The sequence below is a fragment of the Novosphingobium sp. ERW19 genome (assembly GCF_012641315.1).
In the GTDB taxonomy this organism is placed as follows: domain Bacteria; phylum Pseudomonadota; class Alphaproteobacteria; order Sphingomonadales; family Sphingomonadaceae; genus Novosphingobium.
On record NZ_JABAIC010000018.1, the window covers coordinates 1 to 44,030 of the forward strand.

Annotated in this window: 37 protein-coding genes; 19 read left to right on the forward strand and 18 right to left on the reverse strand. The window is 59.2% G+C overall.

Translation table 11 applies throughout. From position 1 onward, the window contains the following. The 5 genes from trbC to HGI46_RS20795 form a co-directional block, all read left to right on the forward strand. Positions 1-649, forward strand: a 649-nt coding sequence (trbC, locus tag HGI46_RS20775; RefSeq protein ID WP_168905703.1) for a type-F conjugative transfer system pilin assembly protein TrbC, incomplete at its 5' end; no start/stop codon positions are given. Next, a complete protein-coding gene (locus HGI46_RS20780) occupies positions 646-2,373 on the forward strand; it encodes a conjugal transfer protein TraN (RefSeq protein WP_168905704.1) in 1,728 nt (575 codons plus the stop codon). The genes trbC and HGI46_RS20780, both read left to right, overlap by 4 nt. After that, positions 2,354-3,205, forward strand: coding sequence for a conjugal transfer protein TraF (locus tag HGI46_RS20785; RefSeq protein ID WP_168905705.1), 852 nt, complete (start codon positions 2,354-2,356; stop codon positions 3,203-3,205). The genes HGI46_RS20780 and HGI46_RS20785 overlap by 20 nt, the downstream gene beginning before the upstream one ends. Before the next feature lies 1 nt (position 3,206). Beyond that, the gene (locus HGI46_RS20790; RefSeq protein WP_125955295.1) at positions 3,207-4,643 is read left to right on the forward strand and encodes a conjugal transfer protein TraH; all 1,437 of its coding nucleotides are present in this window, start codon (positions 3,207-3,209) and stop codon (positions 4,641-4,643) included. Positions 4,644-4,676: 33 nt separating this feature from the next. Next, positions 4,677-7,379 carry a conjugal transfer protein TraG N-terminal domain-containing protein gene (locus HGI46_RS20795; protein ID WP_168905706.1) on the forward strand — a complete coding sequence of 901 codons (2,703 nt, stop codon included), beginning with the start codon at positions 4,677-4,679 and terminating at the stop codon, positions 7,377-7,379. A gap of 457 nt (positions 7,380-7,836) precedes the next feature. Here the strand turns inward: HGI46_RS20795 and HGI46_RS20800 are convergent, their stop codons facing one another. Next, positions 7,837-8,307: an Lrp/AsnC family transcriptional regulator gene (locus HGI46_RS20800; RefSeq protein ID WP_118074371.1), complete on the reverse strand. Its 471-nt coding sequence runs from the start codon at positions 8,305-8,307 to the stop codon at positions 7,837-7,839. A 154-nt stretch (positions 8,308-8,461) separates the two neighbouring features. Between HGI46_RS20800 and hppD the strand changes: the two genes are divergently transcribed. The 6 genes from hppD (at position 8,462) to HGI46_RS20830 (ending at position 14,179) form a co-directional block, all read left to right on the forward strand. Next, positions 8,462-9,580: a 4-hydroxyphenylpyruvate dioxygenase gene (gene hppD / locus HGI46_RS20805; protein WP_346766789.1), complete on the forward strand. Its 1,119-nt coding sequence runs from the start codon at positions 8,462-8,464 to the stop codon at positions 9,578-9,580. Continuing rightward, on the forward strand, positions 9,580-10,128 hold the full coding sequence (locus tag HGI46_RS20810; RefSeq protein WP_168905708.1) for a VOC family protein: 549 nt from the start codon (positions 9,580-9,582) through the stop codon (positions 10,126-10,128). The genes hppD and HGI46_RS20810 overlap by 1 nt, the downstream gene beginning before the upstream one ends. Beyond that, on the forward strand, positions 10,125-11,423 hold the full coding sequence (fahA, locus tag HGI46_RS20815) for a fumarylacetoacetase (protein WP_168905709.1): 1,299 nt from the start codon (positions 10,125-10,127) through the stop codon (positions 11,421-11,423). The genes HGI46_RS20810 and fahA overlap by 4 nt, the downstream gene beginning before the upstream one ends. Beyond that, positions 11,420-12,055, forward strand: a complete 636-nt coding sequence (gene maiA, locus HGI46_RS20820) for a maleylacetoacetate isomerase (protein ID WP_346766790.1) — start codon at positions 11,420-11,422, stop codon at positions 12,053-12,055. The genes fahA and maiA overlap by 4 nt, the downstream gene beginning before the upstream one ends. Positions 12,056-12,160: 105 nt before the next feature. Next, positions 12,161-13,345, forward strand: a complete 1,185-nt coding sequence (locus HGI46_RS20825; protein ID WP_168905710.1) for an amino acid aminotransferase — start codon at positions 12,161-12,163, stop codon at positions 13,343-13,345. A 159-nt stretch (positions 13,346-13,504) separates the two neighbouring features. Then, entirely contained in the window at positions 13,505-14,179 is a 675-nt protein-coding gene (locus HGI46_RS20830; protein WP_118074372.1) for a nitroreductase family protein, read from the forward strand. Positions 14,180-14,244: 65 nt separating this feature from the next. Here HGI46_RS20830 and HGI46_RS20835 read toward each other — a convergent pair whose 3' ends face one another. The 4 genes from HGI46_RS20835 to HGI46_RS20850 form a co-directional block, all read right to left on the reverse strand. Then, complete coding sequence (locus HGI46_RS20835; RefSeq protein ID WP_168905711.1) at positions 14,245-16,152, reverse strand: CocE/NonD family hydrolase; 1,908 nt, start codon at positions 16,150-16,152, stop codon at positions 14,245-14,247. Positions 16,153-16,196: 44 nt separating this feature from the next. Further along, a complete protein-coding gene (locus HGI46_RS20840; RefSeq protein WP_168905712.1) occupies positions 16,197-17,444 on the reverse strand; it encodes an MFS transporter in 1,248 nt (415 codons plus the stop codon). A 139-nt stretch (positions 17,445-17,583) separates the two neighbouring features. After that, positions 17,584-17,904: a multidrug efflux SMR transporter gene (locus HGI46_RS20845; protein WP_118074834.1), complete on the reverse strand. Its 321-nt coding sequence runs from the start codon at positions 17,902-17,904 to the stop codon at positions 17,584-17,586. A gap of 27 nt (positions 17,905-17,931) precedes the next feature. Further along, a complete protein-coding gene (locus tag HGI46_RS20850) occupies positions 17,932-19,200 on the reverse strand; it encodes an FAD-binding oxidoreductase (protein ID WP_206065875.1) in 1,269 nt (422 codons plus the stop codon). Positions 19,201-19,456: 256 nt separating this feature from the next. Here HGI46_RS20850 and HGI46_RS20855 point away from each other — a divergent pair, with 256 nt between their 5' ends. Together HGI46_RS20855 and HGI46_RS20860 are read left to right on the forward strand one after the other, a co-directional pair. Next, positions 19,457-20,869, forward strand: coding sequence for an MFS transporter (locus tag HGI46_RS20855; protein ID WP_168905714.1), 1,413 nt, complete (start codon positions 19,457-19,459; stop codon positions 20,867-20,869). Next, positions 20,866-22,260, forward strand: a complete 1,395-nt coding sequence (locus HGI46_RS20860; protein ID WP_168905715.1) for an MATE family efflux transporter — start codon at positions 20,866-20,868, stop codon at positions 22,258-22,260. Before HGI46_RS20855 ends, HGI46_RS20860 begins: the two co-directional genes overlap by 4 nt. 84 nt (positions 22,261-22,344) lie before the next feature. On the opposite strand, the gene HGI46_RS20865 is transcribed toward HGI46_RS20860, so the two are convergent. The 5 genes from HGI46_RS20865 to HGI46_RS20885 form a co-directional block, all read right to left on the reverse strand. Then, positions 22,345-23,094 carry a GntR family transcriptional regulator gene (locus HGI46_RS20865; RefSeq protein ID WP_118074381.1) on the reverse strand — a complete coding sequence of 250 codons (750 nt, stop codon included), beginning with the start codon at positions 23,092-23,094 and terminating at the stop codon, positions 22,345-22,347. Positions 23,095-23,273: 179 nt separating this feature from the next. Beyond that, positions 23,274-25,457, reverse strand: coding sequence for a TonB-dependent receptor (locus tag HGI46_RS20870; protein WP_118074382.1), 2,184 nt, complete (start codon positions 25,455-25,457; stop codon positions 23,274-23,276). 478 nt (positions 25,458-25,935) lie between these two features. Continuing rightward, entirely contained in the window at positions 25,936-27,441 is a 1,506-nt protein-coding gene (locus tag HGI46_RS20875) for an aldehyde dehydrogenase family protein (RefSeq protein WP_118074383.1), read from the reverse strand. Positions 27,442-27,454: 13 nt separating this feature from the next. Then, positions 27,455-29,098 carry a GMC family oxidoreductase N-terminal domain-containing protein gene (locus tag HGI46_RS20880; RefSeq protein WP_168905716.1) on the reverse strand — a complete coding sequence of 548 codons (1,644 nt, stop codon included), beginning with the start codon at positions 29,096-29,098 and terminating at the stop codon, positions 27,455-27,457. After that, a complete protein-coding gene (locus HGI46_RS20885) occupies positions 29,088-29,624 on the reverse strand; it encodes a hypothetical protein (protein ID WP_168905717.1) in 537 nt (178 codons plus the stop codon). Before HGI46_RS20885 ends, HGI46_RS20880 begins: the two co-directional genes overlap by 11 nt. A 114-nt stretch (positions 29,625-29,738) precedes the next feature. Here HGI46_RS20885 and HGI46_RS20890 point away from each other — a divergent pair, with 114 nt between their 5' ends. Beyond that, on the forward strand, positions 29,739-31,532 hold the full coding sequence (locus tag HGI46_RS20890) for a CocE/NonD family hydrolase (protein WP_168905718.1): 1,794 nt from the start codon (positions 29,739-29,741) through the stop codon (positions 31,530-31,532). 38 nt (positions 31,533-31,570) lie between these two features. Next, on the forward strand, positions 31,571-32,548 hold the full coding sequence (locus HGI46_RS20895) for an MBL fold metallo-hydrolase (protein WP_162896119.1): 978 nt from the start codon (positions 31,571-31,573) through the stop codon (positions 32,546-32,548). Between the two features lie 57 nt (positions 32,549-32,605). Here HGI46_RS20895 and HGI46_RS20900 read toward each other — a convergent pair whose 3' ends face one another. Beyond that, positions 32,606-33,586, reverse strand: a complete 981-nt coding sequence (locus HGI46_RS20900; protein WP_168905727.1) for a dipeptide epimerase — start codon at positions 33,584-33,586, stop codon at positions 32,606-32,608. 77 nt (positions 33,587-33,663) lie between these two features. Between HGI46_RS20900 and HGI46_RS20905 the strand changes: the two genes are divergently transcribed. Beyond that, entirely contained in the window at positions 33,664-34,461 is a 798-nt protein-coding gene (locus HGI46_RS20905) for an SDR family NAD(P)-dependent oxidoreductase (protein WP_168905719.1), read from the forward strand. Positions 34,462-34,468: 7 nt separating this feature from the next. Here the strand turns inward: HGI46_RS20905 and HGI46_RS20910 are convergent, their stop codons facing one another. From HGI46_RS20910 to HGI46_RS20935, 6 genes are all read right to left on the reverse strand, one after another. After that, complete coding sequence (locus tag HGI46_RS20910; RefSeq protein WP_346766791.1) at positions 34,469-35,419, reverse strand: GDSL-type esterase/lipase family protein; 951 nt, start codon at positions 35,417-35,419, stop codon at positions 34,469-34,471. Beyond that, entirely contained in the window at positions 35,331-36,698 is a 1,368-nt protein-coding gene (locus HGI46_RS20915) for a CapA family protein (protein ID WP_168905721.1), read from the reverse strand. The genes HGI46_RS20910 and HGI46_RS20915 overlap by 89 nt, the downstream gene beginning before the upstream one ends. After that, entirely contained in the window at positions 36,695-37,756 is a 1,062-nt protein-coding gene (locus HGI46_RS20920; protein WP_168905722.1) for a M14 family metallopeptidase, read from the reverse strand. The genes HGI46_RS20915 and HGI46_RS20920 overlap by 4 nt, the downstream gene beginning before the upstream one ends. A gap of 117 nt (positions 37,757-37,873) precedes the next feature. After that, positions 37,874-40,057, reverse strand: coding sequence for a reductive dehalogenase domain-containing protein (locus tag HGI46_RS22500; RefSeq protein WP_168905723.1), 2,184 nt, complete (start codon positions 40,055-40,057; stop codon positions 37,874-37,876). Positions 40,058-40,091: 34 nt separating this feature from the next. After that, complete coding sequence (locus HGI46_RS20930) at positions 40,092-40,811, reverse strand: SDR family oxidoreductase (RefSeq protein ID WP_168905724.1); 720 nt, start codon at positions 40,809-40,811, stop codon at positions 40,092-40,094. Between the two features lie 78 nt (positions 40,812-40,889). Beyond that, on the reverse strand, positions 40,890-41,222 hold the full coding sequence (locus tag HGI46_RS20935) for an EthD domain-containing protein (RefSeq protein ID WP_121050214.1): 333 nt from the start codon (positions 41,220-41,222) through the stop codon (positions 40,890-40,892). Positions 41,223-41,560: 338 nt separating this feature from the next. Between HGI46_RS20935 and HGI46_RS22300 the strand changes: the two genes are divergently transcribed. Then, a complete protein-coding gene (locus HGI46_RS22300; RefSeq protein ID WP_240946930.1) occupies positions 41,561-41,737 on the forward strand; it encodes a hypothetical protein in 177 nt (58 codons plus the stop codon). A 314-nt stretch (positions 41,738-42,051) separates the two neighbouring features. After that, positions 42,052-42,996, forward strand: a complete 945-nt coding sequence (gene pip / locus HGI46_RS20945) for a prolyl aminopeptidase (protein ID WP_168905725.1) — start codon at positions 42,052-42,054, stop codon at positions 42,994-42,996. A gap of 243 nt (positions 42,997-43,239) precedes the next feature. Here the strand turns inward: pip and HGI46_RS20950 are convergent, their stop codons facing one another. Next, positions 43,240-43,491: a hypothetical protein gene (locus HGI46_RS20950; RefSeq protein ID WP_206065878.1), complete on the reverse strand. Its 252-nt coding sequence runs from the start codon at positions 43,489-43,491 to the stop codon at positions 43,240-43,242. 116 nt (positions 43,492-43,607) lie between these two features. On the opposite strand from HGI46_RS20950, the gene HGI46_RS20955 reads away from it, so the two are divergent. Next, positions 43,608-43,964 carry an IS5 family transposase gene (locus HGI46_RS20955; protein WP_206065879.1) on the forward strand — a complete coding sequence of 119 codons (357 nt, stop codon included), beginning with the start codon at positions 43,608-43,610 and terminating at the stop codon, positions 43,962-43,964. The last annotated feature ends 66 nt before the right edge of the window (positions 43,965-44,030 follow it).

The following is a 44,030-nucleotide window of genomic DNA, read 5'->3' on the forward strand; positions in this document are numbered from 1 at the left end:
GGCCAGTGCCGGTGCCCCCGATGCCGACGCGCTGTCCGCGAATGCCCGCGCCAGAGCCGAAGCCCTGGCGCGGGAAGCGAGGACCAGCTCCGACGAGGCCGAGGCGCACGCTCGCCGCTACACGCGTGAGGCCGCCGCAAACACGAAGCCTGGTGAGGCCAGCACATTCGATTTTGACCGGATGGTGGCCGATGCCGGCGCCATGACCAGCGAAGGCATGGGCGAGGCGCCAAGGTTCATTGCCTTTGCTTCACTATCGATGCCGCCTGCAGCGCTGCGTGCGATGATCGACGACGTGACCAAGGCTGGCGGTGTTGTTGCCTTGCGCGGGCTGCCCGGCAACAGCGCCAAGGCTCTCACGGCGGCATTGGCCAAAGTTGCCAAGCCCGGCGAGCAGCTGGACGGCGTCGGCATCGACCCGCGGCTGTTCCGCGCCTTCGGGATCGAGGCGGTTCCCACCTACGTCGTCACCAGCAGCGACTTCGATCTATGCGACGGGTTCGGCTGCCGGACGCAAGTTCCGCCGCACGACCGGATGAGCGGCAATGTCAGCGCAGCTTACGCGCTCGAGACCTTCGCGCGCGGCGGCGGCCCCGGCGCTTTGCTCGCCGCCCACCACCTCGCCCGTCTTGAAAGGCAGGTTCCATGAAACGACCAGTCCTCTCTCTCGCTGGCGTGGGCGCACTTCTGCTCGCCCTCGCTAGCCCGCTCCACGCCCAGACCACAACCGATGCTGCCAAGGCCGACGGCAAGGCTTTCGGGCGGGACAAGGCAGCCTCGGCGCAAAGCGCGGCAACGACGAACCCGGATGCAAGCCGCATTCCCAATTTCGGCGGCACGCCGAGCCAGTCAGGTTACTTCGACGATCCTGACCGGATGAGCCGCGAAGCGGCGAGCCAGGCGACGACCAACACCGGCTACAAGGCCATGCGGGATTCGATGGACCGGCGCGCCCGATTTGCGCCGCAGGATCTCGATGCAACGATCGCGCGCAGCAATGTGATCAGCGATGACCCGCTCGCCTATACGAGCGGAATGGCCATCGGCGGCGCACAGGGGCGGTGCGTGCCCTTGCCGCCCGCCAGCGGAGCCGCGGCGCGCTACATGGCGACCTGCAATGTTGGCTTTACCGCGACACAGGAAACACGGACCTGCCCCGTGACATTAACCGCGCGTGTCGAGCAGCGGCAGGTCTACGGCTACTATTGCGTAGGCGGCAGCGGTGTGGACCCGGCTTCGGTCTACAATTGCAACCGCTACCCCGCGCCGCAATGCACTGTCACGCAGTCCTATCCGATCAACCTGTGCGATCCTTATTTCGGGATCTACTGGGGCTGTAACTCGGGCGATCTGAGGGTCGATCTCGTGAGTTGCACGGCGCCGGTCGATGGCGCGACGCCCTACACGGTGACAGGCGAGAACGTCGTCACGACCACGCGCGATGAAAGCCAGTGTGCTGGTCTTGCGGCTGATACCTCGTGCCAGCAGGACACCGAGACGTGCACGGACAGCGATCCGGTGACCCGCATCATCGATGGCATCGCCGTGACGCAGCCGTGCTGGGCGTGGAGCCGCAGTTACAGCTGTGCGCAGTTCACCGAGGCACAGGACTGCCAGACACTTGAAGCCACTCCGGGCTGCAAGCTGATGCGCGAAGACTGCCTCGCGGGGGAGCCCTGCCGCACCTGGGAGCGGGTCTACGATTGCCCGGTTCCACACCAGCCTGCGAACACCAACCAGTTCATCTGCGACGGTGATGTCTACTGCATCGATGGCTCGTGCGAGACCATCCAGCGCGAGGCCAACGACGAGTTCAAGGACGCGGCCGTCGCCTTGAACGCGATGAACCAGGCGCGCCGCGAATTCGATCCGGACAACCTCACCCTGTTCAAGGGAACCCGAGAAAGCTGCTCGTCCAAGGTCTTCGGCGTGCTCAACTGCTGCAAGGGCAAGGGCTTCCCGCTTATTCCGGGCATCCAGCTACTCGTGGCGCTGGGCTGCAGCCGCGAAGAGATGCTGCTGCATCAGAAGGATGCACAGGGTCTGTGCGCCTACGTCGGCACTTATTGCTCGTCCTCGTTCCTTGGCGTGTGCCTGACCAAGCGCAAGGTCTATTGCTGCTTTGAATCCAAGCTCTCGCGGATCCTGCAGGAGCAAGGCCGCCAGCAGCTGAACAAGCCCTGGGGCAAGCCGAAGACCGAGCAATGCCAGGGCTTCACCATCGACGAGTTTGCCCGGCTCGACCTCTCGAAAATGGATTTCAGCGAGGTCTATGCCGAGTTCACCGACGCCGCCCGCCTGCCTGACGAGCTGCAGGCCACTCAGGACATCCAACAGAAGATCGAGGACTACTATGCCCGCGCCCGCCAGTAAGGCCGCGTGGCGGCTGCTTGCCGCCTGCGCGATTACCAATTCCGTTTGCCAGTTGTCTCCGGCGACCGCCCAGTCGGTCGCAAGCCGGACCGATGCGCCGCCCAGCGCACAATCGGCCGAGCGCCAAGATAGCTTCTATTGCGAGGAACGGCGGCTCGGATACTGGTTTTACTGCGAACGTCCCAAGACGCCGGAGCAGAATACACCCCTGCCTGCGCCTACGGCCAGCGCGACCAGCCAACTTGATGCGATCACGGCGACTTTGCGCGAACTGAAGGCCAAGGCGATCCTCGAGCCGACGCCAGCAAATGTGACGGCCTACATCCGCTTCCAGCGGGCCCAGCTAGACCGGGCGTCGCTCTTCAGCGACGTCTGGCAACGGGCCATCTGGCAGGATCCCGAGCTCGACTACACGCTACAGCGCCCGGTCTCGACGCTCGGCAAACGCCAGTGGCAGGATTCGCGCAGCGCGGAACGGAACGCGGCAATGGCACAGCTCTCCGAGCGCTACGGCCTCTTCTACTTCTTCGCCCAGAGCTGCGGCGCTTGCGAAGTCATGTCGCCAATCGTGCAGAGTGTTGCCTCGACCTGGCATATCGCCGTGCGCGCTATTTCCACCGATGGCGGCCCATCGCGGCATTTCCCGAACTACACGGTCGAGACCAACCAGCGCAGCCGCATGGGGCTCGAGCCCAAGATCACGCCAGCGGTCGTGCTCTGGGACGCGCAGACCGGCCGCCCCATCCCGATCGGCTACGGCGTCATGAGCGCCGACGAGCTGCAGGACCGGATTTACCTACTCACATCGAAGGAAGCTGGACGTGACTACTAGGATGAAAAGAGCCGTCGCTGCGCTTCTTGCAGCCGCCCTCCCCTTCGCCCTCCCGCTGTCTGGCGCATCGGCCGACGTCGGCAGTTCGATGGACTCGTTTCTGAACGACGTCGGGGGGGCTGCCAACGTCAACGGACCGACCGCGTTCCAGGGGCAGTCAGCTGGCTATTACAGCCTCGGCAATGTCTGGACACGCTTCCCGCAGAAGACCACCAACATCGCCAATCTGCAGCTGCCGCGCGCCCGCGCCGGTTGCGGCGGCATCGACATCTTCGCCGGGTCCTTCAGCTTCATCAACGCGAGCGAGATCGTCGCGATGCTGAAGGCAGTCGCGAACAATGCAGTCGGCTTCGCCTTCAGCCTGGCGATCGACACGGTCTGCCCGGAATGCTCGAAGATCATGCAGGAGTTCAGCCAGAAGGCTCAGCTCATGAACAACCTCAACATCAACTCCTGCGAAATGGCGCAGGGACTGGTGGGCGGGATCTGGCCGAAGGGCGACCTTGCCGACAAGGCAATCTGCGAAGCGATCGGCAACTCCGAAGGGATTTTCACCGACTATGCTGCAGCCAAGCATGGGTGCGGCACCAGGGGGCAGCGATCGAGCACGACCGCGCAAGGCTCGGGCAAATACGATGACGTCAATCCCGGCGTGCCGCGCAACTACACCTGGACGATCCTCAAGAAGTCGGCGTTCTTCTCGCCAGGCGGCCGGTTCGACGAAGAGCTCGCCGAATACGCGATGACGCTGCTCGGCACGATCATCTACGTGCCGGCCAAGGACGATGAGCCGGGCAAGTTCGTGCCGATCGTCGGTGAGGCATCGTCCACCCTCGTGTCTTCGCTGCTGGATGGCACCGCGAATGGCAACGTCCTCATTTTCGACTGCGACGAGCCGGAGAAGTGCCTTAACCCCGGCTTCAAGTCGCTGAGCCTGCCGGCATCGAAAGCGCTGCGACCGCGGGTGGCGGCGCTTATCGGCGGCATGGTTCAGGCCATCCGCGACGACACCGCGATCAGCGAAGAGCAAAAGGAACTGCTGCAAGTCGCGTCCATCCCGCTCTACAAGATCCTGACCGTCCAGGCGGCCTATGGCCGCGGCATGCCGACCGACGACCGGGAGACCCTGGCCGAGATCGCCAGTGTCGACCTGCTGTTTGCCGTGCTCGACCGGATCGTGAGCGAGGCGGGCCGCTCGATGTCGAGCTTTATCGGGGCCGACGAAGCCAAGATCGCGATGTGGCAGAATCAGGTCAATGTCGTGCGTCAGGCGCTCGCTGACCGGCAGGCCAACACGCATCTCAAGGTCAATGCGGTGCTGCAGATCATCGAGAAGACGGCGTTCATCGAGAACATGCTGGCCGCCTCGATGTCGCCCGGAATGGCCGCATCGCTGGACTGGTCGCGCGGCGTCCAGAACCGCGCCCTCACCCACTGACCGGACCAACCACATCCAGGCGGGACAACAGACATGGTCGAGATTTTCACGGTCGGCGGCGGGGACTATCTGGTCAACGTCTTCCAGGCGGTCGCCGCCTGGACCGGCAACGGCGGTTACAAGAGCCTGCTCCAGGTGGTGATGGTAATGGGGCTTGGCCTGTCCGCCCTCACCCTTGCGTTCAATCAGGACTGGCGCGCCTGGATCAACTGGTTCCTCGGCGCAACGCTCATTTACTCCTGCCTCATGGTGCCGCGGCTCGATGTCCATGTGACCGACCGGCTCAACCCGAGCCTTGCCCCGGCCAATGTCAGCAACGTGCCGCTGGGCCTGGCCTTGATGGCGAGCTTTACCAGCCAGGTCGGCGACTATCTCACGGGCTCGGCAGAAGTGGTGTTCGGCCTGCCTGGGGATCTCAACTATTCGAAAAACGGGATGATCTACGGCGCGCGGCTCTACGATGCGACCCGCTCCTTGCGGATTTCTGATCCGGAGTTTGCTGCCAATCTCGACGAGCATTTCCGGCAATGCGTGTTCTACGACGTCCTGCTCGGCCGCTACTCGATGAAGGAGCTGGCGGAAACAGGCGACATCTGGGCGACGATCGCGCCGGGGAGCCAGGCGCGCGCGCAACGGTTCCTGACCCGGGATACCGCTTCGGGCCAGGTGAGCTCGAACATCGTGACCTGCCGCGAGGCCTACGACACGCTCAATGCGCAGTGGTCCGGACTGGTCGATGCGATGGGATCAGTGTTCGGCCGTCAACTTTACCCCAACCAGACGGCCGCGCTCGCCAAGGCGAAGCTCTTTGCCGACCTGCCGGTGGCCTATCAGTACCTCACCGGCGTCTCGGCCAACGCGACCGAAATCTTCAAACAGACGCTGACCATCAATGCGATGAGCCAAGCCATGCATTCGATGTCCGGCAGCAGCGGTGCCGGCAACGTTGACGTCTACGCACAGACCCGCGCCGACATTCAGACCGAGCGGACCTATGGCTCGATTGCGAGCAACGCGATGAAGTGGGTCCCACTCCTGAACGTCGTGCTGACCGTGCTGTTCTATGCGCTATTTCCGGTGCTCTTCCCGCTCTTCCTGCTCCCCAAGACGGGACCTGTCGCACTCAAGGGCTATGTGACAGGCTTCTTCTATCTCGCGGCCTGGGGGCCGCTGTTCGTGATCCTCCACATGATGCTGATGTACAAGGGTGCGGCCGACATGAGCGCGGTCACGGGCAGCAACGGCCTCAGCCTGGCGAGCTTTACCGGAATGGCCGACGTCAACAGTGATATCGGTCTGCTGGCAGGCTATCTCATCGCATCGGTGCCGTTCCTGGCAGGGGGTGTGGCCAAGGGCGCCATGGCGATTTCCCACCATGCCACGAGCTACCTCAACCCGAGCCAGAACGCGGCCGAGGAAGCGGCCCGCGAGGCGAGTACCGGCAACGTCTCGCTCGGCAACACGAGCTTCGAAAACTCGAGCGTCCTCACCCGCCAGTTCGCACAAGGGACGATCGCGCCGAGCTTCACGTACGGCGCGCCGCAGACACGGACCTTCAGCGACACCGGAGCAATGACCACGAGCTTTCCGGACGGCAGCTACGATCAGATCCCGACATCCAGCTATCCTTTCACGCCGACGCTGGGCCAGGAGTTCACGGCACGCCTGTCGACGATGGCATCGCAGGCCCGCGCCAACAGCGAGACCTATGCCAATGTCGCAACGGAATCGACGACCAGCGCGGTCACGAAGTTCCGCGAGCTCAGGGACCAGTTCAGCCGGGGCGCATCCTTCGATAGCGCGACCGGTACCTCGAATTCCGACAGCATCCAGACCGCGTTCAGCGAGGTCGACCAGGCATCGACCAGTCTGCAGCGGCAATTCGGACTGTCGCGCAGGGCAGCGGACGACATCACTGTAGCGTGGTTTTTGAACGGGGAAGCTGGCGCGAGCGCTGGCGTGACAAACGGAGTCGCATCCGCAAACATCGGCGCCAAGGGTGGGCGAAACCAAGCGTGGACGGACAGCGACATTGGCATCGCGTCGGAGGACCGCTCACGGATCTTCGGTAGTTTGTCTCAGATGTCCGACAGCAGGAATTGGTCGAGTACTCGCGACGGCTTCGTTCGCTCGGTCAGCACCTCGAGCAGCTCGTCAATTTCGAGCACCGCGAGTGGCATGAGCGCATCGCTGACCGAAGCGCAGAGCTACAGCCGGGAGGCACGCCGAGCTGAGGAGCTCGCCAATCGTCTCGAGAGCCAGGCGTCCTTCTTCGAAGGGAACAGCGCTGCAGGCAGCCTCAATTTGTCCCAAACCTACCGAGAATGGGGTCTCACCGAGATCGAAAGCAACCGCGATTTCTATAGCAATGCGCGGTTTGACGATGTCACTTTCCAGCTCAGCGCGGAAGGCCAGGCGTTGCAGGCCAAATTCATCGAAAGCTACGCCGAGCAGCTTCGCGAGGGGATCGAAGATCGCCTCGTCCTGGCCGCCGGGCAGCCTGTATCCCGTTCGGCTATCTCTGGCTCCGGATCAGTACGCGGGCGCGCGCAGATTGGCGGAGCGGGCTCCGGCACAGTGCCGCAGGTCGACGCTGGTAATATCCATGATGAGGCTCAAAGAGCTCAGGCTGCCGGTCGCCAAAAGATCGGCGGGTCCAGGAGACGTCTGGACGCTGTCACCAAGGGAGCGCAGGGCGCTAGTGCGGAGGCCGCCGATGACGTCAAAGAGTGGTAGCCGTCAGCCCTTCAGAAGGTCCCAGTAGAGGACTCGATCTCGGCACTTTTATGTCTTTTTTATCAGTGCTTTAGCTAGTTCGGGTTTTGCCAAAGGCCCGCAAAAAGCCCGAAATCGCCACATAACGTATTGGTTCGATGCCTTTTTGGGGACTCGAGCGTCTCAGCTATCGCAGATTTCCGCCATTTGCACTCGGAGAACAAAAACAGAAAATGGGCCTCTGATTCGAGTTTCAAATGTCACCAGTGGCAAGCTGACGCAACGCACAATGAATGCCGGATTTTGCGGGGGCAGGTCAAACCAAACGAAGCTCTGCGCCGAGCAGTCGAAACTATGTTCCTGCGCAGAGTCCTAACCGAATAGGCTCACATCCGGCTAACACGCAAATCAGCACCTATGGCATCGACACTGCAGTGATCGCTCTGCAGTCTTGCAAATCGCTTGAATCAATCGCTCGTCAGTTTCTTTCCTTCTCTGATATCGGCAGGGCTGTCGTGTGTTTAATCCGGTCGAGGACTACACTTGTCCTGACGCTCGCAACATCGCCATGGCCGAGCAGTTCGGTGTTCATCAGCTTGGAGTATGCCCGCAAATCCGGGACCACAATCCGGAGCAGGTAATCCAAATCTCCCGTTGTCGAAGCGCAAGAGAGGACCTCGTCAAGCTTGGTTATGCGTTCATGGAACGTCCTGACGATATCGGGCGCGTAGGAACTGAGCGATACGGCGACATAGGCTTCCACTTGCAAGCCCAGCTTCTGCTCATCAAGCAGAGCGACCTGACCGGCAACTATGCCCTCATTTTGCATGCGCAGAATTCGTCGAGACACCTGCGAGGGCGAGAGGTGTACACGCTCCCCCAGTTCTGCGTGTGACAGAGATGAATCGCTCTGGAGATGCTTCAGAATTTTCCGATCAATCCTGTCCATGCGTCAAACTTTCATGATGATGCATATTTTCGCGATTAACGTGCGCAATCAGATCTGTCACGACTGAACTACGCGCACAACACGCATGCTGTTCTTGGTAGTCGATGGTCACGCCTTCCCGGCAACCGCAGCATCACCAAAAAAGGCTCAATCCGTGACTGAACCGACACACCGCCAAGACCTCTTCGAAAATCCGCTTGGACTCGACGGGTTCGAGTTTATCGAGTTCTCGGCCCCGCAGAAGGGCATGCTCGAACCCGTGTTCGAGTCGATGGGCTTCACCCGCATCGCCCGGCACCGTTCGAAGGATGTCGAGTTGTGGCGTCAGGGAGGGATTAATCTCATCGCCAACTATGAGCCAAAGAGTCCAGCTGCCTACTTCGCGGCCGAACACGGCCCGTCCTGCTGCGGGATGGGTTGGCGCGTGCGCGATGCTGCCAAGGCCTATGCCGCGGCAATTGAACGCGGCGCGGAGCCGGTTGCCGTCCACGCAGGGCCGATGGAGTTGAAGCTGCCGGCGATCCGCGGGATCGGCGGCTCGATCATCTATCTTGTGGACCGCTACGAAAGCCATGAAAGCGGCAGCAATCTCACGATCTACGATATCGACTTCGTTTATGAACCCGGCGCAGACCGTCATCCGGTCGGCGCTGGCTTCCACACCATCGATCACCTTACCCACAACGTTTACGGCGGGCGTATGGCCCACTGGGGGGATTTCTACGAGCGCGTCTTCGGCTTCCGCGAAATCCGCTATTTCGACATCAAGGGCGAATATACCGGCCTGACCAGCCGGGCGATGACCGCGCCCGATGGCAAGATCCGCATTCCGCTGAACGAAGAGGGGCAGGCGGGTGGCGGTCAGATCGAGGAGTATCTGCGCCAGTACAATGGCGAAGGCATCCAGCATATCGCCTTCGCCAGCAATGATCTGATCGCGTCGTGGGATGCACTCAAGGGGTGCGGCACGCCGTTCATGACCGCCCCGCCCGCCACCTATTACGAAATGTTGGACGAACGTCTGCCCGGCCACGGCGAGCCGGTGGAAGAACTGCAGAAGCGCGGCATCCTGCTCGATGGTTCGACCGAAAAGGGCGATCTACGGCTGCTGCTGCAGATCTTTTCTGAAACGATGATCGGACCGGTGTTCTTCGAGTTCATCCAGCGCAAAAAGGATGAGGGCTTTGGTGAGGGTAACTTCACTGCCCTGTTCGAGAGCATGGAGCGCGATCAGCTGCGCCGCGGTGCGCTTCAGGTGGAAGGAGCCGAATGATGACGACCTCGGCACCCAGCCTGAAGCGCATCCACCATGTCGCCTATCGTTGCAAGGATGCGCAGGAAACCGTCGAGTGGTACAGCCGCGTCCTAGGCATGGAATACACCACCGCTTTTGCGGAGGACAAAGTGCCCTCGACCGGTGAAGACGATCCGTACATGCATATCTTCCTCGACGCGGGAGGTGGCAACGTACTGGCGTTCTTCGAGTTGCCCAACCAGCCGGAATTGGACCGCGACCGCAATACGCCTGCCTGGGTTCAGCACCTCGCCTTCGAGGTTGCGGACGAGGTCGCGCTGCTGGCAGCCAAGGCTCATGTCGAAGCCCAGGGGATCGAGGTGCTGGGGCCGACCTACCACGGGATCTTCAAGTCGATCTACTTCTTTGACCCCAACGGCCACCGGCTCGAATTGGCCTGTAATATAGGCACACCAGAGCAATATGCAGAGCTGCGTGAGCTCGCTCCGGTCATGCTGGAAGAATGGAGTCGGACGAAGCGGGCACCGCGCCATGCGGCTTGGCTGCACACGGAGCCCGCTGAATGAGCCATATCGATCATACGCATGATCGCGAGGCGAGCAGCTGGATAGATGGAGCGGACAAGCACCCCGACTTCCCGGTGCAGAACCTCCCCCTTGGCATCTTCTGTCTCGGTGATGGGCAGCGACGTGTCGGGACTGCTATTGGGGACTCGCTTCTCGATCTGTCCGGGCTTTCACGAGACGGGCTTCTTCCTGGCAGCGTTTGCCCAGCACTGGAAACGGGCACGCTAAATGCGCTGTTCGCGCTATCCTACGCGGAGAGAAAAGGACTTCGCCATGCGGTATTTGCGAGCCTGACGAATCTAACGAGCCGAATGGCTTTGCTGCCGCACATTTATCCGTCGCAGCACTGTACAATGCATCTGCCCTTCACGGTCGGCGACTATACCGACTTCTACGTTGGCATTCATCATGCCACCAATGTCGGCAGGCAGTTCCGGCCCGACAATCCTTTGCTACCAAACTACAAGTACGTACCGATCGGCTATCATGGCAGGGCATCTTCAATTCGCCTCTCGGGGACCCCGGTCATTCGTCCGAAAGGGCAACGTAAGCCGCCCGACTCTGACCTGCCCGGTTACGGCCCGAGCTTCCGTTTGGACTACGAGCTGGAACTTGGAATCTGGATCGCGGGAGAAAATGCGCTGGGCGAGCCAGTCCCGATCAGCCAGGCCGGTTCCCGCGTTGGTGGCCTTTGCTTGCTCAACGACTGGTCAGCGCGCGACCTGCAAGCTTGGGAGTATCAACCGCTCGGCCCGTTCCTGGCCAAGAACTTCCTCACCAGCGTTTCGCCCTGGGTAGTCACCGCAGAGGCCCTGGCACCGTTTCGCATAGCGCAACCTGCCCGGCCAGAAGGTGATCCAGCGCCTCTGCCCTATCTGTTCGATCCTGCTGATCAGGCCGAGGGCGCATTTGCGCTGACGCTCGAGACCTGGATCGCGACACGGAAAATGCGTGAGGCGGGGATACCACCGCACCGGCTGGGGACCGGTCCTGCCACATCGATGTACTGGACTGTTGCGCAGATGGTGACACACCACACCGCCAATGGCTGCAACCTGATGCCCGGCGATCTGCTGGGTACGGGCACGATTTCGACTCCGGATCCGTCGGGCCTGGGTAGCCTTATGGAGCTGTCCCAAGGGGGCAAGGCGCCTGTGACCTTACCGGATGGCGAAGAACGCAGCTTCCTCGAAGATGGCGATGAGCTGATCCTGTCTGCCCGCGCGGTGCGTGACGGCTTCCGCTCGATCGGCTTCGGCTTGTGTAGCGGAGTGGTGGAAGAGTCCCGAACATGATGCGATTGCACGACTACTGGCGCTCGGGTGCGGCCTATCGTGTACGCATCGCCCTGAACCTCAAAGGCGTAGCGTACGAGGCGCTTAGCCATGACCTGCGCACTGGCGCGCAGCGCGACCCTTCCTTTCTGGCGATAAACCCGCAGGGCCTGATTCCTGCGCTAGAGGTGAACGATGCCTGCCTCACCCAGTCACTGGCTATTATCGAATGGCTCGAGGAGAGATACCCGGAGGTTCCGCTCTTACCTTCGGATGCGGAAAGTCGGGCCATCGTGCGAGGCATGGCGCAGGTCGTCTGCTGCGACATCCATCCTCTGAACAACCTTCGGGCCCTCAATGCTTTGCGCAACGATTTCGGTGCCGATGAGGCGGCGGTCAACGACTGGATCGCGCACTGGATCAGAGACGGCTTCGTGGCGCTCGAGGCTTTAATCGAGGAGCATGGCGGCCAGTTCGCGTTCGGTGACACAGTAGGCTTGGTGGATTGCTGCCTCGTCCCGCAAGTTTACTCCGCCGAACGCTTCGAAGTCTCATTGGAGGCCTTTCCCGCCATTAGAAAGGTAACGAAGAATGCAAGGTCTGTGGCGGCTTTTGCAGCTGCGGCCCCGGAGCGGCAGGCCGGGTCGGGCTGAAGTCCGCCATCAATCCCTAAGAGAGCATGACCACCGAAACCAGGTCATGGCCGACCAAGATCGTGCTGTCTGGCGCAAAGAACCAGGCGAACGTGGAGAAGCATTATGCATCAAAGTCAGTTTGGATCACTAGCCCAACAAGCGCCCGATTCCTTGCTCGGCCTTATCCGCCTGTTCCAGGAGGACCAACGGCCACACAAGATCGACCTTGGTGTGGGGATCTTCCGAGATGATCAAGGTCTTACGCCGGTATTGGGTGCCATCAAGGCGGCCGAACGTATCCTGGTCGAGCAGCAGGAGAGCAAGTCCTACCTTGGCCCGGTTGGTGATTCCGGCTTTGTCGATCTTACGGCACGTCTCGCGCTGGGCGATGATCTAGCGACTTCGCCAAGCCTAGTCGGCTTGCAAACCCCGGGGGGCAATGGCGCACTTCGCCTTGCATTCGAATTGCTCGCAGAGGCCTCGAAGGACTCAGCGGTTTGGGTGGGCAGCCCGACTTGGATGAACCATTTTCCTTTAATAGCCTCGACTGGCCTTGAGAGCCGCCACCATCGTTTCTACGATCCGGCGACCTTGCGGATCGATTTCGATGGCATGATGTCTGATCTCGCATCCGCCAAGCCAGGGGATGTCCTCCTGTTGCACGGATGCTGCCACAATCCGACCGGTGCGACTTTAAGTAGTACAGAATGGACGGAATTACTCGCGCTGTGTCAGCGCCAGGGCCTGCTTCCCCTCATCGATTTTGCCTATCATGGACTTGGGGATGGTCTTGAGGCCGATGCAGCACCCGTAAGGATGTTTGTCGAGAACTTGCCTGAAGCCATTGTCGCCTACAGCTGTGACAAAAACTTCGGGATGTACAGGGACCGTGTTGGATCCCTATTTGTGAAGGCGGCGACGCTCGCTCAGGCTGATGCGGTGCGCTCGCAGCTATTCGGCACCGCGCGCGCAATGTGGTCCATGCCGCCGGACCATGGTGCGGCGGCATGCCGGATCATCCTTTCCAGTCCGGAACTACGGTCCGTTTGGCAGGAGGAACTAGATACGATGCGGGAAAGGATAAACGGGCTCCGGCAGGCTGTTGCGAATTCACTGCCGCGACTGTCCGCAGTTGCCAATCAGCGCGGACTTTTCTCGCTTCTGCCCATCTCAACAGATGCGGTACGACTGCTTCGGGAGGAGAGCGCGATCTACATGGCGCCGGACGGTCGCATCAACATTGCGGGCTTGAGTCAGGCAAATCTTGCTCACTTTGTGGAAGCGACCTCTCGGTTTCTGGAGAATTGATGCGAGCAGTTTTGATGCTGTTTAGTGTTGCTCTGTGAACAAGGCATCCTCCTGAAATCCCGAACTTCACAATTGCCGTCGAGCACATTTCATTCTATCGTGTCGACACAGAGTCGGCAGAATTTGCCACTGCCGCGGTCGAGCTAGGAGTGATGGGCCATGAAAGAGCATGATGCGATACCTCTTCCCGACCGGATGGATTATCCTCATCCGGAGATGATCGAGCGCGCGGAAGCGTTTTACGAGGAAATGCGGAAACGCCACACCGTGCGCGAGTTTTCCGACCGGCCGGTGCCACGTGAAGTGATCGAGTACGCCGTAAAAGCTGCTGGCACCGCTCCCAGCGGGGCAAATCACCAGCCCTGGTACTTCTCCATCATCGGATCAGCAGAACTCAAAAAAGAACTGCGTGAGCGTGCAGAAGCGGAAGAGCGCGCTTTCTACAGCGGCAAGGCAGGCGAGGAGTGGCTCGACGCACTCACTCCTTTGGGCACAGACGACCAGAAGCCGTACCTTGAAACGGCACCCTGGATCATTGCCATCTTCGGGCAACGTAAGGGGGGCATTCGCAAGGGCATCGAGCGCCAGAACTACTACGTTCCGGAGTCGGTCGGGATTGCCATGGGCTTTTTGATCTCAGCCTTGCACCATTCCGGTGTAGCGACGCTGACCCATACTCCCAAGCCAATGACCTTCTTGAATGATATGTGCGGTCGTCCAGCTTCCGAAAAACCCTATCTTCTGCTGGTGTGTGGATATCCGGCCGACGGCGCGACGGTTCCCGTCCATGCCAAAGTCAAAAAGCCTTTCGAAGAGATTGCGGATTATCGCTAGTGCCAGCGGGGTTGGGCGAACAAGGATAGCAGCTCGCCCAACCCCTAGCCTGTCCCACTAGGTGCTCATTTGGATGGTTGCGCCCTTGGTTCAAGAACCTCCAAGCTCAGCGCCGACGGATACGAAGAACCCCGCAGGATCGTTATTCGAGCCGAACGGGGTGATGCGTTGTCGGTGGCGATATCGTTGCCGGTGCCTGGATTGACGCTGATAAACGGGTAGGCGCTACTGAAGACGGATAAACGCAAGCGATGGCCGACTCGCAGTGTATGCCCCTTCTCGCCCAGATTAACTTCGAGCTTCACGGTTTGGCCTGGCTTCAAGAGCGCAAGACGACCAGAACCGCCACGATAGCGGGCGCGCAGAACGCCGGCCCATCCGGAATCAAGACGAATGGCAGTACCATTGGGTGCTACATCTTCAAGCAAGGCGACTATGTCAAAGTCCGGCACGTCAGCCTGAACATAGATCGAGAGCCTGGCATTTCCCAGAAGAGTGAGGGGAGTCGTGAGAGGCGGTGTGGCATAAGTAAGGACGTCTGGGCGCGCCAGTTGGTGAGAGATGTCAACCGGCCCGAGTAAACCCCCGGCCTGGACCCTGCGGCCATTCGCCGGAAGGTCACTGCGAACGGGATTTGCGGGATCGTGCGTGTACTCGTCGAGCGCGTTTTGACCTGGACCGGCTTCAAGGAGCCCCTTACTGGAGATTGCATTGGCTCGCCCCGATCCGCCAAGAAACAATTTTCTGGACTTCACAAGAGGACTGGGAAGGCGCTCCGCCTCGATCCAACGGTTCTGGCCCGGAACGAACATCTGAACGGACGGCCATGCGGGACGGCGGGCGGTTCCCTTTAGGCACCAGTCGAAGAATTCCCGGGCCATCCGCTGGCCTGGCTTGTGACCCCTGGATTCGACAGCAAGTGCGCCGATCCTGTCGATTGGCTGCCCGGTGTCACGGGAATAGCCGCCTTCTGACGCTCCGGAATGGTCCCAAGGGCCGACGATGATCCACTGGTCATCTGCAGATGCCGCAAGTCCGCGCATCGCTCGATAATTAGCAATGCTACCTGGCAATGTTGTGTCGTACCAGCCAGTGAAAGTTAGCGCCGGTACATTGATCCGGCGATAATCCTCGAGACTGAGATGAACTTCGGCCCACATGTTGTCCGAAGTCTGGTGTTCGAGAAACTGGCGGTAGACCGGGATTTCAACGCCATGGGCCTCAAGGTCCGCCGTCAGGAGGGGGCGATGCGAGAGTAGTTTGTCATAATCCACTGGAGCAGCTTTGCCCGCAAGGATAGGAGTTACGTGCGGCGTCCAGCCCAAGGCCCAGCCTTGCATGAAGGCACCGCCAAGGAAAGGGGGGCCGTCAAATCCGCTCTGGAAGTTTGCATTGGGGCTAATACAGGCAAGCCCCTGCGGCCTACCAATTGCCGTCTGGAGTGGGTAGGTGCCGCTGTAGGAGCTGCCGCGCATACCGACTTTTCCGCTCGACCAGCGCTGGGCCGCAGCCCATTCGACAATCTGAGGCCCGTCGCGCCGGGCGTCTGCCATAAAAGTGTGCGTTCCTTCGCTGGCCCCGGTGCCGCGAGCATCAACCACGATAAACGCGTAACCATGCCCTGTCCAAAAACCGTGTTCGACCGATGAACTGAAGGTGCTGCGCCGTCCGTAAGGCGTTACCTCGAGGATGACGGGATGCGGCCCTGCGCCGTCAGGCAAGTAGAGGTCGGCTGTAAGAGTAGTCCCATCATTTAGAGCAATCGAGACAATCTGTGCACCTTCTCCAATCTGACTTTCGCGGGCTGGAGCATCAGGATGACGCAAGAATTCGGCAGAATCAGGTCCAACGAAAGCGATTGCGGCAGCTATCGGGCCAAATAAAAAGCGCATCATCCAAGATCCTTTTCGTAAATGCTGCTCAATGCGAGCCAAGGACCGTGTTTGGTCTTGCAGAAACATCAAACCGAACATGGCATGTGCTTACTTCATTCGGAAGTAGACCATCGATGCAGACCTTAGTCGCGGTCTGGCGCAACGATTTTCCTGAAGTGTATGAGGGACACCGAAAACAGCAGGGCAGCCAAGGGTCCGAGAACTATTCCGACCAGCCCGAGCGAATAGCCTAGCTGACTACTTTGGGTGAACAATCGTTCATTCAACGCAGCCGTGATGATTGGTCCGAGTGAGTAACCGACAAGGTTCGTCGTAATGAAATAGATGGCCGCCATCCGGCCTCGCAACTCACCTGGTGTCGCCTGCTGGATCGCGAGCAGTGATATCGTTGGAAGCATCGAAACGAAGAGCACGGCGAGGCTCAAGGGCAGTAGAACAGTATCGCTGGACCAGGGGGCCGCCATGCTGGCAAGCGACAAGGCGATCAGGATTGCTCCAAGTCGCAGGACGCGAGCTGCCGCATCCGAAACTCCCTTCTGCTGCATCCGGCGCACGATGAAGCCTCCGGCGAGGATGCCCAGCGGACCCAGGAGCAAAAACTGGATGCCTGTAAGGAGTCCCACATTGGCAGGCTGCCAGCCATATCCCCTGATCAGGTAGGAGGGCAGCCAGTTCATGAAGGCAAATGACATGATTGCCACGAGGCAAACTGCCGAAAAGTGAGACAGGATCCACTTGCGGGCTGAGAAAAGGAAATTTGCCAACCCTGCCTTGCCATCAAGGGCATAGGTTTCGAGGCGGCGCGGCGGCTCACGCGCGGACAGAGCCAGCAAAACGCCAAGAATGCCGGGCAGGCCACATGCAACAAAAGCAAACCGCCAGCCCTCTATGGGTGGCAGGCTGGCGATCTGGAGCGGTCCTATGATTTCGGAGAGGGATAACAGCAGCCCCCCGCCAACCAGAGCCAGGCCCGTTCCGAACATGGCGGCGGTTCCGTAAACGCTGGTTGCCACTGCCCGCCTCTCGGGACGAAAATAGTCGGCGATCAGTGAAATTGAAGCCGGGCTCGCCACAGCCTCGCCCATCCCCACTATAGGCCGCGCGACAATCAAGGCTTCATAACTGTCTGCAAGACCGCAGGCGATCGTTCCTGCGGTCCAGAGGGCAATGCCAGCAGCAAGCAGCCGGAGACGATGCATTCGATCCACCATCCAGCCCAATGGGAAGCCGAACAGCGTATAGAACACCATGAAAGCTGGCCCTTGCAGGACTCCAATCTGGATATCGGTGAGAGCGAGTTCGGCTCTTATCGGATCTACAAGCAGGTTCAGAATCTGCCTGTCGAGGATCGCAACTACGGAAATGAACATGAGCACGGCTACGCCGAACCACGCCGATTTCTCCGACCCGGAAGAACCTGATGATGACGGTTGCAATATCCCCTCCTAGGTCTTTACGTTCTGGCCAGGTTTCGTGGTATCCTTGGTCCTGCAATGGACAGCCTGGAAACTAGCCTGCGCTCGTTGATTTCATCAAAACGATGCCGGTCAGTATCAAGATTGCGGCAACGAGCCGGATGGCAGTCGCACTCTCACCAAGGAAGAAGATACCTGCGACAAAAGCCCCGATTGCGCCGATCCCGGTCCAGACAGTGTAGGCTGTACCCAAGGGCAGGGACCTCATCGCGAGGGCGAGCAAGACAAAACTCCCCATCGATGCAACGAGTGTCACAGCACTGGCACCTGGACGACTGAAGCCATCCGACAATTTCATGGCAGTCGCCCAGACGATTTCCAGAAGACCAGCTAACAGCAAGTAGGCCCAAGCCACATTGCACTCCATCCAGGAAGCGGGCGATCACTCAAAGACGCAGCCGGGATTCAGAATTCCCTTAGGGTCCAAAGCATTCTTAAGTAAGCGCATCATGCCAACTTCTTGAGATGAACGTGTGCGAAGGAGCCAGGCCCGCTTCTCGAAGCCAATCCCGTGTTCCGCAGAAATCGTACCTCCAAAAGATTCCAGGGCTCCATAAACGTCTTCATCGCAGTCTTCCCTGCGAGCATCTTTACGACCGGGCTTGACAAAGAAATGAAGATTGCCGTCAGCAATGTGACCCATCGTATAACAGATGCTGTCAGGCCACCGGCGTTTCAGATTGCTCTCTACGAGCTTCACGTAGTCCGGCATGTCGCCGATAGGAACACCAACATCATAGCCAAAGGACGGTTTGTCGCTGAGGAATGGCTCAAGATTCTCGCGGAGGTCCCACAGGTTTCGTCGTTCCTGCTCTGACTTGGCAATGACTGCATCGGCGATGAGATCATCGCCGAGAGCGGTTTCGAGCGTTTCGGTCAGAAGGGCTTCATTTATTTGCGAGTCCGCCCCTTCGGTCTCGATGATCACGTAGAAGGCATGCCGTTCTTCAAAGGGGCTGCGACGCCCGTTGAAACGCAATTGTTCTTCCAGATAAGATTGCCACATCACCTCGTATGCCGAGAGCATTGTGCCAAACTTCAGTTTCGCCAATTGCAGGAGCTGAGCCACTTCATCGAAGCCGCGTAGCGCGACCATTGCGGTTCGTCGGTCTGGCTGCTGAGGAAACAGCCGCAACACAGCTCGCGTTACAATTCCCAATGTGCCTTCCGAGCCGATGAACAGCTGTTTGAGGTCGAAACCGGCATTGTTCTTGAGCAGCTTGTTCATCGACGAGATTACGGTGCCATCCGGTAGGACCGCTTCGAGCCCCAGAACCAAGCTCCGCATGGATCCATAGCGCAAGACATTGATCCCGCCGGCGTTGGTCGAAATGTTGCCACCGATGGTGCAAGATCCGCGAGCGCCTAAATCAAGTGGAAACAGCAGATGGTAGCCTGCCACCGCCTCCTGAACGGTCTGCAGACAAGCACCGGCCTGCACAACGCAACTGGCGTTTACCGGATCAACGCTCTCGATCTGGTTCATGCGTTCAAGGGAGATGGCAATCCGGTTCGCCGTCGGCTCGGCGCCTGCAACCGGTCCGGTACCACCGCCGACTACGACCACTTCTTGCGAAGCCTCATGACACAGACGCAAGACGGTACTGACTTCAGATGTCGTCTTCGGCCGCGCCATTGCCAATGCAGACATTGGCTCCGAATTCCAAAGACTGGTAGCTCTGGTTCCCAGCGCGTCACTTGACAGGAGGCCGCAAGGCCCGAGTGCCGATGACAAGGCCTGCAACAGTCTGTTGGTGTTACCCCCCTCCATGCGTTCAACCTCGTTCCCAAATAAATGTTGCCGACTCATTGTCGACACGAGTAGAGCAGCTTGAGACCGAAGCAAAGGGGCATATTCAATGCACGCACCCGCACAAAATTCGGCTGAGCACATCCGGGAGAGGTAAATGGGCGGTTCGGGCCAAGTGGACACCAGCCAGGCGAACGATGGTTCGCCGCAGCCTGACGGACAGCAAGCGAGTGCGCTGCCAACCAAGCTCTTTGTCGGCTATGGCGCTGTCGCAGCGCCTTACGAAATGCTGCGGGCACCGGCGCTCGCCATCCTCCCCGGGCTCTACGCCAAGGAGTTTGGTTTCGCCTTGGCGTCAATTTCCATCGCCATGCTGTTTTTGCGTCTTACAGATGGTGCTACCGACCTCGCTGTCGGCATACTTTCGGACAAGACAAGAGGCACCTGGGGGCGGCGTAAGCCATGGCTGTTTGCCAGCATCTTCCTCGCCATTCCGGCAGCCTACGGTCTTTATGTTCCGGGTAATGAACCAACGATCTGGTCGTTCACGATTTGCTACTTTTTCTTTTACCTCGCCTGGACGATGTTCGAGATCCCGTACACGGCCTGGTCTGCCGAATTAGCTGACAAGTACGAAGAGCGATCGCGACTGGCAGTCTGGCGAGGTCTTGGGCAAAACACTGGCCTCATTTTGCTGAGCCTCGTGCCCCTGCTCCCATTTCTGCCTTCAACAGAAATGAACTTTGCCGCGCTTCATGCCATGTTCTGGTTGATCGCGATCGCTTATCCGGTTGGGATTCTTTACGCTATTTTCTGGTTACCGAACGGCCGGGCCGTGCCTCAAGCCGAACAGTCCAGCTTTCGCGAGACGATTGCAGCCATTCGTGCGAACCGTCCCTTCCAGTTGTTTTTGGCAGTCGCATTCCTCTCCGACTTTGCGGTGGGCTGCATGACTGCACTCTTTTTCCTGTTTTTCGATACTTACCTCGGCGTTGGCGCATCCTTCACGGCCATTTTCCTGACAGCGATCGTGGTTTCTACATTGTCCCTGAAGATATGGCAGCATCTGCTGAAACGGACTTCAAAAACAAGGGTCCTGCTCGTGGGGCTGGCGGGGGGCGCCATTGCCGGGGCCATGATCGCTGTGCTCGAACCCGGACCGAACGCTTTGACCTTCTTCATTGGCTACATGGCCTTGTTCTATACCCTAGGCGTCGCGCGTGATGTCGCGCTCTACGCCATCTTCGGCGACATTGTTGACTATGACACTTGGAAATCCAATGGAAACAGGGCTGGACTTTATTCTTCTGCCTGGATGGTCCTGCGCAAGATTGCCTATGCAACGGCGCCCGCGTTCGCGTTCCTTGTTGCTGGACTGTTTGGCTTTGATCCATCGGCCGATTCCCAATCAGACAAGGCGATCTTTGGGCTCAAGGCAGCGAACGGTTACCTCCCTGCCCTGTTCCTGATCGCAGCGGCGCTGCTTGCCGCGATGTTTCCGATCACCAAACACCGACACCATGTAGTCCGCCGTCGTTTGGAGCAAAGGTCCCTTCGAAGCAGCGGATGATCGATGTGACATTTGCCTCCCCGTGGCGCGCAGAATTTCGCGCGACCCAACGGCTTGCTTTGCCGCTGATCCTGACAAATCTGTCGTTGACGCTGATTGGAGCGACTGATGTCGTGATGATTGGCTGGCTGGGGACCAATGAGCTCGCCGCTGCTTCGCTTGGCTCCGGTCTGATCATGACTGCGGCCATATTCTGCATGGGCCTCATCACCGCAACAGCGCCGATGATGGCCAGCGAGCGCGGCCGGCAAGCTCATAGCGCCAAGGATCTTCGTCGCACCTTCAGGCAAGGCCTCTGGGTGTCCGTGGCGATCTCGAGCCTTGTATGGCTCGTGCTTTGGCAAACGGCTCCTCTTCTTCGAATGCTCGGCCAGGATGACGATCTGGCAGCACTTGCGGGCAGTTATGTCCGAGCCTGTATGTGGTCGATACTACCCTACCTATGGGTGCTATTGATCAGGAATTTTCTCTCCGTGTTGGAGCGGCCCGGCTGGTCGTTAGTCGTCGGGATTGCAGGTGTATTCGTCAATGCTGGCTGCAACTATGTCTTGATGTTCGGTGGTTTTGGGCTGCCGCCGCTGGGGCTGGTCGGAGCTGGAATTGGCAGTGTGCTGGCCAATCTGTTCATGCTGCTGGCCATGATGGCTATCCTCAGGATGCACCGGCGGTTTCGGCGCTATTCGCTATTCGGCCGATGGTGGAGGAGCGATTGGGAGCGATTTCGCACGCTCTGGAAGTTTGGTGTTTCGATCGGGGTGGCGATGGCACTGGAAGACGCGATATTCATCGTCGCGGTGGTGATGATGGGCTGGTTCGGTCCAAATGCTCTGGCCGCGCATGCGATCGCGCTTCAGATCGGCACTATTGCCTTTATGGTGCCAATGGGCGTGGCACAGGCGGCAACGGTTCGCGTTGGTATGGGGTTCGGGAGTCGGGATCCCGAGTTGATCGGCAGGGCTGGGTGGACAGCGTTCTGCCTGACGATTGCGTTTATGGTCTGCGTGGCAGTGCTCATAGCAACTCAAGGAGACCTGCTTGTGTCGTTGTTCATAAGCGCCGAGACCCAGGTTGATGCGGAAGTTGCTGAGCTTGCAGTATCCTTCCTCGCGATCGCCGCGTTGATCCAGGTCGTCGATGGTATTCAAGTCGTCTGCACAGGGATGTTGCGTGGCCTGCATGATACACGGTGGCCAATGATCTTCGCCGTGACCGGCTACTCCGTGGTCGGGATCGGGGTTGGAGCGTGGCTGGCATTTGCACGCGGCTGGCAGGGATTGGGCATTTGGGTCGGGCTGGGTACTGGGATCTCTGTCGTCGCCCTGCTGGTACTTGGGCGCTGGCTGCTTCGGGACCGGCTTGGCCTGCTCCCTGACAAGCTTACCAACGCCTGACGCGTTGCAAACTAGCCTAGCACTGCATTGGCGGCGATCACGGGGTAGCCCATGCCGCCCCATGAACGCTTGAGCGATTGAGCTTTACTTCAATGCCAACCGCTTTGATGGGCGCTCGGTCAGGCGCTCCTGCATTCTGATAGCAATCGTCTCGAAATCGCGCATACCAGCCGCTTCCGCAGCATCGGCATCCCGCGCTTCGATCGCGGAGACTATGCCAAGATGAGTGTCAATCCAGTGGCTTTCGAGATCGTGATCTCCTAGCTCGGCGACATCGAGCAGGTAAGAGCCGAGGATGCGCTGACCCTGGTCTAGCAGCTGCCGCATCCAGTTGGCGTAAAATGCGTTACCTGACGCGCCAGCAATTTCCAGATGAAACTCCCGGTTCAGGCGGATCATTAGCGCCATGTCCCGCTCGCGTGTCGCCTGGCTATGCTGGTCGTGAAGCTGCTTTATGCGCCCAAGCTGGGCCTGTGTCCGGTTGGTCGCAGCAAGCCTTGTTGTCAGGCGGTAAAGCAACTCCGAAGCGTCGAGAAAGCTGGGTATGGCAATCATGTCGAACGGAGCAACAATTGAACTGCGATTGCGTAAGGTCTTTACCAGTCCTTCCGCCGCGAGCCTGATCAAAGCTTCACGGATCGGAGAACGCGACAGCCCGAAACGTTCAGCAAGATCGGTTTCATCGAGAAGCGTGCCAGGTTCCAATTTCAGAGTGAGAATCTCTGCCCGTAGCGTCTGGTAGACTGTATCGGCTCCCGAGCCCCGAACAGGCTTGCGTTCCGGCTTAGCCACGCTTTTCTTTGCGTTGCCACCAGACCGTTCCGATTGAGCCATCCCTAACCTCCAAGCCGGGCAAAAAGCCAAATTGCCGCTGGCGAGGCCCTACATCAAGTAGCAGTAAGCTGCCACGAATAATCCGGCAATGCATCATTACCCTGGTAGAACTGATCCCAGCACAGGTCAGCAACGGTAAAAGGCCGGACCCTCGATAGGGCCCGGCCGGCTGATCCGCCTCAGTAGCGATAGCTGAGACCCAGGATCCATGTCCGGAATTGCCCCGGGGGAGCGAAATTTCGACCATCGTAGAAGGCAAAGTAGCGCTGATTAGTAAGGTTCCTCGCGCTCGCCTGCAACGACCAGTCGCCAATGTCATACTTGACCAGAACGTTAACGAGCCCGGTGGACTGCAGAATGAAACGGTTGTCGGCCTTGTCGAAGGCCTTGCCCCGGTACTGGTATTCGACCCGCAAGCTGGCTTCGCCTGAGCCCACCTCGACTTTGTCAATGGTCAGTGCGGCAGTTCCCTGGAACTTGGGAGCTCGAGGCAGCCTGTTGCCGGAGTAGTCGACCGGCTGCGCCGTCGTGTCGTCCAGAGTGAAGTACTCATCGAACTTGGCGTTCAGGTATCCGGCACTGAGATCGAGGCGCAGGTTGTCACTCAGGCGGAAGTTGCTGAGCGAGGCCTCTAGCCCCCAGATTGTCGCCTTGCCTGCGTTAAGGACCGTATAGAAAGGGACCCCGGCAGGATCTGGGGTCCCGTCGGGAAGCAGTGGAATGCCGCCGACGCGAACCTGCATATCACGATAGTCGTAGTAGTAGCCGGCGAAGTTCAGATAGCCGTTGTTGCCGGGCAACGTGGACTTCGCACCAATTTCATAGGCATAGAGGACCTCAGGCTTGACCGTCGCAGGTTGCGGCGTTCCATTAGCCGAAAATCCAGTCGTATTGTAACCAGACTGGAAACCCTTCGAGGCCGAGGCGTAAATCATCGTTCCGCCAGCAGTGGTGTAATCCAGGCCTACACGACCAGTGACTTGGCTCTGCGTGCTGCTCAGATCGAACGATTGGGAGTCAGCAGGGCCATTACCGGCAAAGCGATTGCGGACCCGATCGCTATTGTAACGCAGACCCAGGTTCGCTCGAAGTTGCTCGGTAAGATTATAGTTCAGATCGCCGAATACGGCAAAGGTTTCGACTGTGTTGTCAGTAGCGCTGTTGAGCAATCCGTTGGCGACAGGGACGATATCTACCCTGCGGGTCTCACCCTCCTTGGAGTCCATGTACAGGCCGCCCAGCACCCAGTTCGCCTTCTCACCCTCGTAGGCAAGTTGCAGCTCCTGACTGAACTGTTCGGCATACTGAGGAAATGAGATGACAACCTGGACGGGCTGCTGCAGCGGGTTCACGTCCAGCAGGGAGCGTGGCTCGTTGTAATCCGTATACCCTGTTACCGAGCGCCAAGAGTATCCTCCTCCCAGTTCACCAGACAGCGTTAGGCCGACGAGATAATGATCCCGCTCGCCGACGGGCTTGGTCGGATTGTCGTAATAACCTTTATTCCACCCGTAGAGCGGCTTGCCAGCCGGGGTCAGAGCGATAAACTCGCCAACGCCACCTGTTTCGTTGGTGTATTGTGCGAACAGGTCGACATCGACAGGCCCGGCTTTTCCGGTCAGTGTGAGGCGTACACCGGTGAACTCGTTGCCATCGATCCGCTTGTTGTTCGCGACGTTGATGATGCGACCGTCAGCCCGGGTAAGCGTGCCGGCAAGACGAAGCGCCCATTCCCCGCCCAGTGGCGCGTCAAGGCCCGCATAGGCACGCACCGTGTTTTCGCTGCCATATTCAAGCTTTGCCCCGAAATCGAACTCCTTTCCGGGACGGCGCGTGTTGATGTTGACTGCGCCGCCCGTGGCATTGCGCCCATAAAGGGTGCCTTGGGGGCCCTTCAACACTTCGATCTGTCCAACATCGAAGATCCAGCCCAGGGACGATGCCGTCGAGGGCATGTAAATGCCATTGATGTGCGCGGCCACTGCCGCGCCGTTACCGGGAACCTGAGCGCCCACCCCACGCATGGTGATAGTCGCCCGGGTTTCGTAGTTTTCCAAGAAGAAGCCAGGAACTTCAAATTGCAAGTCCTTGAAAGTTACCTTGCCGAGTTCCTCGAGATCGCTGCCGCCCAGAACCTGGATAGTCTGCGGGACCGTTTGGACATCCTCCTCGCGCTTGCGGGCGGTAACAATAATCTCCGAGCCATTCGCTTCTTCGGCTGCTGGAGTTTCTTGAGCAGCTGCAGCCTGCGGCACAAATGCCAGAGCTGTCGCAACAGCCACGACTGACGGCAAGGCCGCCAAGCGATTGCGAAACGCTTTGCGGCCTTCAATGCACCTGCTGGTCAAATTATGCTTGGACATGCCTCATCCCTCACCTTGACTATGGAGACACCCTTGCCGAGCACCCCAGTCGACATTATGTCGACAATATGTATTCCAAGGGTCGATGGAATGCAAGTCATTCTCTGTCTGTCTGAACATGGGCATGAATCTGAGGATTTCTGCGCCTCAGGCGTCGGGTGCCCATATGCCCTCATAGAACAGGTTGAGCCGTAGCGGTCAGCATGGCGTAGCCCAAAAGGGCGAGGCCCATCACATCGAGTGGACTGAGCAGCTCACCAAAAGAGCGGATCACCGCCGCTCACTGCGGTGGCCAGTCGGGTACGTACCGCGAGGCCAGTAACCAACGACAAAAGGTGGCGCATGGCATAGGTGTGCAGTCCTTGGCCCATCAGATGGCTTACCAGCGAGAACCCGATTAGCGGAGCCCCAGGGCAACTTTGCCGGCCAGAAGGGCGATGATGGCAAGCCAGTCCCTCTGCCCGGAATGCAAAGCCTCTCAACCCGCAAAGGAGACAGACTTCAGCCGTGTCATCGCGCGCATTCCATCCAGCCCACCTTCAATGCCCAGACCGGATTGCCCATGTGGCTCGAAAGCGCCTGCCGTAGCATCTACGGCTGTCGCTCCAGGCCTGCCCGCAATGGTCACCGATCCGGCCCGAACACTCTTCGCAAAGCGGAGCGCACGCCCCAGGTCACGCGTCCAGACACTTGCGGCAAGGCCATAGATCGTGCTGTTCGCAAGCCTGGTGGCTTCGACTTCGTCGTCGAAGGCAAAGACTGACAAAATCGGGCCGAAGATTTCTTCTTGGGCGATGCGCATGTCACTGCGGACATCGGTAAATACCGTCGGCAACCAGTAACAAGCTTCAGTTTCTTCAATGGGCCCGCCGGGCAACGCTGCAACAGCGCCTTGGTCCTGGCCGGCTTTGAAATAGCGCCGCACTCTATCGTGCTGCTCCCGGCTGGCGAGTGGTCCAAAGCTGGTGTTCTCGTCGAGAGGGTTGCCGGCTTCAATCTGCTTTGCAAGTGTCACAACACGCTCGACCAGCGCATCATGAATTGAACGCTCCACAATGAGTCGCGATCCGGCCACGCAGACCTGACCCGAATTGAAAGTGATGCTGCCGACGACGGCTTCAGCAACAGCGTCGAGATCTTCCATGTCAGCGAACACGATCTGAGGGGACTTGCCGCCGCATTCTAGGATCAGGCGTTTCATATTCGACTGACCGGACAGTTCGACAAGTCGCCGACCAGTGGCCGTGGAGCCCGTGAACGTGAGCAGGTCGACATCCATGTGTGAGGCAAGTGCGGCACCTGCGCCTGATCCCAGGCCAGGCACGATGTTTAACACCCCATCAGGAATACCCGCCTCAGCGGCCAGTTCACCGAGGCGCAGGCAGCTCAGCGAAGCAATCTCGGACGGCTTGAGTACAACGGAGTTTCCGACGGCAAGCGCGGGCGCGATCTTGGTGATTCCAATGAAGGCCGGGAAGTTCCAAGGCGTGATGGCGGCGACTACGCCAACGGGCTCCCGCACATTGAGCAGAAGTGTCGACGGATCGTTCGGTATGACCTGATCGATCAGCTTGTCGGCCGATTCGGCAGCGACGCGCACCGCATCGGCAGCGGCCTGCATATCGGGCGCGGCCATGCCGATGGGCATGCCCATTTCAAGCGAATCAAGCAGCGCCAGTTCGTCCGCATTGCGCTCGATAACATCTGCAAAGTTCATAAGGACCCTGGCCCGCGACCTGGGAGACAGAGTGGCCCAGCTGCCCTGTTCGAATGCAGTTCGCGCGGCACAAACTGCAGCATCGATCTCGGCTGCGCCGCACGCCGGCAGGTCGGCCAGCCGCGCACCGTTAGCTGGATTGAGCGATGCGAACCGTTCGGTGACACTCGCCTCAATTCGACGGCCACCGATCCACGGCCGCACTTCAACGCTGAGGTCGTGAGCCTTTGCTGACCAGTTCACTGGCGCGATTTCCGAGGATGTCATAAATTAATCTCCGTTAGGCCGCTGATATGTGTCTTCCGGGTGCGCGGAGCAGGTCGGCTGCACGCTCTCCAATCATGACGGTCGGGGCGTGAAGGTTCCCGGAAGTTACAAGGGGAATGACTGAGGCATCGGCAACAGTCAGACGGCCAACACCCCTTACGCGCAAACGGGAATCGACTACCGAGGCCGGATCGTCGCCCATCCGGCAGGTGCCGCAAGCATGGTAGCAGATCCCCGCGTTCTCGCGGACATAAGCTTCGAGTGCCTCGTCGTTGGAGAGATCAATGCCGGGAGAAAGCCGTCTGATGACCCGATCTGAGAAGGGCTTTGCGCGGGCGATCCGGTCGACCAGTCGTACTCCTCGCATCAAACGCAAAACGTCGTCACGGTCGCCTAACAGGTTAGGCACGATCATCGGCGCTTCGCGGGGGTCGGCAGACTTTAGCTCGATCCGCCCACGTGACTTCGGGTGGCACAGTGACGGAGAGAGGGAATAAGTGTTCACTCCGGAAGTGAATGTGAAGTTGTCTTCAAGATAACCCCAAGGCCCGGAGAACAGCAACAAATCCGGTGACACTTCCTCGGGCCTGCTTTGCGCATAGGCCAGGATATGACTGGCACAGGAAATTGCCTGGCCTCGCCTGGCCAGGGCGAATTGCAGACCTGACAGCGCGAGTTGGTGCCATTGCATGGCAGAGCTGTATGTCCGGTCCCGGACCTCGTACTCGATGTAAAGTTCAGGATGGTCATGAAGATTGCCCCCGACCGACTGGCTGTCAGCCACAACAGAGATGCCGTGCGTCCGAAGCTGCTGTGCCGGCCCTATGCCCGAGACCATCAGTAGGTGCGGAGAACCGAAGGCTCCCGCGCTCAATACAATCTCGCGACGCGCCCTGACCTCGAATAGCTTATCATTTGCTGAGACCTGAAGACCTGTTGCTTGCCCTTGATCGAACACAATCCGTTCGACCCGAGCATGGGTAAGCACCCTAAGGTTAGGGCGCCGCCATGCCGGACGTAGATAGGCAGTAGCGCTATCCTGACGAAGTCCGCGAAGCTGGTTGGTCTGCGCAACACCAATGGCCGCCCCCTTCGCCAGGTTGATGTCTGCCACTTTCGGGATTCCGACTGCGGCAGCTGATTCGATCAAATCATCGGTTCTCGCATGAGGTGAACGAAGAACCTCGACATGGACAGGACCAAACTTCCCTCTGCCGGCCAGCCCGGGGCAATACTCTGCTCGCCGAAAGAACGGCTCGACATGTCTCCACGACCAACCCGAAGCGCCCATTTCGGCCCAGAGGTCATAATCTCGCGGCAGACCTATCGCATAAATTACGCCATTGATCGTGCTGCTGCCGCCAAGAATGCGCCCCCGTCGCCAAGTCTCGGCCCGATCGAAACGGCTGGGATCGCTCTTGGTCTGGTAAAGCCAGGCATAGGGCTCCCAATCCTTGACGAACGACTGACCACCCGGAATGCGAAACTTCCAGTTGCGTTCGGAACCGCCAGATTCGATCAACAAGACCGAGACTTTGGGGTCTTCGCTCAAGCGCGAAGCGATCACGCAACCTGCCGAACCCGCCCCGACTATGATGTAGTCGTAGTCACCACCATCTCGCAGGGTCTCAACAGGACTTGCCATCTCAACGACCAACTACTCGCCGGTAGGTCCCGTCGTGTATGACTTTCCAAGTGGCGCCCTTGTCGATCGAGAGCTCCCAGAGCTGACGATTTCCCCCATCAGCCAGTGGGGAAAAGCTCATGCGATGAAGCCCGACAAATGAGTCGATGTCGTTCTCGCCAGTCAGGACCAAGGCAGAGCCCTCAAACTGCCCCGATAGGTACATCGTTTCGCCATCGTCAGTGACGAAAATCAATCTCCAGAGGCGGTCGGACTTGTCGTAGAACATGTGAGCACGCCCGTAACCACTAATCGCCCCCCGCCATTGCTCCAAAAGCATGCAGCCGCCCAGGACTGCTTCAACCTTGCTTTCGCCGGCCGGCGCGCCACCAATGCCGGTTACCTTGAACTCGCCGATCTTGAAATCAAGTTGCCGGTATACCGGATCCGTGCACCCTGCACCGGGAGGACCTGCGCGCACCTCGGCACGCCCGGCACAGCCACTTACCGCGACTAGGGCGGCAGCAAGCCAGATGCCTTTCCTGACGCGATTTATCATTGCAATTTCCTCCCTGCCAAAGGCTATGCGCGAGCTGCGTGGATTTTTGTCGACACAAACAATACACGTTGTATGTTTGGGCTGCAACCATTCGAATGAAGTGAGTGAGAAGTCATGACCATTCTTAGCGACAATGCACCGGACAGCCGGGGTTGCGCCGACTACTCCGCACGCTTTGTCCGCATTCCGATGCGCGATGGAGTGGAGCTTGGTGCAATTCTGTATCTGCCGCTCAACCGGCCAGGCCCGTTGCCGGCGGTGATGGAAATGACTCCCTACTTGGCCGACAATCTGCACCGCGAGGCGATTTCCTTCACCCGTGAAGGCATGGCGTTCCTGGCGGTCGACTGTCGAGGCCGAGGCGGATCAGGGTCCGAATTCCAGCAATGGATCAACGACGCCCCAGATGGATACGACACCGTAGAATGGATTGCTGCACAGCCGTGGAGCGATGGGCAGGTCGGCCTGACCGGTGGTTCATACACGGGCTGGAACCAGTGGATCATCGCGGGGACCCTGCCCCCTTCCCTTAAAACAATCGTGCCATCAGCCGCCTTCATGCCAGGGTATGACATTCCGCGTGGCGGCATTGGTTCACCCTATATCTACCGCTGGAGAGTCACGCTTAAGGGGCATTCGATTTCCTGGAACCTTGCTGCCGATACCTTGCTCTTCAACCGCATCCAAGGCGATCTCTACGCGCGCAACCACTCCTATCTTGGAGTACAAGATGAGCTGGGCTTCCACGCGAAAGGATGGGAAGACGACCTACACAGCACGACTTGGGGGAGCGTTTGGCAGGCGCGACGCCCATCGCAACAGGCGCTCGCAGAACTCGAGATCCCGGTACTTTCGTTGACAGGTCTTTACGACACTTGCCTGATCGGCACGCTAGAGCATCACAGACGCCTGGAACGGCATGGCAGCGACACAGCAAGGAACAACAACTATCTGGTGATCGGACCATGGGATCACCGGGGCATGGACGGTTGCGACCAGGTATACGGGTTGAAGTTCGGACCTGCTGCCTTGCTAGACGTTCCGAAACTGAAGTTCGACTGGTACCGATGGATATTCGGTCACGGAGAAAAGCCAGCCTTCCTAGACGCTCGGATCAAGTATTACCTGACCGGGAATGAGGAATGGCGGAGCGCCGATACCCTTGAAGACCTGTGCTCGAAGAGCAAGCCGCTATACCTTGCCTCCAACGGCAAAGCCGATGACATCTTCCATTCCGGATGGCTGACCGCCGAAGCTGGCGATAGTCCACCCGATAGCTTCGTGAGTGATCCGACGGACCTTCGTCCGCTAGAAACGGAAACCAGTCTTAGCAACTCACCCGAGCTTTCGTCCGGGGGCGGTGCCGTATTCCCGCGTTCCTACAATAGTCTCTTCTTCATTCTAGGGGGTGAAGATCCGACCAATGCGGTCTTTTGCCACAATACCTATGGCCAGGGCGTAATCTATCACACACCGCCGCTGGACGAGCCTGCCCAAGTGGTGGGCGAACCGGAACTGGACCTTTGGGTCACCTGCGATGCACCAGACGCCGATCTCGCAGTCCTAATCTACGAGGTGCTTGAAGACGGATCGGTCATCTTCCTTTCTTCGAGCCAACTACGACTTCGGCATCGCGACGGCGGCGACCGAACAATGCCAGCGAACGAGCCGGTACTGCTCAAGTTCCCGCGCTTCCGCTTTGTCGCCCGACGCATTGCCCGCAACTCTCGCCTGCGCCTTGTCGTGCGAGCGACGGCCTGTTCCTTCATGCAGAAGAACCTGAACTCCGCCACGCCGGTACCGGAGCAACAGCCAGGCGAGGAGCGGATAGCCAACATCCAGGTTCTGCATGATCTGGAGCATCCCTCGCTTCTCAGACTTCCTACGAGTCCGGAGGTTGCGAAATGATATCGACCAGAGCCCTGCTAATAATTGCTGCCGCTACCATGCTGCCGGTTTCGGCAACCGTCCACGCAAAGGATGAAGGCAGCGGCAAGAAACAGCCTGTCACACAAGTTATTACCCTCGGCACAGGAGGCGGACCGGCCTATCGCGACAAGAGAGCAATGTCATCGAACGCCGTTGTTATCGGCAAAGATGTCTATCTTGTCGACACAGGCGACGGCCTGATGAATCGACTTGCATCTGCCGGTTTGGATGTCGGGCAGGTCAAGGGTGTGTTTATCACCCACCATCATTTCGACCACAACGCGGATCTTGGGGCGCTGCTGACATTTCGATGGTTAGCCAACGACCTTCTTGGTGAACCAGGCCACCCCCTTCCGGTCATCGGGCCTCCGATGACTGTCGGGTTCGTTCAGCATCTTGCTGCAGCCTTCCGACCAACAGAACTTGCCCCGATCACAATCGGCGGCACAGAGCCGGGACCCATTGCGCTTACGGTAAGCGCGCAAGATCTTCCGAGGGATCTGCTCGAACCCAAAGTCATCTATCGGGATGACAAGGTGACAGTCACGGCGGTTCTCAACAACCACTACCACTATCAAGAGGGAAGCGCCGCCGCGCGCAATGCCCGCTCCTACGCATTTCGGTTCGACACCGCCGACCGGTCAATCGTCTTCACGGGCGACACCGGGCCGTCGCCCCGCGTCGAGGCACTGGCCAAGGGCGCAGATATGCTTGTCGCGGAAGTCATTGACCTGCCGAGGATAGAGCAGCAGTGGCGCTCGCGTGATGGCTCTGACCCAGCGCAGGTGGACGCACTGATTGCCCACCTGCGCCAGGATCACCTCACGCCTGAAGATGTGGGCAAGATGGCTTCTTCAGCCAAGGTTGGAATGGTTGTTCTCAATCATCTCGTACCTGGCTGGGACGACGAAACCGATCCAGAAGTCTATGCGAGAGGCGTGCGGCGCACCTTCACTGGTCGCGTCGTTGTAGCAAATGATCTCGACCGCTTCTGACCCGACGAGCGGCAGAATCCGCAAATGTCGATACCTGTCAGGGAGGAGCCTCGCCGCTCAGCCCCAAAGCTCCGCCTTGGGAAGTCCAATCCGGTAGTCGCTTGTTTCAAATCCGGACTGATGGTCTGCTGCAAGCCAGTGACTGCCCAGATCCACCAGCGCGGCGCCGGGTGCAAGGAGTGTCGCTGGGGCCAGAGCAAGCGACGAACCACCGTTGCAGCCGATCATGGTCTTGAAGCCCAATGCGGCCGCGTCACGTTGAAGCGCCAAGGCTTCGGTAAGACCGCCGGTCTTGTCGAGCTTGATGTTGATCATATCGTACAGTCCGGCAAGTCGCGGGAGCGAAGAACGGTCAAGGCATGTCTCATCGGCGCAAAGCGGAACGAGCCTCGGGAGAGTCGAGAGGCCTTCTTCCAAGGCTGCAGGGACCGGCTGTTCGATGCAGGTTACATCAAGCCTGCGAGCCACAGGGAGGATTTCCGACAACTGCCAGATGGACCAGCCTTCGTTCGCGTCGATGGTCAGCTCGTGTTGGGGGGCCGCGGATCTGACGGCTTCAAGTCGTTCGCAATCCAGGCCATCCGCACTCCCGAGCTTAAGCTTCAATCCCGGCGCGTTTTCCGCTTGGCGCGCAAAACTGGCCATACGCTCGGGCGTATCCAGTGCGATAGTTTCAAAGACGGCAAAGGTGTCATCGGCCATGATGTCGAGTTCGAGAACATCCCAGATTCGGCGCCCTTCTCGCTTCGCCTTGAGATCCCAAAGAGCGCAGTCGATGGCATTGCGCCAAGGCGAGCGGGGCAGGCGGGCGTTCAAGGCAATCGGATCGAGATGGGACCAGGCGGCCTGGTCGAGCGACAGCACCGACGCTGCTGCGGATCGGGTCACCTCTTCGTCAAACTCGTGAGGCTCACATTCCCCGCGCCCCCTAACGCCGTCGGACTCGATCGTGACCTCAAGGACAAGATTGTCCGTAAACACGTGACGGGATATCGCGAACGGACGTTTGAGCGGCCATCGCCGGATTTGGGTAGTCATAATCGGAACGGTCAAGCTAACTTCCTTTCAATCGTGTTTCGCCTCCGGTCCTTCGGAGAAAGCAGGAGAACCCCATCATGTCATCGGCAAGGCACCCTCAGTCTCCAGGCAGTTCACTGGCCAATTTGCTCAAAGGAGAGGTCGCAGTCATAACCGGAGCAGGCCGCGGTAATGGTGCTGCCATTGCCAGGGGCATGGCACTTGCGGGGGCACGGGTCTGTGTCGCCGATATCGACCGCGACGCGGCCGAGCAGATAGCGCACGAAATAGATCCAGCGGGCGAACGGGCAATCGCGATTGGCTGGAACATTGTCGACCCGTCCGAGGGAGAGGAAGCCGCCGATCGAATTCGCCGGTCCTTTGGCGCGACGACCATCCTCGTCAACAACGCTGGTGTCGAGGCAGGCGGCAGGATCGGTGATGAAGGCTTCGAAGCATCGTGGTCCAAGGTCATGGACGTCAATCTGACCGGGACCTTGCGGGCGATCACGGCTCTCCTGCCTGATTTGCGAACAAGTCGCGGAAACATTGTCAATGTCGCCTCCATCCAGTCGTTCATTTCCTACCAGGCGGGCACCAGCGCCTACGCAACTTCCAAGGCCGCCTTGGCGCAGTTCACCAGATCGCTGGCTGCTGACCTCGCGGGAGACGGTATTCGCGTGAATGCGGTCGCTCCCGGCTTTTTCGAGACTGCCATGACCGAGGGAACGCGAGGCGATCCCGAACGCTTGGCCCGCTTTCTTGCGCGCGCGCCGTTGCAGCGGATCGGGCACCCGGACGAACTGGTCGGGCCGGTCGTGTTTCTTTGCTCGAAGCTCTCCAGCTATGTGACGGGCACGATCCTGCCAGTGGATGGTGGACTGTTATCATATTGAGCTGCATTCACCGGGGCATGCCCAGTTGCCCAAAGATGGGGGCAAGCATGCCGGCGAAGCGGCAGTGATGCGTGCCATCCCAGTGGATGCCATCCACTGTATCCAATTCGCCGACGGCGGCTGCGTCGAGGAAACGCCAACCATGGAGGCGCGCCTGGTCAGCAAGCAAGGGCGCAAGTAGGCGTGAGCGCGCCAATGCATTTTCTTCAATACCAAGTTCGATCACTCGGCGCCCCAAGGGAATCGGGCTTACAAGGGTGATGCCCGGCGATTTACCACCAAGCCACCTGTGGGTGTCGAGCGCCGCGAGCACAGTCGCTGCAATTTTCGGCGCAATGATCTCGGGTTGCGACAGTGAAGGATATGCCAGATCGTTGGTGCCGAGCATCACTACCAGTTCGTCGACAGGCCAGTTGGCCAGGATCACGCCGCGGACATGATCAATTGCCGCCCGCGAGGTTCCGTCTTCAAATCTGGCCTCGCCACTCGCCAGACCACCGACAAGGCCGCAGATCCCGTGTTCGACAACGCGAAAGCGACCCCGGCCGGACCGCTCGAGAACCATGGGCCAACGGATTGAGGGACCATAGCGGGAATACCGTGTAGGCCCAGGATGGATTTGCGGCATGTAACCCCAGGTATTGGAGTCGCCGAAAGCCAGGAGAGTCGGCACCCTTGCATCTGCCTGTCGACCTGTACCGCTTCGATCGTCCGCCTGGGCGTCAGAAGCTGCTGTCATCATCGAAGCTCCGCCTGCGATTGCCGCGAACGACAAGAGAAAGTTGCGCCGAGAGGGCTGCGGGCTCGTTCGCCTTGCATTTTGCAGGCCAGCCTCATTCGCCCGTTCCAGTTGACAGGGTCTGGATTGGTCAGACTGGGCCATCGACTCTCCAGTCGCCGCCGACAACAACCCCGGCATAGTAAGCCATTTCGTCAACATAGCCCCGCATCGGCCCATCGCTGACGCCGCTGTCCAACTGCGTCAATGGAACAAGCCTAGTGATCTCCCTGCCACCGTCATCCTCTGCGACCAGGCCCACGGGCACTAGCTCAAGACTTGCAATTCGTGTGACCGGTTCGCCACGGTAGTTGCCTTTAGCAATGCCGATGCGCGCAACGAGGCTCAATGCCATTGCCGGATGTGACAACAGGGTCGACAGATTGCCCAGGCTGTACAGGATGGGGACGGCGCGATCCGGGTAGACTGCGGGTCGGTAGATCTCCGCTGGCTGAGGCACGTGCGGATGATGTCCGATAACAAGATCGGCCCCAGCCTCGGCAAAGCGATGGGCCCATTCAACCTGCTGGGGGTGGGGGTGAAGCTCAAACTCCAGTCCCCAGTGAAGGGCAACGACTACAAGATCGCAACCAGCATCACGACAGGCCTGGATCTGCAGTTCGATCGGGCTGATGTCTGGATCGGGCTCCAGGTGGAACGGAGTCATGTTGACGATCCACGGTTTGTCCTGTGGGAACGGCTTGAAGTTAACGCTGAAGGTGTGGGCCACCCAGCCGATCCTCACACCTTTGATCTCGATAACCCGTGGCCTTTCGGCATCCTCCTTGGTCCGATTGACGCCTACCTGCGAGATCCCATCCTGATCCAGCCTGGTCAGGGTGGTCAGGATACCTTCCTCGCCACAATCCAGGATGTGATTGTTGGCGAGATGCACAACGTCGAACCGGCGGCCCTTGTGGGAAACAACCGTCTCGTACTGCATGGATGTGAGATTGATCTTGGGCGTGCTCTCCGCCGTAAATTCGGTGGGCTCGACCTCCTCCGTGGTCAGGGTCGATTCAAGGTTGGCATAGGAAATGTCCGCCCCGAAGATCAGATCATCCACAGACTGGAACAGGCGGTCCTTCGCACCGTCGAGACCTGGGGTGCACATCAGGTCACCTGAGGCACTCATGGAAATTTCGGCTTCGACTGCAAAATCCGCCGGAAGCAGGTCGAAGCGGGTCTTCCTGAATGGCTTCAGCAATGCCTCGATGTCGACACCAGCCCTGCCCCCCCCCTTCGCGACCGGATTGATTGACTTGTAAAGCCAGTGCGCCAGGGACTCCGGATTGCGCGGATCAAGTTTCACATCGACAGGAACGTCCCATCGGCCGTCCGAAGCGGCGCTTAGATGCTGCTCGATCGCATTGGCGAGTTCACCCGTGAATTTCATGATCGGTCGGGCATCGCGAGGCATGCTGACCGGGCGCAACTTACTAAAGGGGGTGTCAGTCACGGGCGGCATTCCTTCATTCTGCGAAACAGACCCAGAAACCGATCAGTCACTGCCATCTGCCAGTCGGGTTCATCGATATAGAAGGCATCTTTGAGCGCCTTCTTGAGACTGTCCGCCTGCTCGCCTTTGAGGTTTCCCCTCGCAACGAGCCAAGTTTCGGCTCGCAAGGCCTCCAGCGTCTCAGGTATGGGGTAGGTGCCGAACTCAAGCGCAACCATCACCAGTTTTTCGGAGCCGATCTCGTGATGCGCAGCATGAGCCAGCGAGCCGCCAACTTGTGCAGACACGGCCTCGCCGCCGCCGGTCCAGGTGACGTCTTCTCCGAAAATCGCCTTGGCCATGAGATACTCAGCTTCGGAAGTGACGCAGATGACCTCGCCAACGCCGCGCGGACCAAGCCCGGTGTGAATGTCGATTGCAATAACTTGACTGGCATTCGCGCAGTGCTTTCGAAGCAGGCTTCGCCAAGTCTCGTTCGACCAGGCAGGAGCCTTGCCACCATAGAACAGGCCATCGGGGTGAGTATATTGCCCACTGGTCATCGCGACCTGAAAGGCCCTGAGTCCGCGTTCAGCGATATAGGCATCGATTGCGGCGTCCGCCTCGGTCCGTGCCGGGCCATCCCAGTCCCGAGGCACGAGCCAGTTGTGGATTTCGTCATAACCCGGATTGGCAAGGGCGACGGAGTGATCGACGAAGTTCCGGTTGAGGTCGATATTGTCCTCGTTAGTCCTGCGGAGCCATGCAAAGCCATAGGGGTTCACCGCGTGGACCAGTACGACCGCAGTATCGCCAGGCAATCCGTCGAGCAGACCTGATGCCAGCAGTTCAGCTTGACATCCCGAACCGCAAAAGCCCTCGACCCCGTGAGCACCCGAACTGATCAGGATAACCCGTTCGGCATCGCTTGGCCCCAATCGCGCCACATCGCACGACAGAGTTTCGCCCTGCGGCCCATTCTCTGCGGGATGTTCATAACTTTCGAGCGCAAAACCGCGGCGGCTGGCGAGCGTGCGGAAGCGCTCACGAGCATCGACATAGTCATTCGGAAAAAGCATAACGCGAAGCATCTCCGTCAAGTCCCTGAATCTTGCCGACACAATGTATGCACAAAGCAATCCGGGGGCCAGACAATTCTTTCCGGCCAACTCGCTGTCACGGCCGGGTCCGTCGACTCAAGGACCATGCCCCTTCGCCCCTTCAGGGTAAAAACTGGCTTCGCAGGCGTGCACGTCCCCTTCCCAGCCTTGGAAACAGGTGGAATCCTCGGAAGCGCTGCTAAGTGCGGCCAGGTCAGCACGTGCCTTTCCATAAAGCGCTTGACCAGCTTCGCGATCAACAGGGACGACCTGATCCAGCGTAGTGCCGCCAACCGGCTGTAGCTCCGGTGGGAAAATGGCCAGCTTCTGCAATCCTGCCAGCTTGTCCTCCCGCCCGAGATTGAGGTCTCGCTCGTTGGTACCAACTCGTGGGCGCTGGGCAATGCCGTCTACTACCTCGAGATCGAACCACCACTTCTTCACCGGATTGCGTGAGCCATTGCCTTGAAGGTCATCGTCAAGGGCAATCGCCCTCGCCAGTTCCGGGTGCTCGATGGATCGCCAAATCAGTTCCCGGGCCGTGATCGTGTCCTCCCGGTTCCAAGGGCATGTCTTCATACACCGACCGCAAGCGGAGCCCTTCTGTTGCGTGATGCGGTACTTGGCGCACTTCTCAACGTCCGCTTTCCAGACCTCGTATCCGTTGAAGAGAATCTTCGGTCCGAAACTGATCGCGTTACAAGGACATTCCCGCGCACATTTCCGGCAGCTTTCACAAAATGACTGCAGATTGAAATCAATCGGCTGGTCGACAGTCATCGGGAGATTGGTGGTCAAAACCACAGACTTCGAACGCGGGCCAATGAACGGATTGATCAATGTGTCGCCAATCCTGCTTACTTCACCCAGCCCTGACATGACGATTACCGGGTTGTGGATGATTTCTGAATCGGCATTCGTGTGGGTTCTTGCGGAGTAGCCCAAGGCTCGACAATGCGCCGCGATGACACCGGCAATCTCGGCTCCGCGCATATAAGCGCGCATGGACTGGGAGGCGGAAATCCAATCATCTCCGGATGCGCCTTCCATAGTCTCAAAGCCCTGATCGATCAGCATGCATACCGCATATTTGTGATAAGCGGCGATTGGGCTGCCATTCACGGCATCATGAGAGTAATACATCCACGGTTCGGCTTCGCAGATACCAACGAAATCAGCTCCCAGATAGTACCCTAGCGCCTTTATTGAATCCGCGTTGAACTGCGCCTCGGGCACCTCTTCAGCGTTCTTCTCTTCGAGGACCGGCTCTCTTGTGCCCTGTAGCGGCACCATGCTTCTAATCAGAGGCGCCATACCCAGTGCATAAGGATGCTTCATCGGAAACCTGGACATTTCCTCCTTGGTCTTGGCTCCGAGGTCACCGGCGGCGGCGCGATAGAAAAAGTCGCCGCGCTTCGGAACACGCTTAATGCGTTCTCGCAGGACCAGGGTGGTTGGTTCACTAACCCGCTGAATCCGTTCCATGGGGTAGTAGCCTAGGTGCAGCGGTCGTTTGTCGTGATCGTTCGACCACCAGCTTGGTCGGGTTCCATTCCTGCCGAGAACGACAGATGGATCGTCAGGCTCAAGTGCGCAGTCGACGGCCAGCGGCAGGTCTTCGGCCATCTCGTAATCGCAAGTCACCGCGCCGATCCGGAAACCGCGCCGCACAAAGGGGGCCACAAGCCGCTCCTGTTCAACCCGCGCCAGACCAGCTCGCACCGCAAGCTCTTCAAGCGAAATCGCCGACGCCCCATGCACGTGCCCACGCGCAGCGAACCCCATCCACCGGACATAGCCGGCCAGAACGGAAGCGATTTCCGCCGCGCGCATATCCGTACGAGTTGCGTTGGTTCCGGCAATCCAGCTCTCGCCGGGATCGCCTGCCCATGGTTCGCGACCGAACTCGACCAGGAATACCAGGGCATGGGTATGGTGCCGCGGAAGGTCAGTACCGTCCTTCGGCGTGATGCGGCATACGCCGGCAAGCGAGGCATCGAGAAAGTATGCCGAGGCCTTGAGATTGTGCGCCCTTGCCGACCGATCCGACGGCACTGGGGCAACTTGCGGAGCAACAGGGCCGTCGAGGAGCCCTTTGAACAGCTCCAGATACTCGCATATCGCTGGCAATGCCGAAGCGCTGGAGGCAAGCCGGTTATCCGATGGTTGTTGCGCTGTCGAACCGTTCGGGACCGAAACCGGCTCTGCAATCCGGCGCAGATGCTCGAGAGGGTAGGGACCCAGGTGGACCGGGCGGTCCCGGTGACTGTAAAGACGCACGTGTCAGCCCTTCCCTGTCATGAGCCTTGCAGCCCTATTCGAGCATTCCCGAAGCCAAATAGCCGCCATCGACATAAAGCGTCTGGCCATTGACCCAGGTTGTCCTGGTCAGAAACAGGGCGACGTCCGCAATCTCATGAGGCGCGGCGAGGCGCCTCCCTGGTGTCCTGCGGATTATGTCAGACATGATCTGCCCGTCATTTCGCGTCGAGACCATATCGCGTGAGGTTACGTCCACCGGTCCCGGACCAACGGCATTCACACGGACGCCATAAGGCCCGAGTTCCACGGCGAGTGCCTGCACGAGCGCTGCCTGCGCCGCCTTCGTGACACAATAAAATGACTCATTCTGCCAAGCCTGGGCGGCCGCAATCGATGTTATGACGACGATGGTGCCGCCCCGGGCATCGCGCATCCGGCGCCCGGCGGCCTGAGCGACGAGGGCAGTGCCCAGCACATTCACCTTGAGCAGTTCGAGGATCGTCGCCGGATCGGCATCCAGTACGCCGTGACGGCGACTGATAGACGCGGTCGCGACCATCCAGTCGGGAGAGGCCCCGGCAAAGGCTTCATCGATTGCGGCGAAGGCCTTCTCGACGCTTGCCGGATCGCTCTGATCGCAGGCGACAAAGTGCCCGCAGCTGCCAGGTCCGCGATCGAGGACAATCACCTCATCTCCCGCCTGGATGGCAGCTTCGACAATCGCCTGTCCAATGCCACCGGCCCCTCCGACCACGATTCCCTTACGCGCCACGTGCGTTCTCCTGACAAGTCCCGTGCAAACTCTCCCCGAGCATCTCCTCCAGACCGCCCGCCTGCAAGGCTAAGGGAATCAGCGAAATCTCGTCTCATCGACGATCATGCGCGAAAACCGGCTGGTATGGGCCAAGGTATCGGCACGGGTAGCGCTAGAAGGATTGCTGTAGGCTGCATCGAACGCGGCGCGATCGGCAAACCACTGCTCTGCAATGCCATCCCACTCACAGCTATCACTGGTCGCGCCCGGTGCACTATCATCATCGTCTGCCCGGATGTTGACGACATAGCCGGAGAGATGAGCCTGTTGGCTGTTGAGCACATCTTGAGCATGCCCCAGCCACCATTGACGAAACTCTGACAGCGACAAACCTTCCGCCCGCTTGAGAAACCATATCACTTTGATCACTGACTACCCCTTCCAACCGCTATCTGCGGATTGTTTCACCAAGTGGTGAGCATCCCGATCGCCCAACTCTCCTGTATACATTTTGCATACATGACGACAATCCGCAACTGTTGTCACAGACATGAAAGGAGCTCAGCGGTGTCCGCTCAAGTCGCAGCGATGACGGGATGACGAAACAGAACAAGCCGGTTCGCGAGCGCAGGGCCATGTTGGCGGGTGTGAAGCCTGCCCCAAGCACCGGAAGCTGAGTCTTTTGCTCGACCACTCACCCGGAAGTCATCGCTGCCGCCAGGGAGAAGGTTCTGGCGGTTTTCCGCGAAAAGGAAGGAGTCTCGTTCGTGCTTGCCATGGACGATGCGGCAGAGCTTGGCTTCGACGTCTCGATGCCGATGTCACGCATCGTCCTTGAGGTCTATTCCGCCCTGAACGGTGCCGGGCTAACAGCAGCTGTGGCAACCGTGCTGGCGGAACGCGGGCATCCCATGCAACATGATTGCCGCTTGCCACCACGATAATGTTTTCGTCCCTGAAGAGATGAAGGAACTGGCCTTGTCGGCCCTCGAGGCACAGCAAGAAGCATCACGTTCGAGCAACGGCTCGAATTAGGTTTCGAACGCCAAGCGTCCCCAATCCTGCAAACCGCTTTCCTTCTCGCCGGCCTTCTTCTGTAAACAGACCTCGAGAGCAAGCCTAGCCGCGATTCAGCAGCGCTGAAATTCATGCATACTCTTTGTCGACATTTGTTGCATGCCTACATCGAGTCGCTTACTACTGCTTGATGCGTCCTCCTCTCCGGACGCTGCGTGCAAAAGCGGAGTCAGATTCAGCCATGACTTTCTATGATGGACAGCAAGTCCGCAGCAGCGGCCGGATCGACCTCGGACAAAGCTATGACCTCTACTTCGAGGAAAGCGGCAATCCGGAAGGGTTTCCCGTACTCTACCTGCATGGCGGACCTGGCGCAGGCATAGATGCTTCTGCGCGGCGCTTCCACGATCCCTCCTTCTACAATCTCATCATGCACGACCAGCGCGGTGCCGGTCTGTCCAAGCCCTACGGGGGGCTCGAACACAATAACACGGCACTGCTGATCGAAGATATAGAACGCCTGCGCGAACACCTCGGGATCCGGCAATGGATCGTTTCAGGTGGCTCATGGGGCTCCACACTAGGGCTTGCCTATGCCCAGGCCCACCCTTCACGGTGCAAGGCCCTTGTGCTGCGCGGTATCTTCCTTGGCACGCGCGACGAGATGCATTGGGTCAACCAAGGGATGCGCAAGTTGTTTCCTCTCGAGTGGCTGGAATGTGTCGAGGGGATGAGCGAGGCAGAGCAGGAGCACCTTCATTCGACGATCCGGTCTCGCCTGTCCGGGGAGGACCGAGAAGCGGCTGTCCGGGCAGCCATCGCATTGGCAAAGTTCGAATGGATAGCCGCAACCGTAAGCCCGGACCTTAAGGAGATCGAAGCTGAGCTGACTCCCGAATTCTCGCTGCAATACTCCCAGATCGTCTGCCACTATGTTATGAACGATTTCTTCATCGATCCGGACCAGCTGATCCGCGAAATCAGTAAGGTTCATGGCATCCCGGGATACATCGTCCAGGGGACATGTGATTGGGTCTGTCCGCCGTGGTCGGCAGTCAGGCTGCACCGGGCTTGGCCCGGTTCAAAGCTCTTGCTCCTGAAAGGCGCCGGTCATTCCTCAAGCGAACCGGCCGTTGCCGAAGCGATGTGGGGCACGATGGAAGAGTTGAAGGGGCTCGCCTCGTGAACAAAGTCGAGCGGGTACGCGCAGCGCTTGCAGGTCAGCAGGTTGACCGAGTGCCTGCAAGCTTCTGGCGGCACTTCAGGCAAGATCAAGCGAACGGGCGCGGCATGGCGGAAGCTCATATCGCATTCTATCAAGCGACCGACCCCGACTACCTAAAGGTAATGAACGACAACCCCTTTGTGTTTTCTGGCGTTGAGCGGATATCTAGGCGGCGTTGACAAATTCGCGTGAGCTTAGCTGCGCTCAATCAGGGTTGTTCCGCCTTGCTGTTTTGACTGCCCAGCGGACGAGAAGGCCGACCCCGATGGCGATGACAGCGGAGGGCAGCAAGACTTGGGTCAGAAAGCCCTTCTTGCACGCGGTGTCCGGCACGCAGTCGCCCAACGCATCGACGAGCAGCAGGAACATGAAGACGGGCACGCCTAATACGGCGGAGGCTATACATCCCCACCGGCCTTCGACCGTCGCCCCGCCTTTATATCCGCCGTCGCCCATTGGCATTGGATAGCCCAATGCCCTGTCTTGGCAAAGAAGCCCGTCGATCTGGATTCAAGAACCAGATTGACGCGAGCTGGCGACATTGATTCAAGGCTGCTTTTTGGGAGGCAGGTTTGAGCCGGGGCGATCTGACCGAGGCAGAATGGCGCGTTCTGAGGGACTTGCTGCCGATAGAGCCTGAGAACCGTGGCAGGGGACGGCCACCGGAGCAGAACCGCTCAATCGTCAACGGCATCCTCTGGCGGCTCCGGTGCGGCGCTCCGTGGCGTGACGTTCCGCCCAAATACGGCAGTTGGAACACCATCTATCGTCGGTTCCGGCGGTGGAGCGAAGCCGGGGTCTGGGAGACCGTCGCGGTGACGCTGGCCGAGATTATGGCGGACAGCGGTCACTACAGCATCGACAGCACCACCATTCGCGCCCATGTCTCGGCAGCGGGCGGAAAAGATCCCATGATGAGAGTTGGATAGCGGCCTGAAGGAGATCAGAGTCGGTTTGCTACCAACCACTCTGAAAGGATTTGCTATGTCAGCAGA

What these genes read in the sequence shown, in the direction of transcription:
- HGI46_RS20780 (WP_168905704.1), top strand. Translation starts at nt 646, where the DNA reads ATGAAACGACCAGTCCTCTCTCTCGCTGGCGTGGGCGCACTTCTGCTC.
- HGI46_RS20785 (WP_168905705.1), top strand. Translation starts at nt 2,354, where the DNA reads ATGCCCGCGCCCGCCAGTAAGGCCGCGTGGCGGCTGCTTGCCGCCTGC.
- HGI46_RS20790 (WP_125955295.1), top strand. Translation starts at nt 3,207, where the DNA reads ATGAAAAGAGCCGTCGCTGCGCTTCTTGCAGCCGCCCTCCCCTTCGCC.
- HGI46_RS20795 (WP_168905706.1), top strand. Translation starts at nt 4,677, where the DNA reads ATGGTCGAGATTTTCACGGTCGGCGGCGGGGACTATCTGGTCAACGTC.
- HGI46_RS20800 (WP_118074371.1), bottom strand. Translation starts at nt 8,307, where the DNA reads ATGGACAGGATTGATCGGAAAATTCTGAAGCATCTCCAGAGCGATTCA.
- HGI46_RS20810 (WP_168905708.1), top strand. Translation starts at nt 9,580, where the DNA reads ATGACGACCTCGGCACCCAGCCTGAAGCGCATCCACCATGTCGCCTAT.
- fahA (WP_168905709.1), top strand. Translation starts at nt 10,125, where the DNA reads ATGAGCCATATCGATCATACGCATGATCGCGAGGCGAGCAGCTGGATA.
- maiA (WP_346766790.1), top strand. Translation starts at nt 11,420, where the DNA reads ATGATGCGATTGCACGACTACTGGCGCTCGGGTGCGGCCTATCGTGTA.
- HGI46_RS20825 (WP_168905710.1), top strand. Translation starts at nt 12,161, where the DNA reads ATGCATCAAAGTCAGTTTGGATCACTAGCCCAACAAGCGCCCGATTCC.
- HGI46_RS20830 (WP_118074372.1), top strand. Translation starts at nt 13,505, where the DNA reads ATGAAAGAGCATGATGCGATACCTCTTCCCGACCGGATGGATTATCCT.
- HGI46_RS20835 (WP_168905711.1), bottom strand. Translation starts at nt 16,152, where the DNA reads ATGTTCGGTTTGATGTTTCTGCAAGACCAAACACGGTCCTTGGCTCGC.
- HGI46_RS20840 (WP_168905712.1), bottom strand. Translation starts at nt 17,444, where the DNA reads ATGTTCATTTCCGTAGTTGCGATCCTCGACAGGCAGATTCTGAACCTG.
- HGI46_RS20850 (WP_206065875.1), bottom strand. Translation starts at nt 19,200, where the DNA reads ATGTCTGCATTGGCAATGGCGCGGCCGAAGACGACATCTGAAGTCAGT.
- HGI46_RS20855 (WP_168905714.1), top strand. Translation starts at nt 19,457, where the DNA reads ATGGGCGGTTCGGGCCAAGTGGACACCAGCCAGGCGAACGATGGTTCG.
- HGI46_RS20860 (WP_168905715.1), top strand. Translation starts at nt 20,866, where the DNA reads ATGATCGATGTGACATTTGCCTCCCCGTGGCGCGCAGAATTTCGCGCG.
- HGI46_RS20865 (WP_118074381.1), bottom strand. Translation starts at nt 23,094, where the DNA reads ATGGCTCAATCGGAACGGTCTGGTGGCAACGCAAAGAAAAGCGTGGCT.
- HGI46_RS20870 (WP_118074382.1), bottom strand. Translation starts at nt 25,457, where the DNA reads ATGTCCAAGCATAATTTGACCAGCAGGTGCATTGAAGGCCGCAAAGCG.
- HGI46_RS20875 (WP_118074383.1), bottom strand. Translation starts at nt 27,441, where the DNA reads ATGACATCCTCGGAAATCGCGCCAGTGAACTGGTCAGCAAAGGCTCAC.
- HGI46_RS20885 (WP_168905717.1), bottom strand. Translation starts at nt 29,624, where the DNA reads ATGATAAATCGCGTCAGGAAAGGCATCTGGCTTGCTGCCGCCCTAGTC.
- HGI46_RS20890 (WP_168905718.1), top strand. Translation starts at nt 29,739, where the DNA reads ATGACCATTCTTAGCGACAATGCACCGGACAGCCGGGGTTGCGCCGAC.
- HGI46_RS20895 (WP_162896119.1), top strand. Translation starts at nt 31,571, where the DNA reads ATGCTGCCGGTTTCGGCAACCGTCCACGCAAAGGATGAAGGCAGCGGC.
- HGI46_RS20900 (WP_168905727.1), bottom strand. Translation starts at nt 33,586, where the DNA reads ATGACTACCCAAATCCGGCGATGGCCGCTCAAACGTCCGTTCGCGATA.
- HGI46_RS20905 (WP_168905719.1), top strand. Translation starts at nt 33,664, where the DNA reads ATGTCATCGGCAAGGCACCCTCAGTCTCCAGGCAGTTCACTGGCCAAT.
- HGI46_RS20910 (WP_346766791.1), bottom strand. Translation starts at nt 35,419, where the DNA reads ATGGGCCGATGCGGGGCTATGTTGACGAAATGGCTTACTATGCCGGGG.
- HGI46_RS20920 (WP_168905722.1), bottom strand. Translation starts at nt 37,756, where the DNA reads ATGCTTTTTCCGAATGACTATGTCGATGCTCGTGAGCGCTTCCGCACG.
- pip (WP_168905725.1), top strand. Translation starts at nt 42,052, where the DNA reads ATGACTTTCTATGATGGACAGCAAGTCCGCAGCAGCGGCCGGATCGAC.
- HGI46_RS20950 (WP_206065878.1), bottom strand. Translation starts at nt 43,491, where the DNA reads ATGGGCGACGGCGGATATAAAGGCGGGGCGACGGTCGAAGGCCGGTGG.